The organism is Rhodococcus cerastii, from assembly GCF_033042195.1.
In the GTDB taxonomy this organism is placed as follows: domain Bacteria; phylum Actinomycetota; class Actinomycetes; order Mycobacteriales; family Mycobacteriaceae; genus Rhodococcoides.
This window is the reverse complement of the sequence record NZ_JAWLKF010000009.1, coordinates 113,865-171,336: the sequence shown is the minus strand read 5'-3', so window position 1 is coordinate 171,336 and position 57,472 is coordinate 113,865. Positions and strand designations below refer to the sequence as shown.

The following is a 57,472-nucleotide window of genomic DNA, read 5'->3' as shown; positions in this document are numbered from 1 at the left end:
CCGCGTCGGCGACGACGAGGTCGCAGCACAGCGCCAGCTCGAGGCCGCCGCCCAACGCGAATCCGTCTATTGCCGCGACCGTCGGCAGCGGCAGATCGTCGAGCATCTCGAGGGTCGCGTTCTCGAGAATGCTCTTGCGGGCGAGCACGTCACCGCGGTCCTGCATCTCGGGCATCTCGGAAATGTCCGAGCCGGCGCTGAACACCCGGTCGCCGGTGAGAACGACCGCCCGAATCGCGGCGTCGTCGGCCAACTCGAGAAGGACGGCGCGCAGTCGCCGCGTCGCCGGACGGGTCAGCGCGTTGACCGGCGGGTTGCTCAGCGTGATCTGCGCGACGGCGGCGTGCGGAAAGGTCAGGACTGGAGACGGCGCGTTGGGCATACCTGAACGGTAGAGCGTGTGGCTGACCTGGCGATTGGGAGACTGCCGAGATGGCATGTAGCGTGGTGAACACCCGACGCGGGGTGGAGCAGCTCGGTAGCTCGCTGGGCTCATAACCCAGAGGTCGCAGGTTCAAATCCTGTCCCCGCTACTACACAAGTCAGGCCCGACATCGATGATGTCGGGCCTGACTTGTTTCGTCGGTATCAGGGTTGCAGTCTGAACTGCACGACCGCGGTGACGTTCTCGATGGCGTCGTCGAGTGCGGTCTTGCGCGCTCTGGCGTTCGGTGCAGACAGGATGTCGAGTCGATCGGACTGACCCATCGGAATCAGTGCCGCCAGCGACCAGATCTTCTCGGCGGCCGAGATCGGCAGGCCCAGGAAATCCGGAACACCGGGCGTGGAAACGACTTCCGACGATTCGAGTCGACCGATCAGCTCGTAGAGATCCTCGACCCGCGCCCAAGTGGCGTCGAACTCGGTGTCGGCGATCACCGTATCGGTCTCTTCGTCCGGCCATGCTCGAACGTCGGCCAGTGGGTACGGATCGTCCGGCAGCCAGGCGTCGATCCTGATCCGTTCCCCGCCGACGCATTCGAGTAGATAGCGGCCGTCGCCGATGGACTCGTGACCGATGATGTGTGCGGTCGTGGCCACGTCGTGCCGGACGTCGCCGCCACCGGCCTCGTGCCCACGCGCGATGAGGACCACGCCGAAGCTCGGATCGTCCTGCTTCAGGCAGTCGTGGACCAGAGCTCGGTAGCGCGGCTCGAAGATGTGCAGTGGTAGGCGTTCACCGGGGAGCAGCACGCTGCCGAGCGGGAACATCGGGGTCACGCTCACGGGTGCTGCAACGGAACAGCCGCCGGGGTGATGGCCGCAGGCGCGCTCTTGTCGGACTCGTTGGCACCGAGGAACTCGTCGAGCAAGCGGAAGAAGAAGTCCGGCTCGTCGAGCTGGGGAAAATGGCCGGCGTCGGGAAAGATCTCGACGCGACTGTTGGGAACTTCACGTCGAATGTTGTCGGCGTGCTTGGCGGGAATCATCCGGTCCTTGCCGCCCCAGACGAGCAGCGACGGAATGGACTCGAACTTCTCGAAGTGTTGCTTCGCGCTCACGGTCTGCCCGCGCGGGCCCACCACGGCTCGCGTCGACGCCAGAAAGGCCCCGCGGGTGGAGCGGTCTGCGACCGACCGGAACGACCGCCAGGTCTCGGCCATGCTGGGACCTGGCTTGACCGGCAGGCCCCATTTGCCCAATTGCGCCATCGCGCCCTCTGCGTTCTTGCGGAACCAGTCCGATGCGAGCAGCGGCAGAACCAGTTCACTGCCGGGCAGCGTCGCAGCCTTGAGGAGCAGGCTGACCTCGGGTCCGAGGCCGCCGCTGCTGACCAGCGCCAGGCGATCGACGCGCTCGGGAAAGAGGTACGTCAGCTGCATGACGATGCCGCCGCCGAGCGAGTGACCGACCATCGGGGCGGAGTCGATATTCAGGTGATCCATGAGATCGCGAATGGTGGCCGAGTGCGAACTCAGCGAGTAGTCGCCGGACGGCTTGTCGGAGTCTCCGTGCCCGAACAGGTCCGGAGCGATGACCCGATACTTCTGGGACAGACGCTCGAGCTGCGGACCCCAGGACTGATGCGATCCGAGCAGTCCGTGCACCAGAATCACGGGTGGGCCGTCGCCCATGTCCACGTATCGCAGGACGTCCTTGTGTAGTTCTACCGACTGCAATTCGTACGATGAACTCATGGTCGACCTCCTCGTCGTGTGATCCCGGATCGGCGCGTGGCTCGGTGAGCCGTTGGCACAAACGTACAAGCTGAGCCCACACAACGACAGACCGTCGATCAGCGCGCGACGCCCGCTTCGTCGAAGGTGTTCGCGATCGTCTCGGCCAAGTGCTCGGCCATCGGTTCACGCAACATGTCGACGTGATCTCCGGAGATGTCGACGAAGGTCAGCTCACCACGGCCGACCGTCTGCCACGACCGGAGATCTTTCACGTTCTCCGCTGTGCGAACCACGGTCATCGAACCCGACCACGGTGTCGGCACATGCTTGTTCAACGCCGCGTACCCGATACTTGCGAAGACCAACCACTCCATCGTCGTCGGGTACCGCAGCAATCCGGCGCACTGCATACGCAACCAGAGGGCCGCGGTGCCGATCCGGCCGAGGTGGAAGCCCGCCTCTTCACGCGTCTGAGCCGGCGGGGCAGCCGGAACCTCGGTGCCGCCGGGCAACCTGTCCAGCAGGTGCCGAAACAGCCGCGTGTCGAGGAGCAGCAGGTGGGGAGACCCCAGGCCGGAGTCTCGGATCTCCTCCGCCATCGCGATGGCTATCCAGCCGCCGAGCGAATGGCCGACCAGGTGGAACGGGCCGTCCGGCTGGACCGTGCGAACGGCGTCGACGTAGCGTTTCGCAGTTCGCCGGATGGTCCGGTCCGGTCGTCCGCGCTTGCCGCGGCCATGCGCCTGCAGGGCGTACACCGGCCGGTCGGCGTCGATGTGCTTGACGAGATTCAGAAATGCCATCGCACCGACACCTGCACCGCCGATCAGGAAGATCGGTGCCTTGCTTCCCTCTGTGCGCAGCGGCACGAGCACATCGTGTTCGCCAGCAGTGCGTCGACGCGCCGTTGCCGCGTCTTCGAGGCGGGCGTCGACTGTCACGGCCAACTCTCGAACAGTGGTCGCCGCGAACACGTCCTCCGGTGTCAGATCGATCTTCAGGTTCTCGCGGAGTTGGGCCAGCATGGCCGTGGTGGTCAGCGAGTTTCCGCCCAGCGCCAGGAAATCCTCGTCTCGTCCGATGGTGTCCAGCCCGATCGCGGTGCGCGCAGCCTCGGCCACGATGTACTCGGTCGGGCCGACCGCGGTGCGCTCGACGCGTCGATCGGCCGGCTCGGGCAGTGCGCCGCGGTCGAGCTTGCCGCGTTCGTTGCGCGGCATCGCGTCGAGCGCGACGATGTGGGTGGGCACCATCCACTCCGGCAGCGTCCGGCGCAGCGACGCTCTGATCTCGCCCACGGAGGGTCGACGACCGGAACGCGCCGAGCACACGTAGGCGACCAGGTCGGTATCGGTGCCGGAAGTCCTGCCGATCACCGCTGCGTCGCCGATCTCCGGCATGGCGCGCAGTGCTGCCTCGACCTCGGCCGGCTCCACCAGGTATCCGCGCACCTTGACGGCGTCGTCGATGCGGCCGGCCAGGTGCAGCGTCCCGTGTTCGTCGAGTCGTCCCAGATCGCCGGTGCGGTACCGGAACAGACCGTCGCCGAGCGCGGCGAATCGCTGGGAATCCCGACCGGCACCGCCGAGGTAGCCGTCGGCCAAACAGTTCGACGTCACCCGTATCTCGCCGATCACGTCCGGTGCACACGACGAACCGTCGGAGGTGACGACTTCGACCAGCTTGCCTGCGATGGGTCTGCCCGCAGGGAGAAAGCCCGACGGCAGCGCTCGTTCGAGCGGGTATTCGCTGTAGGCGACGGCCCCGGCCTCGGTGGTCGCGTACCAGTTGACCACCGTGGCGCGGCTGTCGAATCGCCGCCGAAAACCGTCGGCATCGTCGGCGTGCAGGGATTCCCCGTATGTGATGACCACCCGCAGCGTGGGTACGGCCCGACCGGTGGGTCCGTGATCGGCGGCGGAGACTGCGCGCAGCAGCGACGACGAGCAGTGCAGCGTGGTCAGGGAATGCGCGGCTGTCCACTCGACGGTGCTGCTGGGGACACCTGCCCTCGGGTCGCGGCAGTGCACGGCGGCACCGCTGAGCAACCCCGCGAACAACGTGTTCAAGCCGGCCCCGAAGCTGACCGGAAGCGAGTTTCCGACGCGGTCGTGTGGGCCCAGCGCCAACGCGTTGGCGACTTCGTATGCCTTGGTCAGACACATGCGGTGGCTGAGGATCACGCCCTTGGCGGTGCCGGTGGATCCCGAGGTGTAGTTGATCACCGCGGTGTGGTCGCCCAACAGCGTCGGCAGCGGCACACACGAGTCCATGGCGGCGGCGACGGTGGTGGAGTCGATCGCCGTCGCACCTGCTTGGTCGATGATCGTGGCGCGGCGCTCGGCGGGAAGCATGGGGTCGAGCGGCACCAGGGGATGGCCTGCAGCGACGACGGCCAGCATCAGCACGATCGAGTCCGTCGTCGCGTCGGTGTCCACGGCGAGCGGCCGAGAATCGGCAGGAAAGAGCGTGGCGATCTTACGAGCCAGAGAGTAGGCGCGATGGAGGAGCTCGTCGAAGGTCAGGGACGAGCCGTCGACGTCGAGTGCGACGGCGTCGGGCAGCGCGTGAGCCACCTCGCGGTAGCGGGCCATCAGGGTGTCGCGGCGTTCCGGCCGGCACAGTGGGGCCAGTGAAAGACGGGTCGGCGCATCGATGTCCTGAATCGACATGATTCTCCTTGCACGAGCCCGACCCGTGATGTCGGAGTCGGTTTGAAACCTACAAACCGGCTCGAAGACTTTTTTACCGACTCAAAGGTAAACGTGCAGAACCTTTTCGCGCAAGCGGAAAACCGGACATTCCACAACAATCGGGTGACGTTGCGGAATGCCCGGTCTGTTTCGGGCTCGGCCCTACAGGTCCGCGATGGCCTCCAACGGCTTCGTACGCGCGGCTCGCACAGCAGGCCACAGTGCCGCCAACACACCGACAACGGCCGATCCGAGCAGCATGGCCACCACCTGGCCCCACGGCACGGTCATGGTGCCCAGGCCCTCGTCGCGCAGGGTCTGCACGAATCCCCACCCGAACGCGATTCCGAGGACCACGCCCACGATCGCGCCGAACAGCGCGATGAGCAGCGACTCGAGATAGATGATGCGACGGACCTGCGGCCGCTGCATGCCTATCGCGCGCAGCATGCCGATCTCCCGACGCCGCTCCACCACCGACAAGGCCAGCGTGTTGACGATGCCGAGCACAGCGATGACGACGGCCAATGCCAGCAAGCCGTACAACACCGCGAGCAGCGTGTCGATCTGCTGTCCCTGGCTGCCCTTGAACTCCTCCACGTCTTGAACCTGGACGACGACGAACGGTTTGGTCGCGGCTTCGAGGTCGGTGCGCAGTGTGTCGAGGTCGCTGCCGGGTGCGGCCTTGACGAGAACCAGAAGGTCCGAGCGGGTGATCGACGGCGTCACCTCCTGGTAGATGTCGCCCGAGACGATCCAGTTCCCGATCAGAGGATTGTCGGTGAAGACCCCGGTGACCGTCACCGGGACGGACGCACCGTCGACGGTGTCGAAGGTGACCTCGGTTCCGACGGTCCAGCCGCGGCTCGCCGCTTCGGTTTCCGACACCGAGAACCCGTTGCTGTTCAGATCTGCCGTGCCCTGGACCATCGACAGCTCGAGCAGTCCCTCGGGGGAGCCGTCGATCGCGGCGCCGAACTCCTCCTGGCCTGCGATCGTCACGAACACCGGGTGCAGCACCGCAGTACGGTCCACGCCGGTCACCTGCTGTGCGGCCGTGGTGGCACCGGTCGGAACGCCGATCGACTGCGGGCCGGAGAGGATGTAGTCCGCCTCGACCCCGGTGTCGACGAGTGAGTCGACGCTGGCCTTGGCGGTGGATCCGAGCACGCCGATGACGGTGACGAGCATGAGTCCGAGCATGAGGGCGAAGGCGGTGGCCGCGGTGCGTCTGGGGTTGCGAACCGAATTGGTCCTGGCCAGGCGTCCGATCGCTCCGAACGGACGGGTGATGACGGCCCCGAGTGCGCCGACGACCGGCCGTGACAGCGACGGCGCGGCCAGTGCGGTGGCGACGATCAGCGCGACGGCTCCCGCGCCGACCGTGGCAGCGGCCGCCCCGCCGGTCGACTGCGCGCCGATGATCAACGCGGCCGCGCCCGCGATTCCGAGGCCGACGCCCACGAACGTTCGGGTACGCAGGGTGTCACCCGCAGAGGCGAATTCCTCGCGCATCGCGGCGACCGGTGGAATCTTGGCTGCCCGCCGGGCCGGCGCGTACGCGCTCAGCACGGTGACGACGATGCCGACGGCGAACGCGACGACAACGGTGCGCGGCTCGAGTGCCAACGGTCCCGACGGCAGACCCAGATCGAAGGCGTTGAGCAGTGCCCGTAGCCCGTAGGCCAGCCCTACCCCGCCGACGAAGCCGAGGATGCTGCCGATGATGCCGACAACGAGAGCTTCGAGAACGACCGAGCGGCTGACCTGCCCGCGGCTGGCTCCGACGGCGCGCAGCAGTGCCAATTCGCGGACGCGCTGAGCGACGATCATCGAGAACGTGTTGTAGATGATGAAGGTGCCGACCAGCAGGGCGATCCCACCGAAGGCCAGCAGGAAGTAGTTGATGAACGACAGTGCCGACTCGACCTCGGCCTGAGTCTCGGCCTGTACGTCCGCGGCGGTCTGGACCTTCAGGTCGGGGAACGCCGCGGCGATCTCGTCGCGGAGATCGCTCTGAGTCAGCCCTTGCGCGGCGAGATCGGTGCCTGCGACGTCGATGTACTGCACGTGGGCACCGTCGGTGAACAGCTCGTTCGCCTGGCTCTGCACGAACTGGATTCCGATGTAGCCACCGGATTCTGTTGCTGTCGAATAGATTCCGGTGATCGTGATGTCGGTGATGCCCTTGGACGGCACGAGTACCTGGGTGGCGTCGCCCACCTCGAGTCCGGCGCGCTCGGCACCACCGGCGTTGATCGCGACCTGGCCGGGGGCTGTGGGAGCCGAACCGTCGACGAAGGTGGTCGGATCACCGAGTCGTTGGTCGTCGGGGAGATACGACTCGCCGATGGTCGGTGCGCCACCGGACTGTACGGCGGCGCCGTCGGACCCCAGCAGTACCAACTGTCCGCCGACGTACGGCGATACGGCGCGCACGTTCGGCAACGCCGAGATCGCCGCGATGTCCTCGTTCGGCACGCCGGACGAGCGTGCGTCCTCGGGGCTCACTCGAACATCCGCGCCCTGCGCGGTATCGGCGAACAGTGAGGAGAAAGTGCGCTGAAGGGTGTCGGTGAACACGAACGAGCCCGCGACGAATGCCGTGCCGAGCACGACCGACAGTACCGTCAGGGCCAGTCGGACTTTGTGTGCGGCAAGGTTTCTCAGTGACACCTTGCGCATGGGATTGCCCGACGGCTTGTGTCGAGGAGGTTTGTCGGAGACGGATTTCTTGGAGATGGAGTGCGCCATTATCGGACCGTCTCGAGCTTCTTCATCCGCTCGAGTACGGCGTCGGCGGTGGGCGAGTTCAGCTGATCGATAACTGCGCCGTCGGCGAGGAACACGACGCGGTCGGCGTAACTGGCCGCGCGTGGATCGTGCGTGACGATGACGACGGTCTGATCGAATTCGTCTGCGGCAGTGCGCAGAATCGACAGCACCTCGCCGGACGAGCGGGAGTCCAGGTTACCGGTGGGCTCGTCGCCGAACACGATGTCGGGTCGGCCTGCCAGAGCGCGGGCGCACGCCACTCGCTGCTGCTGTCCGCCCGAGAGTTCGCTGGGGCGGTGATCGAGGCGGTCGCGCAGGCCGAGTCGGTCGACCACGGTGTCGAGCCATTCTTTGTCCGGCGTGCGACCGGCGATGTCGAGGGGCAGGGTGATGTTCTCCAGTGCGGTGAGCGTCGGCACCAGGTTGAAGGCCTGGAACACGAATCCGATTCGGTCCCTTCGCAATCCGGTCATCTCCTTGTCGGAGAGCGCCGTCAGCTCGGTGTCGCCGATGGTCACCGTTCCCGAGGATGCGTTGTCCAAGCCGGCCAGGCAGTGCATGAGCGTGGACTTGCCCGAACCCGAGGGGCCCATGATGGCGGTGAATTCTCCGCGAGCGAATTCGACGCTCACCCCGGACAGTGCGTGGACCTGGGTGTCCCCTGATCCGTAGACCTTCGATACGTCGACCGCACGTGCGGCAATGTCGCTCATGGGTGCCAGTGTTCCAGCGTTCCGCGCCCGTCGCTATCAGGGGAGACCCTGAACACCACCCCTATGATGGGCGTCATGCGCATCGGAGCCCACGTCCGCGACAGCAGCGACCCTCTCGGAACGGCCGAGGCGCTCGGCGTCGACCTCGTTCAGATGTTCCTCACCGATCCGCAGAAGTGGAACAAGCTCGAACCACACCCGCAGGGCGAGGCGTTGCTGAACGGCTCGGTCGACGTGGTGGTGCACTCGTCCTACGTCCTCAATGTGGCGAGCTTGAACAATCGGATCCGCATTCCGTCGCGCAAGGCCGTCGTCGAGCAGGCTGCTGCTGCGGCCGAAATCGGGGCCATCGGGCTGGTCGTCCACGGCGGCCACGTCCGTGAGGGTGAGGACACCGCCAAGGGAATCGACAACTGGCGCAAGCTGTTCGAGCGCCAAGCGGAGCAGGGCGGCTTCGGGGTACCGATCTTCGTCGAGAACACCGCGGGCGGAGACTCCGCGATGGCACGCCACTTCGACGACATCGCCCGCCTGTGGGATGCCATCGGCGAGTTCGGTGCCGGCTTCTGCCTGGACACCTGCCATGCCTGGGCCGGCGGAGAGGATCTCGTCGACGTCGTCGACCGAATCAAGGCCATCACCGGACGCATCGATCTGGTGCACCTGAACAACTCACGCGACGAGTTCGACTCGGCCAGGGACCGGCACGCCAATCTCGGCACCGGAACGATCGACGCGGAGATCCTGACCGCAGTCGCCCTGGCGGCCGACGCGCCGGTGATCCTGGAGACCCCGCCCGAAGGTATCGAAGACGACGTCAGGCTGCTGAAGAGCCTGTAGTGCTGAGGGCGAGGTCGTTCACGGCCGACGCCCACAGCCGGATCAGTTCGTCGATGCCCGGCAGATTCGCAGCCCAGGTGATGCGCGCGAGTGCGGTACCCGCACTCGTCACGGTGATCCCGATGTCGATGGCGTGCTCTCGGCTGGGCTCTGCCAGTGCATCCTCGTGCACGATGATCTGTGCTCCCGCGCGTGAGGCCAGCGCGGGATAGTTGCGAGCCAGCGCGTAGTCGCAGCCGCCGTTCGGCACCGAGCCCAGTCGCCTCGAGACCTCGTCGACGAGGTGCTCGCGGTGCGAAGGGACGACGAGAGCGTCGACGGGAAGCGTGGGCAGCCGGACCGGGTGAACTGCGCCAGTGCTCTCGAGGTCGAGGTCCACCAGCACGCCGGCCGAGGAGCCGCGACGGTTGTTTCTCTGCCACGTGGACACGGCCGAGCCCAGAGCGGCGAGCAGCAGAATGCTGCGGCGGTGTCGGCCGTCGGGCAGAGTGAACGTCATCGACGTCTGCTCGAGGACTGCGGTGTGTTCGGTGAGCAACGGACGCTCCGCCGGAGTCAGGACGGCCACCCAGTACGGAACCTGTTCGGCTACCTCGGTGCAGAGAGTGCGTCCGAGCTGAGCCGGACTGATCGTCTCGCGGTGCACGAGTCTGAGCGGTGCGAACACGGTCACGGCGACGAACCCCACTTTCGGTTCAGATTGTCCTAGCCTTACCTAACCCTCGCCAGGCTAGCTCGAGCCGTGATCGGACGTCCAGGACGCCCCCTGTCGGGATCGGTTCAGTCGGTGGCGCGCAGCGCCGGAATGCCGGGAGCGACCGGCAACCTTCCGGTCTCGAGCTCGCCGAGCAGACCCTCCGACCAGGTCAGCAGCCCGGTGACGTCGAGGTGATGCGGTGGGTTGCACTCGAAGCCGACGAGCCGTTCGTGTCCCTGCCGAAGCAGCGAGGCGGCGCCGACGCGATTGCCGCGCATCAGATGGGTCAACCCGACGGCGAGTTGGGCGAGGCCCTGCCACAACGGACGCTCGTCGGACGGGCAGCTCTTCCAGGTGCCTTCCAGTACCTCGTGCGCATGGAACGGCATGTTCGCGTCCAGGAATTTCTGCGCTTCGACGAGAGCGGCGGTGGGCGGAAGCCGAAGGTCGTCCGGCACCCGTGGGGTTCCGTTTCCACCGCGGGCCATGGGACGCCCAAGACCGTCACGAGGCCTGGCATTGAGGGGTTTACCGTGCGCATCACGTTCGCGTTCGGCCATGGCGGAAACCCTAGTGTGTGGTGGCCCGCACCACCGTGCTCATCGGTGGGAAGACGAGCGCGCGGTGATGACGCCCAGCGCGATCAGCGCTGCAGCAGAGGTGGCGACCATCGTGGTGGCCACGGCGATCGCGTCGTTTCCGAGCACGCCGACGATCGGCGCGACGATGGCACCGAGTCCGAACTGAGCTGCTCCGAGGAGGGCAGCGGCACCGCCTGCGGCCTCACCGTGCCTGGACAGAGCGAGCGCGGGCGCGTTGGGCATCACGAATCCGACGGCCCCGAGCACGAACCACAGTGGGACGACGAAGCCGGCCATGCCGCCGACCCCGGTGATCGCGAGGACCGTCATGACGGCACCCGCGAACACGGCGAAGGACAGCGCTGTCAGCACGATTTGCACCGGTGCGAAGCGTCCGAGCAGAAGGACGTTGAGCTGGGAAGCGCCGATGAGGGAGATGGCACCGGCGGCGAAGACGATGGCGAACTGCTGCTCGTCGAGGCCGAACTCCTCCTGCAGGACGAACGACGACCCGGCGATGTAGGCGAACAGCGAGGCCATCGCCAGTGCGGCGACGAGGACGAGAACGACGAACTGGGCGTCCCGCAGCAGTGAACGGTAGGTGCGCAGTACCGGCATGACGCCGCTGGCGCGGCGACGCTCGGGTGGCAGCGTCTCGTGGAGCGAGACGATGGCAAGAGTCATCAGAGCAACACCCATGATCGCCAGCGCCGCGAACACGAGACGCCATGATCCGACCAGCAGCACGGCACCGCCCAGCGACGGAGCCAGCACGGGAGCGACGCCCATGACCAGCATCAGGCGGGACAGGACGGTCGCGGCGGCACGGCCACTGAACAGGTCGCGCACGATGGCCATCGCGACCACGGCTGCGGCCGCAGCACCCAGACCCTGTACGACGCGAAGGCCGCCGAGAACAGCGATGTTGGGAGCCACGATGCACGCCACGGAGGCCAGGATGTGCACTCCGGTGCCGACGATGAGGGGCAGCCGTCGACCGACGATATCCGACAGCGGGCCGATGATCAGCTGACCGAGGGCAAGACCGACCAGGGTGCCTGCGAGGGTGAGCTGCACGGCGGACGAGGACGTGTTCAGGTCGTCGGCGATCGCCGGAAGAGCCGGCAGATACATGTCGATGGTCAAGGGGCCGAGCGCGATGAGCGCGCCGAGCACCAGGATCACCCGCAGGCGTTCCTTGGAGGTCGGCTCGGGGGACGTCTTCGTTGCCGATGCTTCGGCTACGGCTGTCTCGGTTGCTGACGTGTTCGGTGCTTGGGCCACCCGAGGTTCAGCAACCGGGGTACTCGTTCTGTTCCCGTTGCTGACTACAACTTTCGTGTTCTAGGCCACGGCGTCGGACAGTACGGTCAGCTTCTCGACTTCCTGGCTGGTCAGAGCCAACGCCGGCGCGTCGAGCAGGGCCGGTAGCTGAGATACCTTGCTTGCACTCGCGATCGGGGCGGTGACTCCCGGTCGGGCCAGCAGCCAGGCCAGCGCGACGCTCGAGATCTCTGCCGAACGGGATTCGGCGATCTCGCGCAGGCCCTGCACCACATCCAGACCGGCATCGGAGAAGTACCCGGTGGTCAGACGTTCGCGCTGCTTCCCGGCCAGGTCCTCGCGGGTGCGGTACTTGCCCGTCAGGAACCCGGCGGCGAGGGAGAAGTACGGGAACACACCGAGGTCGTTCTCGACGGCCAGATGCTGCAGTTCACCCTCGTAATCGCGGCGGGCCACCAGGTTGTAGTGCGGCTGCAGTGCGATCGGTGGCGCGAAACCGTTCTCGTTCGTCAGTTCCAGCCACTCGCGAACGCGTGCAGGCGAGTAGTTCGAGATGGCGACGTGCCGGACCTTGCCCGCTTCGACCAACCCGTCGAACGCGGCTAGGGACTCCACGAGCGGGGTCTTCTCGTCGTCGTAGTGCGCGTAGTAGACGTCGATGTGGTCGGTCTGCAGCCGGCTCAGCGACGCGTCGGCGGCGGCCCGGATGTTGTCCGGGGCCAGTCCGCGGAACTCGGGATGCTGGCTGACCTTGGTGGCGATGACGACGTCGTCCCGGTTTCCGCGGGCTCTGGTCCAGTTGCCGATGATGGTTTCGGATTCGCCGCCGGAGTTGCCGTCGGCGAATGCCGAGTACGAGTCTGCGGTGTCGACGAAGTTGCCTCCGCCCGCGGTGAACGCATCGAGAATCTCGAAGGACGCAGCCTCGTCGCTGGTCCAGCCGAAGGTGTTCCCGCCGAGGGCGAGCGGAAAGATGTCGAGATCGGAACGGCCGATGGCAACCACGAAAAAACCCCTTACGTTGGCGTACAACTCGACTGTACGAGCAGTCCGGGGCTCAATGCCAGGTGTGGTCCACCAGAGCGGTTCGCGGACCGAACTTGGGCTTGGTGGCCTTGCCGCTCAGGTACAGCAGCCGAATCGCGCGATGCCGATGCGGGGCCAGAGGCTGCAGATACTCGACCATCTCCGCATCGTCGATCGATCTACCCAGCAGAGACCAGCCCACCACCGACGCCAGGTGGTAGTCGCCCACCGACAATGCGTCGGGATCCCCGAGGGCGCGTTGCGCGGTCTCGGCCGCCGTCCAGACACCGACGCCCGGGATTGCCCGCAGCCTGCGCGCAGCGTCCTCGGGCGTCATTCCCGACGCCTCCTCCAGGCGTCCGGCCGCGCAGGCAGCGCGGACGATGGTCTTGGACCGGGCCGGATCGACGTTGGCTCGGTGGTAGTCCCACGACGGAATGCGGCGCCACACGTCGGGTGTCGGGAAGACGAACATCGGCTTCGGCGTCGGACCCGGTGCTTTCTCGCCGAACTTGCTCACCAGGTACCGCCACGATCCGAATGCCGAAATTCCGTGTACGCGTTGTTCGATGATCGCCGGAATCAGGGCCTCGAGTACCAGTCCGGTACGGCCCAGGCGCAGGTGCGGTAGCTGCCGATGGGCTTCCCGGAGAATCGGGTGCTCCGGTGCGAAAGTGCCGGCGTCGTCGTCCAACCCCAGCAGAGCGGGCGCCGCGTCCAACAGCTCGGGTGCGCCGGGGCCCCAGGCTCGAACCTGCGCGCTCGTCGGCGACACCTGCGTCAGGCGGTAGGTCACCGGGCCCGAGCTCATTCGCGACGTGCGCCAGATGCCGCCGTCCGGCGTCGACTCGTAGGTGGGGTCGCCGCGGCCACGGCGCAGCGGCGACACCGACATCCGGACGTCGATGCGTTGCTCGGACGTGACCACGCGGGCCAGCCCGTCGGTACCGGCGTCGTCGGGCATCGGTTCGTCACCTCCGAACGGTCGTGGCCATGCGGACCGAGAAGGTCCCCTTCAGGGCGTCGGTCGGCACTGTTGCAACACCGACGGCAAGATACATAGTGCCTCTCGGAGCGCAGGAGTACCGCACGGACTCTCTCGCCGCCTCTGGCCAGGTCTACAGCGTCAGGAGGATTCTCGTGGCTCGATCGAGTGCCGCATCGTTCGTCGGAGTCGCCTACGCGTTCGTCGTGGCGATGATGGGTACGACCATGCCGACGCCGCTCTACGCGTTGTACGAGGTCGAGTTCGGGTTCTCCGTATTCGTCGTCACGCTGGTGTTCGCGGCGTACGCGGTCGGTGTACTCGCTGCCCTGCTGGCCTTCGGGCGGTGGTCGGATTCGCTCGGTCGTCGTCCGATGCTGTTGGCGGCCATCGGTTTCGGCCTGATCAGTGCCGTGGTGTTCGTGACTGCGGGTTCGCTCACGGCGCTGGTGATCGGGCGGGTGCTGTCCGGACTGTCGGCGGGAATCTTCGTCGGAACAGCGACGGTGACCCTGATCGAACTGGTGCCGGACAAGTGGCGGGATCGTGCCCCGGCCATCGCCACGGCGGCCAATATCGGCGGCCTCGGCCTGGGCCCGCTGGTGGCCGGGTTGCTGGCCGAATACCTTCCGCAACCGCTACGCCTGACCTTCTTCGTCGACATCGGCCTGCTCGCGGTGGCCGCTCTGGCGGTGTTTCTCGCTCCCGAAACCGTTCGGGTCGCAGCGGGTGCGCGCCCGCAGATGCAACGACTGTCGGTTCCGGCGGACGTTCGTGGCACTTTTCTGCGCGCGTCGATCGGTGGTTTCGCCGGCTTCGCGGTGCTCGGCCTGTTCACCGCGGTATCACCGGGATTCATCGCGGGGGTGCTGCAGATCGACAACCATGCCGTCACCGGCGTCGTGGTGTTCGCGGTCTTCGCGGCATCCGCTTCCGCGCAGATCCTGCTGGGCCGGGCCGATCCGACGTCGGCGCAGCGCTGGGGTTGCTTCGTTCTGACGGTCGGGCTGGTGGTCCTGGCGCTGTCGCTGCTCCTGACGTCGCTGCCGGTCCTGGTGATCGCGGCGCTGCTGTGCGGCGTCGGGCAGGGTGTGACGTTCAGCAACGGTATGGCGGCCATCGCCGCTGGGCTTCCGCCGGAACGTCGAGCAGAAGTGACCTCGACGTTCTTCGTGGTGCTGTACGTCGCCATCTCGTTGCCGGTCATCGGGGCCGGGGCTGCGGCGAACGAATGGGGATTGGTGACTGCGGGACTGGTGTTCTCCGCGCTCGTCGCAGCGCTCGCGGCGGTGGCGTTCGTGCTGCTCACCCTCGACGGCAGGAAGGCCAGGGAGTCCCACTACGCCTGACCCGGTTGGCAGTGCGCCGGAATCGAATTCGCACTGCCGCGCAGTCGAGTGCCAAGTACCTCGGTGTTCGTGCGCGAGTCACCCGGAGTTTGTCGGTGCCCCGAAGTAGGGTCTGAGACCGTGATCATCGTGAGTACGGACGGCTCGTGTCTGCGTAACCCCGGCGGAGCAATCGGGTGGGCGTGGGTCAACCACACGGGGCCGAGCAACTCCGGCGGTGAGCCCTCGGGCACCAACCAGGTCGCCGAGCTCAGGGCCCTGCTCGAGGCGGTTCTGGCGCACCCGGGCCCCGAGCCGCTGTTGATCGAATCCGACTCGCAGTACGCCATCAAGTGCGCATCGGAATGGCTCGCGGGCTGGAAGCGCAAGGGCTGGAAAACAGCGGGCGGCACCCCGGTGCGCAACCTGGAGCTGGTGCAGAGCATCGAGCGAGCCATCACCGAACGTGAGGGTCCGGTCCGGTTCCGGTGGGTCCGCGGACACGTCGGCAATCACTTCAACGAAGCGGCCGACGCCTTGGCAGGTGAAGCCGCGCGCGCCGTGGCCGCCGCCGGCACGCCGGCACCGGTAGCGACAACACCGGCTCCGGTAGCTGCTGCTCCTTCCGCTCCGGCACCGGTGACACGGCCCACGTCCGACGACGCGGTCCCGACGCTGTTCTGATCGGGCATCCGGCCCGGACGTGAGAATTGGACAACGGCAGCCGGTAGAATCTGGACATTCCACTCGAATCGGATTCTCTGAAACCGGAGGCGTCGAGCTCACTGTGCACTCCATAGATTTCTTTCGGCCACCCGTGGCCGCTGCTCCGGCCGCTCGTTCTCGCGTGATCGCATGGTGATCACCGCGCTGCTTTCCTTGCTCCTCGGCTTCGTGCTCACCGCCGCGATCATCGCGGCCAACGGATACTTCGTGGCCCAGGAGTTCGCTTACATGTCCGTCGACCGGGCGACGCTGCGTACCGGTGCCGAGAAGGGCGACGCGTCGGCCGAGCGGGCACTGAAGGTCACCAAGCGCACGTCGTTCATGCTGTCGGGCGCGCAGCTGGGCATCACCGTCACCGGTCTGATGGTCGGATACGTGGCCGAGCCGTTCATCGGAGAATCGCTGGGCGAGCTGCTCAGCAGTGCCGGAGTGCCCATCGCGGTGGGTATTTCCATCGGCACGGTGGGCGCTCTCGTGCTCGCCACCGTCGTGCAGATGATCTTCGGCGAGCTGTATCCGAAGAATCTCGCCATCGCCAGTCCCGATCCGCTGTCCCGACGCCTTGCCCGCTCGACGCTCATCTACCTGGCCGCCTTCGGTTGGCTGATCACCTTCTTCGACAAGTCCTCCAACGCGATGTTGCGTCTGCTGCGAGTCGAGCCGGTGCACGACGTGGACAGCAGCGCCACCGCGAAGGATCTCGAGAGCATCATCGAGGATTCCCGCGCGAGCGGGGATCTGACCGAGGACCTGTCGTTGCTGCTCGATCGCATCCTGGACTTTCCCGAGCGCGATGTCGCACACGCGATGATTCCCCGTACTCGGGTGGATGCGGTCACGCCCACCACTGCCATCGGTGAGATGCGGGCGCGGATGGTGCGTGCGCACACCCGGTACCCGGTGATCGGCGACCGTGAGGAGCCGATCGGTGTGGTGCAGCTGGCCGAGGTGATGGCCGCTGCGCCCGACGACACACGGCCGGTCACCGAGATCATGCGGGCACCGCTGATCGTGCCGGAGCTCATGCCACTAGAGGATGCCCTGGAGTTGTTGTCCAGCACCAAGAACGAGTTGGCATGCGTCATCGACGAGTACGGCGGATTCGCCGGGGTGCTCACCATCGAGGATCTCGCCGAGGAATTGGTCGGCGAGATCACCGATGAGCACGACGACGACGAGGACATCGCCGGCGTGCACGATCAGGAAGACGGAGTGTGGCTCATGGACGGCGACGTCCACGTCGACGAGGTCGAACGCACCATCGGTCGCGACATGCTGTTGCCGCGAGGGGACTACGAGACGCTCGCAGGCCTGCTCATCGCGGAGGGCGGGAATCTGCCCGAGGTCGGAGACACCGTTCGTATCGATCTCGCGGTGTTCGGAGCCGATCTGATGGAAGACGAACCGCCGCGTCCGTCCCTGGAAGTCGAGGTGCTCGAGGTGGACCGGCACGTGCCGAGTGAGCTGAGAATCAGACTGCACGAGAACTCGCCGGACGGCAGCGAGCCGTCGTCGGAGTCGGACGAGGACACGGACCGATGAACGCGTGGGTCGTCGTTGCGGTGACGGTACTGCTCATCGCGCTGAGTGCGTTCTTCGTCGTCATCGAGTTCGCGCTGCTCGGTGCCCGTAGGCATCGACTGGAGGAGAAGGCAGGCACGAGCCGATCGGTGCGGGCCGCGCTGCGCGGAATGAACGAGTTGACGATCATGCTGGCAGGCGCGCAGCTCGGCATCACTGCCTGCACCTTCGCCCTCGGTGCCGTCACCAAGCCTGCCGTCGATTCCTGGCTGGGCCCGGTGTTCACCTCGTGGGGGGTTCCGGGATGGTTGGCCGGAACCGCCGCGTTCGCACTGTCGCTGTTGCTCGTGACGTTCCTGCATCTGGTGATCGGCGAGATGGCCCCGAAATCCTGGGCCATCGCGCACCCCGAACTCGCTGCCACCATCATCGGGTTGCCCTCTCGGGCGTTCATCCGACCCTTTCGGCTGTTCCTGGTGTGGGTCAACAAGATCGCCAACACGCTCGTCCAACGGTCGGGAGTGGAGCCGGTCGAGAATGCTGCGGTCGGCGGCCGCGACGCCGAGACCATCCGCAACCTCGTCGAGTACTCGTCGCAGGTCGGCGTATTGGAACCGGAACTGCAAACCCAGATCACCCGGGTGATCGAACTCGAGACGCTGACCGTCGAGAAGATCACGGTGCCCGACTCCAAGGCGACGTCGGTTCCGCACGGTGCCACGGTGTCCGACGTGCAGGCCGCGGCGCTGCGGTCCGGTCACCTGCGGGTACTGCTCACCGACAGCGCAGGCGCGACGCCCGGTGTCGTGCACGTGCGTGACACGCTGCTGGCAGCCGCCGAAGAACCCGCCGCCGACTACGCACGGGAGGCCTACTCGGTCGACGGAGCGACACCGGTGTACGAGTTGTTACGGCAGATGCGCAACCGCAGCGTTCAGCTCGCGGTTGTCGAGACCGAGGGACAGTTCCTCGGTATCGTCACGCTCACCGACGTCATCAAACGGGTACTGCCCACGGCTCGTGCTGCACAGCAGGACAATTCAGCCGCGCGGTTGCATCCGACTGTTGGGTAGCGCAGGTGCGTGCAGTCGAGATCCCGGATACCCCTCGACGGTGCCGAACTGCTCGCTGCCCCGCTCGTAGGCGGCTCGATACTCGACGACGTCCTCGTGGCTGCGACCGACGAAGTTCCACCACATGACGATCTGCTCCCCGAACGGCGGTCCACCGAGCAGCAGCATCCGCATCGGCTCTCGGTTCGGATTGTGCAGATCGAGCGTCGAATCGCCCGGTTCGCGATAGCCGAGTTCGGCTGCGGCGAGGACGGTCTCGTCCATCGTCACGGTGCCCTGATCGACGATGACGCCGTGCTCGAACGTCGGGTCGACGTCGAGGGTGACGCGGGCCCCGGCGTCGAGCACGATCTCGACTCCGAGGAGTGGGGTGAACGTGGCCACCGGCGAGGTCTCTCCGAGCAGTGAGCCGAGAAATACTCGCGCGGTCAGCCCCTGGCTCGTGTGAGTCCGCGGCACGTAGTGCTCGAAAGTCGGTGCGGTGAAGCGGGAGCGAGCCGGAAGTGCCACCCACAGTTGCATGCCGTGCAGAATTTCGGTCTCCGGGGTGGATGTCTCGGAGTGACTGATGCCGTAGCCGGCCGTCATCAGATTGAGCTCTCCGGGACGCACCATGGCATGCGATCCGACGCTGTCGCGATGCTCGATCTCTCCGGAGAACAGCCAGCTGACGGTCTGGAGTCCGGTGTGCGGATGCGGCGGTACGTCCATCGACGACGTGTCGGGGCCGTAGTGGTCGGCGAAGCACCACGCGCCGATCAGTGAACGCTGTCGCTGGGGGAGCGTGCGCCGGACCTTCAGTGCGCGAGGACCGCCGAGGGGAACCTCGCGTGGGGTGAGAATCTCGATGGTCATTCGATGCCTGCCTGTGTTCTCGGAGCTCGCTGCTTCACGCGTTCACTCGTACAACCGGATGTGGACACGGGCTGTTCCGGACATGCTCGATCCGTCGCTACACGCGATTTTCGACGACGGTGCGAACCTCGGAACCCAGGTCGGATCGATGGGCATCGAGGGTCCCGGTGATGTCGTCGCCGTTGAAATCGTAGTGCTTCGCTGCTGTGAAAGGCATGGTCACAGGCTATTCCTCGGGTCGACGAAAAACTTCGAAAGAATTTCTCATCCGGAACCCATCCACCTTGCGAGGTGCTGCGAATGCCCAATGAGACACCCGCTACTGCTGTCGCCCCCGACCGCCGTCAGTAGTGGGTGTCTCCCTTTTTTTGTGGAGCGCAGGTGTCCACATCGGTTGGGCAGGTGACCGTGGAGCGCTGCGCAGGCTGGGCGAGACCGGATCAGGAAATTTCGGGCGAGCCGAAACTATGATCGGTACGCTTTCGGGCCTGGGCAGTTCGTTTCACAAGGGAGCCCCATGCAAGAAGACTCTCGATCGCCCGTATCGCGGCACGGCGAGCGATCGAATGCGTCCCTACGACCACGTTCGAGGCAGGTGCACAGCGCGACCAGGAGTCGCCACCGCAAACGGTCGACCACCATCTCGTCACCGAGGTCGAACTCGAGCGTCACCGTTCCACCGCTCGGTCCGCAACCCAGTGCGGCTCAGGTCATCCGCCATTGGTTCGCTGCTCCACACGATTTCGACTGGATTTTCGTGCACAAGTCGACTCGTCCGCTGCACAGATTGATCCGAGTCGTGTTCGCGAGCTGCGTGGCTTTGTACGCGGCCGTGTCGATCCTGATGTTGGCGTCGCCGAACGGGCCGACGGGATCGGGGCCTGTTGCCTACGTACTTTTCATCCTGGTTCTGCAATTCGCTGTGATCGTGTGGTTGCTGGTCGGGCCGCTGCCGGATCGTAAGTGGCAGGTGGTCGCGTTCCTGGTGTTCGGTGACGTCGGGCTCACGTCGGTGATTCTTCTCGATGTACCCACGTCGGCGCTGATCGGCACGTTCCTCTTCGCGCTGACAGGGTCGATGTGCACCTTCTTTCTCGGACCGAGGCTGCTCGTCGCACACCTGGTGTTCGCCAATCTGGTGATCGGCTACATCGGGGCGGCCGCGTACGTAGAGGGTTTGTGGGGTCCGTGGGATGCGATCGCCGCAGTCCTCGTCGCCGGAGGTGCGACGTCGGGTGTCCCGATCTTCGCCCAGATCGCCTGGTCGTTGGTGTGCGAGGATGCACGGCAGTCCGAGATCGATCCGCTGACACGGATGAAGAACAGGCGCGGACTGCAGAACGCCGTCGAGGATCTGTGGTCGGTCGCTCGCGGTGAGCGGTTGGCATTCGTTCTCGTTCTGGTCGACATCGATCGGTTCAAGAGCGTCAACGATCGCTACGGTCACGATCAGGGTGATGCCGTCATCGTGCTCGTTGCCGACCGTCTCCACGGTCACCTCGGGAAGTCGGGCGTGGTGGCGAGAACCGGGGGCGAGGAGTTCGTGGCCGTCCTCGTCGGCGAGGCAGAACAACTGTGTGAACTGGTACTCGAGGTGAGTGGCACTCTGACGGATTGCTCGGATCCGATACCGGTGACAGTGAGCGCAGGCGCAGTCGTGATCGCTCCTGATTCCGACGCGTGGACATCAGGGGTCGACGTGGTCAACGACGTCACGCGCGCGGCGGACTCTCTCATGTACCGGGCGAAGGCGGACGGCGGAAATCGAACGGTGCTCGAGACGATGTAGGGCCCAACTCACTGAGCCTGCTGACCAATCGATCGGTGTCAAGACCCGAACATCCGACGGCGAATTCATCCAGCGGGACGAGGGCGTGGAAGTCGACCCGCACATCACGGTCGTAGGCGACGTCCACGAGGTTTACTGGATCCTGCTGTTGCCCAGATTGTTCGGGATGTGCTTACTGGATCGTCCTTCTCGCTCGACAGAACATCGAAAGATGTTGCAACGCTGCGAATACCGATCTCCGTCTACCTGCATGGTGCCGGGAGTTCACTGCGAGGAACCCGGGTGGACACCGACCCTCCGTAGCCTCGGCCAGCATGCGATTCGGTCGGTTCTTGCCACTGGTGTGCGTTCCTCTCGCGGTGTTGACGGGGTGCGGAACGGACACGGCAGCGGACCCGACCCCGCTCGGCTCGTTCGATCTGCAAGCGCACCGCGGCGGACTCGGCTTGGTCACCGAGAGCACCATCGAATCGTTCACCAACGCACTGCAACTCGGGGTGAGCACCCTAGAATTGGATACTCAGATCACCGAGGACGGCATAGCGATCGTCACCCACGACCGCAAGGTCTCGGACAGCAAGTGCGTCGACACCCGTGCGCTCACACCGGGGGACCCCGAGTTTCCGTACGTCGGGAAGTACGTGAACACACTGACACTCGCGCAGATTCGCACCCTCGACTGCGGAGCCCTACCTCTCGCGGACTACCCGGAGCAACGACGCGTGCCCGGCGCTCGAATGCCGACCCTCACCGAGGTGTTGGATCTGGTGAAGTCGGCCGACGCGCCGGATGTGAAGCTGAACGTCGAAACCAAGGTCGAGGCGGGCAGCCCCACCGAAACCGCTCCGCGCGAGCAGTTCGTCGACACGGTTCTGGCGACCATCCGCGACGCAGACATGCTGGACCGGGTCACCGTGCAGAGTTTCGATTGGGGCGCACTGAAACTGGTCCGCGACTCCGAACCCGAGGTGCCGGTGGTGGCGCTGACCAACGGTGACTTCCTGCAGGTGGGCCAGGATGGTGCGTCTCCCTGGCTGGGCGGAATCGACGTCGACGATTTCGGTGGAGATGCGATTGCCGCGATCGATTCGTTCGGAGCGTCGGCGTACTCGCCCGTGCAGGGGACCCCGCAGAGCGGGAAGGTCGGCGACCCCGACTTCGAGCTCTACGTCACCCAGGACATGGTGGACTCCGCGCACGAGCGCGGAATACGAGTGATCCCGTGGACCGTCGACGATCCCGACACCATGCGCGCGCTGATTGATATGGGCGTCGACGGACTGATCACCGATTACCCCGACCGATTGCGCACCGTCATGAGCGAACGCGGACTGGCATTGCCCGCGCCCGCCCTGTGACGATTCCCCGTCAGAACGGGTAGCCGACTCCGGTCAACTTCTCGCTGGCGTCCCACAGCTTCGCAGCAAGAGCGGGGTCCTGTGCGGTCTTGGTCATGCTCGCCGGGCCCGGCTTACCGCGCGTCTCGAACAAGGACTTGGGGCCGCTGTACGTGCCGCCACCCGCAACATCGATCGCGTAGAGCGTGGGACGTGCTCCGGCACTGGCAGATTGCGAAAAGAACTTCAGTCCGATCGGAGCCAGAGTGGACAGAATCTTGTTGCTGCCCAAACCGTCTGGGCTCGAGTACAGCTCGGTGGCCGAGATTCCTGGGTGCGCGGCATTGCTGGTGATCTTCAGCCCGGCCTTGTCGATCCGGCGCTGGAGTTCGAGCGCGAACAGAATGTTCGCAAGCTTGGAGTTCGCGTACCCACGCTGGGGGTTGTACCCGCGTTCGAGCTGAAGATTGTCGAAATCGAGCTTGGGGCCCTGCCGGTGCGCGACGGAAGCGATGGTGGTGATCTTGGCGTCCGCAGCGAGCTTGGGGAACAGCAGGCCGGTCAGGGCGAAGTGGCCGAGATGATTGGTGCCGAGCTGGAGCTCGAACCCGTCCGCCGTCTCGGACCGCAACGCAGGCATCATGACGCCGGCGTTGTTGATCAGCACGTCGATCGACTCCGGTGCCGACGCGGCGTACTCACGAACCGAGGCCAGGTCGGCGAGATTCAGGGTGGCGGTGTCGACGGTTCCGTCGGGTGCCTCCGCCGAAATTTTGGCCGCAGCGGCATCGGCCTTGTCCTTGTTGCGGCACGCGAGCGTCACGTGGTCGCCTCGCTTCGCCAACTCCAAGGCGGTGTAGTAGCCGATACCGGTGTTCGCACCGGTGATGACAACGCGTCTCTGCTTGGTTTCGGGCACGCCGCCAGGCTACCGGTCTGTTTTAGACTTTGCCCGTGAGTAGAGCAGAAGCCGACGAACATGCGGAGTTTCCTAAGGGCACCGGAAATCCCGCGTCTCGGGCATTCCGCGCGGCGGGATACCGGTGCCTGGACGATCTCGCCGGGGTCCCCGCGGCCGAGCTGAAGACACTGCACGGTGTCGGTCCGAAATCGCTGGCAGTCATCCAGGCAGCACTGGAGCAGACCGGTCGATCGCTGGGTTGACACCCAGGCCTGGGCCGTTACCCGAGATTGTTCGCCGCAGCGACAACCGCATTCAGTGACGAGGCGACCACGGACCCGTCGATCCCACTCCCCACGCCGACTTCCCGCCCCGACGAACCTCGACGTACGTCGCTGCCCCACTGTTCGAGCCGTGTTCTCGGGTCGTTCCGCAGGCTCCATTACTGTCCCCGATGGAGTGCTGAGACAGACCGAGTACCTCGACTCCCAGAATCTGCGCCAATGCGTCGACCGGCCCGGTTCCGACGGCGCTGTGGTGATGCTCGCCGTCGTCGTCGGCGAGGGTGACCGACAGGGTGGAGTCCGCATCTATCGACCACGCCACCAGTGTGCGACGGCCGGTACGAATGTAGTTGTCCTCGAACAGAGTCCAGATCTCCTTCGAGCTGATCTCGGTGCCCGTCGAGTCGGTGTCGTGCTGGACCACCCGGGCGAAGTCGATCTGCAACCTGCGGGGGAGCTCCAGGCCGTGGTCCACCGACAGCAGATACGCGATCCCGCCCTTTCCGGATTGGCTGTTCACTCGGATGACTGCGTCGTAGTCGCGTCCCACGTCGGCAGGATCGATCGGCAGGTACGGCACTGCCCCACGCGGCACCGAGCCTGACGTGGACCTGCACGAAGCCCTGTTCGACGCCATCGCGGCGGGAGACCGGGTCGCTGCGGTCTCGGTGGCGCGCGAGCACCTGGTGTGAGCTACTGCTGCGGTCGATCGAGAAGCGCGATGAGCTTTTTCGGGGCTCGATCGCAGTAACTCTCGGTGATCAGCTCGCCGAGTTCCGCCCGGTCCACGGACTCGTCGAGCAGCATGCCGATGATCTGGGGACCCCATCGGGGCGCGAAGAACCCGGCGCGGGCGGAGAGTGCGTCGAGTTCGATTCCGCTGGAACGGAAGACAAGGACGTGCGCCGGGCCGTCGGTGCCGACGGCCTTGGCGAATGCAGGTGGGGTGCCGTCGAGAATTTCGAGAACGTGGGCGAAGGTGCGCCCGCGAATCCGCCAGCGCGTCCCGACCCATGCCTGCTCCTCGTAGGTCTCGGGCAGGGCCAGGCACAACCGTCGGACTGCGGCTTCCCAGTTCGTCCTCTCGTGCGACATACCGCGCTACAGTATTTCAGCGAGCGGGCAGGCGGGCGAAAAGCACTCCGGAAGGCACGGTCGATGTCGGAACTCGAGCACGACGACGTGGTGTCCGCGCTGCGCAGAGCCGGGTGTGTATTCGCCGAGGAGGAAGCCGGCATCCTCGTCGAGTCCGCGTCCACTCCGGCCCAGCTGCAAGAGATGCTCACACGCCGCGTCGCCGGCGAACCGCTCGAGCACGTTGTCGGGTGGGTGTCGTTCTGTGGTCGACGCGTCGCCGTCGAACCGGGCGTGTTCGTTCCCCGACGCCGCACCGAATTTCTCGTCGAATGTGCTGCAGCGCTGTGCCCTTCGGTGCTGCTCGACCTGTGCTGCGGTTCCGGAGCGATAGGTCTGTCAGTCGAGGGTCTCACCGAATTGCACGCCGCCGATATCGACGCCGCGGCGGTCGCGTGTGCCAGGCGCAACCTCTATGCCGACGGGGGCGCGGTGCCGGTCGGTCACGTGCACCGCGGCGACCTGTACGACGCACTGCCGCCGGAACTGCACGGCAGATTCGACGCGATCGTTGTCAACGCTCCCTACGTCCCGACCGGCGACATCGGGCTGATGCCACGAGAGGCGCGGATCCACGAGCCGCACATCGCGCTCGACGGCGGTACGGACGGTGCCGGGATTCATCGTCGCGTCGCCGTCGGCGCGCCGGAATGGCTGGCCCCAGGCGGGCATCTCCTCGTCGAAACCAGTGCAGCACTGATGCATTCGACGCTGCAGACCGTGGTCGAGGCAGGATTCGCAGCCAGTATCAGCGAGTCCGAGATGTTCGACGCCGTCGTGGTGATCGGTTCGATCGGCCAGCAGTGACCGACCGGGTGTTTCGATCGGGGGTCTTCGTGGCATTCCCCGGGGCATGACTACTTTGCTGTTTGCGGTAACCGCTGCCGATCACTGGACCTTGAACGACGGAAGCAAGCACCCCACCGGATACTGGGCCGAGGAGCTCGTCGAGTCCCATCGCACGTTCGTCGATGCCGGCTGGGACATCACGGTCGCCACGCCTGGCGGTAAGGCTCCGGTCGTCGACCAGGGCAGCCTCGCGGTCGACGCCAACGGCGGCGACGAAGAGAAGGTAGCGGACCAGAAGAGCTACCTCGCCTCTATCGAGTCGATCCTGTCCTCGCCCGCAAAGCTGGAGGAGCAGAAGGCGTCGGACTTCGACGTCGTCTTCGTTCCCGGCGGTCACGGACCGATGGAGGACCTCGCCGTCTCCGAGAGCTTCGGTGCCCTGGTCGTCGACTTCCTCGACTCGAACAAGGTGGTGTCCGCGGTGTGCCACGCACCGGCCGCTCTCCTCCCTGCCGTCCGCAGTGACGGGACCTGGGCGTTCGACGGGTACGAGCTCACCGGATTCACCGACGAAGAGGAGACCCAGGCCGGTCTCGCCGACAAGGCCCCGTGGTTGCTCGAGACCCGGTTGCGCGAGAACGGCGCGAAGTTCGACTCCACCGACGCGTGGGCACCGAAGGTCGTCGTCGACCGGAACCTGTACACCGGTCAGAACCCGGCATCGACGCGTCCCCTCGCGGAGAAGCTGGTCAGCGCGCTGAAGTAGCCGGAGAGGACGGTCGGAGTTCCGCCCACGGAGAACAACGGACTTCGACGGGAACATCACTACTGCTTTCGAAGTTGAGCCCCAATAGCTCAATCTTTTGGAGGAGAAGTGACCGAAACCGTTCGTGTGCCCGTGCTTTTTCTGACCGACCCGATCGTCCTGCCCGGAATGGTGGTGCCCGTCGAGCTCGACGAGGCTGCGCGCGCCGCCGTCGACGCGGCGAAGGCGAGCAACGATGACACGTTGCTCGTCGCGCCGCGTCTCGAAGATCGCTATGCCGCGTACGGCGTCCTCGCCACGATCGTGCAGATGGGACGCTTGGCCGACGGCCGTCCGGCCGCGGTCATCAAGGCCGGCCGCCGCGCCCACATAGGCCACGGCGTCAGCGGGCCGGGCGCTGCACTCTGGGTGGAAGCCGACCCCGTACCGGACGAGGCCGCAGGCGATGACCTCAAAGCCCTTGCTGCCGAATACAAGCAGCTAGTCGTGGCGATGTTGCAACGTCGCGACGCATGGCAGGTGATCGACTCGGTCAACAAGCTCACCGACCCGGGCGCGATCGCCGATACCGCCGGCTACGCGTCGTATCTCACCGACGTGCAGAAGCGGGACCTTCTCGAAACACCGGACGTGGCAACGCGTCTGACGTCCTTCATCGAGTGGACCAGGGCCCATCTCGCCGAAGTCGAGGTCAACGACAAGATCTCCGGCGATGTCCGCGAGGGCATGGAGAAGACCCAGAAGGAATTTCTGCTCCGGCAGCAGTTGGCGGCCATCCGCAAGGAACTCGGCGAGGACGAGCCCGACGGTGCCGACGACTACCGCGGCCGTGTCGAGGCTGCGGACCTGCCCGAGAAGGTGCGCGAACAGGCGCTGCGTGAGGTCGGCAAACTGGAACGGGCCAGCGATCAGAGCCCCGAGTCTGGCTGGATCCGCACCTGGCTCGACACCGTGCTCGATCTGCCGTGGAACAACACCACCACCGACAACAACGACATCGATTCTGCACGTGCGGTTCTCGACGCCGACCACCACGGCCTCGACGACGTGAAGGATCGAATCGTCGAGTACCTGGCCGTCCGGGCGCGTCGCTCCGAACGTGGTCTGCAGTCGGTCGGTGGGCGTGGGTCCGGTGCCGTCATGGTGCTCGCGGGCCCGCCCGGAGTCGGCAAGACCTCGCTCGGCGAGTCGGTGGCCCGTGCGCTCGGTCGAAAGTTCGTGCGCGTCGCTCTCGGTGGCGTCCGCGACGAGGCCGAGATCCGTGGGCACCGTCGTACGTACGTCGGTGCATTGCCGGGTCGGATCGTGCGGGCCATCGGTGAGGCGGGATCGATGAATCCCGTTGTCCTGCTGGACGAGATCGACAAGGTCGGCTCGGACTATCGCGGCGACCCCAGCGCCGCTCTGCTCGAGGTGCTCGACCCGGCGCAGAATCACACGTTCCGTGATCACTACCTCGATCTGGATCTCGACCTGTCCGACGTGGTGTTCCTCGCCACCGCCAACGTGATCGACCAGATTCCCGGCCCGTTGCTCGACCGGATGGAACTGGTGACCATCGACGGCTACACCGAGGACGACAAGGTCGTCATCGCCCGGAACTACTTGCTCCCCCGTCAGATGGACAGGGCGGCAATCACATCCGAGGAGGTGACGGTCACCGACGCCGCGCTCCGCACCATCGCGGCCGAGTACACCCGTGAGCCGGGAGTGCGCCAGCTCGAACGCCTGCTGGCCAAGGCCTTGCGCAAGGTCGCGACGAAGTTGGTGGGCACAACCGAGGTTCTGTCCATCGACGAGCCGGACCTGGTGACCTACCTCGGTCGTCCGCGCTTCACCCCCGAGGCGCACGAGCGCACCGAAGTGCCTGGTGTGGCAACGGGTCTGGCGGTCACCGGACTCGGCGGCGACGTATTGTTCATCGAGGCTGCGTCGACCGAAGGCGATCCGGGTCTCAAGCTCACCGGTCAACTCGGCGACGTGATGAAGGAGTCCGCGCAGATCGCACTGTCCTACGTGCGCTCGCACGCAGCACGATTCGGCGTCACGCAGGAATCTCTCGACCGCAGCATCCACGTGCACGTTCCGGCGGGCGCGGTGCCGAAGGACGGTCCGTCGGCGGGTGTGACGATGGTGACGGCCCTGGTGTCGATGGCCACCGGACGGCCGGTGCGCTCGGATGTCGGCATGACCGGTGAGGTCACGCTGAACGGTCGGGTGCTGCCGATCGGCGGGGTGAAGCAGAAGTTGCTGGCTGCGCAGCGTGCGGGCCTGAAGACGGTGTTCATACCGGCGCGCAACGAACCGGATCTGGACGATGTGCCCGCAGAGGTGTTGGAGGCGTTGGATGTTCGCCCGATGACCGACGTCGCCGACATCATTGCGCTCGCCCTCGAGCCGACGGCCGCAACCGTGGCGGCGTGAGTTCGGTGCAGTCGAGGTCGGTAAGGGGATCCGCACTTGACCTCGACCTATGTCGAGGTTCTACGTTGGTGACATGAGGTTGATGACATGAGCATGGAGATGACCGCCTGGAACCAGATGTATCGCACGATGAACAGGCCGGACACTCAGTCGTCGTTCTCGAAGGTGACGGCCCGCAGGATCCTGACGTTCGCTGCGCCGCATCGCCGTGCCCTCGGTGGGTTCCTGGTGCTCAGCGTGGCCCTGGCCGTTCTCGCCGTGGCCACGCCGGTGTTGGCCGGCCGGGTGGTCAACGCCATCGTCGACGGGCGCGAGCTACGAGTGGTGGTGTGGCTCGCCGTGGCGATCGCGGCCATCGCTCTGGTGGACGCCGTGGTCGGTCTGATCAATCGGTGGCTCTCGTCGAACATCGGCGAGAGTTTGATCCTGGATCTGCGGACCGCGGTGTTCGATCACGTGCAGCGCATGCCGGTCGCATTCTTCACCCGAACCCGCACCGGTGCGCTGGTGAGTCGACTCAACAACGACGTCATCGGCGCGCAGCGCGCATTCAGCACCACGCTGTCCGGGGTCGTCAGCAACCTGGTGACGTTGGTGCTGACCCTGGTGGTGATGATCGGGATCTCCTGGCAGATCACGCTTCTGGCATTGATTCTGCTTCCGGTGTTCGTGCTTCCCGCTCGCCGGATGGGTCGACGCCTCGCGCGGTTGCAACGTGAAGCGGCAGCTCACAATTCGGCGATGAGTACGCAGATGACCGAACGATTCTCGGCACCGGGAGCAACACTGGTGAAACTGTTCGGTCATCCCGAACAGGAATCGGTCGAGTTCGCGGTGCGCGCCAAGCGCGTCCGAGACATCGGTGTACGCAGCGCCATGGTGCAGACGGTGTTCGTGACGGCGCTGACTCTCGTCTCGGCACTGGCCCTGGCCGTGGTGTACGGGCTCGGCGGCTTCTACGCCCTGCGGGGGACGCTCGACCCGGGTTCGGTTGTGGCGCTGTCTCTTCTGCTGGCTCGCCTGTATTCCCCGCTGACTGCGCTGGCAAGTGCTCGGGTGGAGATCATGAGCGCACTGGTCAGCTTCGAGCGGGTCTTCGAGGTTCTCGATCTGGTTCCACTCATCGCAGACAAGCCGGACGCCCAGACTCTGCCGCCGGGGCCGGTGGCCGTCGAGCTCGACGACGTTCGGTTCGCGTACCCGTCTGCGGACAAGGTCTCGCTCGCCTCCCTCGAGGAGGTCGCGACCCTGGATTCACGAGGGGGAGAGGAAGTGCTGCACGGCGTCTCGTTCCGAGCCGAACCCGGTCAGATGGTCGCGCTGGTCGGTACGTCCGGTGCGGGCAAGTCCACGATCGCACAGTTGATCGCACGGCTGTACGACGTCGACGGCGGTGCGGTTCGACTCGGAGGCGTCGACGTGCGAGACCTGACGGCCGAATCCGTCCGCGGCACAGTGGGAATGGTGACCCAGGACGGTCATCTGTTCCACGAGAGCATCCGGTCGAATCTGTTGTTGCCTCGGCCCGAGGCAACCGACGACGAACTGTGGGATGCGCTGTCGAGGGCGCGGCTGGCCGACCTCGTGCGATCGCTGCCCGACGGCCTGGACACCGTCGTCGGCGAGCGAGGGTACCGACTCTCCGGCGGTGAGCGTCAGCGCCTGACGATCGCGCGGTTGCTGATCGCGCAACCACGAGTCGTCATTCTCGACGAGGCCACGGCTTCACTGGATTCGACGTCCGAGGCCGCCGTGCAGGCTGCGTTGGCCGAGGCGTTGGAAGGAAAGACGTCGGTGGTCATCGCGCACCGGCTCTCGACCATCAGGGTAGCCGATGTGATCCTGGTGATCGAGGACGGGCGAGTCGCCGAGCGAGGTACGCATGACGAGCTCCTCGCCGCGGGAGGTCGTTACGAGGAACTGCATCGGACGCAGTTCGCACAATCCGGTTAAGCGTCCGGAACCACCGTGGACGGGTCGTCGTCGGTCGCCGCTGCGAGCATCGGGGTGAATCCGTCGATGGCGTAGTCCAGGGAGAGCGGACTCGAATATCCCAGGGCCGAGGGCAGATCGGTGCTGAACGAGCCGATGTAGACGGTTCGATCCTGCTCGACGACGTCGAGTGCGGCGATGATCGGGTTGGCCTCTAGCTGCTCGCGGCTCTGGCCGGCGATGACAAGGACGTCGGTGTCGAGTCGGTCGAGGTTCTCGGGACTGATGGTCTCGGAGGCGTCGGGAATCTCGAAGCCGAGGTCGGTGAAGAACAGAGCGCGGATGTCGTCCCTGCCGAGCAGTAGGTAGCTGCCGTCGTCCATGACGAACGCGAGAGACAGTGACTTGCCGGTGAACTGAGGATTCTCGGCCTCGGTGTCGGCGAACTTCTGCTCGAGCGTGGCCGTCCGGTCCTGTGCTTCTTGCTGCTTGCCGAGTGCTTCGCCGACGACGGCGAACTCCTGCTGCCACGTCGCGGCCGGAACGTTGTCATAGCCGCCGATGTCGGCGATCGTCGGGGCCATCCCGGAGAGCTGGTCGTACTGGCCCTGGTTGATGAAGGAGTACGGGCCGAGAATCAGGTCGGGTGCCTGCGCCGCGATCTGTTCGAGGTTGAGATCGGTGCTGCCGACCTCGGGAATCTCGGTACCGCCCAACGCTTCCTGGGCCCATGGGCGCTGCCGGTAGTCGTAGCTGAGGTTGCCGCGGGTCGCGACGGGCTTGACGCCGAGCGCGAGGGCGAAGTCCTGCTCGTTGAACCCGATCGTCACGACGCGGGTGGGCTCGGTGTCGATGACCGTCTCACCGAATCGGTGATCGACGGTGACCGGAAATCCGTCGGCGCTCCCGGAGTTACCGGTGGGTTCGGGCTCGTCGGTGGACGAGCAGCCGACGGCCAGCGCCAGAACCGAGGCACCGGCGACGACGAGCTGGACGGACTTCTTCATGGGGTCTCCTCGCAACGGAACTTAGCGAGGTTAGCCTAACCGACCCATCGAAGCGTCGATCATGTGCCGGGGTCGGACGTCCCGATCAGCAGGTGGACGTCGCCGGTACACCGGCGAATCGCTGGTCGATCCATTCGAGTGCCTGCGGAAGGCCGAGCACTGCAGCAGTCAGGTGATCGTTGCTGGGCACCTTTACCTCGGTCACCAGTACTCCGGCGCGGCAGTACCGGGCAATCGTGTTGTCGATGGCGCTGACCGGGATCAACGCATCGGAGGGGCTGTGCCACTCGAAGTACGGTGCTTTCGGTACGCCGGGGTACAGCTCGACGCTGTTGTCGTTGACGGCGGCGATCGCTTCCGGGCTGCTGATCAGGTCCAGCGTGCCAGCGACCTCCATGGCGCTCTTGCCTGCGCCTGCCGCGATGATGTCGTTGGTGCACCCGTTCTGGATCTGGCTCTCGATCTGCTTGCCGAGCGGGTTGAGCTGAGAGCTGATCGGGATGCGGGTGGGGTACTCGCGCTCGATTCCGAGCGCGGCAGCGAACGCCAGACCGAACATGGGGTGCGGGGCGAAACCGAGATCTCGGGCCATGCGCTCGAGGTTCATCGGAGCACCACCGTTCGCGCTGCCGACGATGTTCAGCTCGGGTGCGTAGTCGTTCTGAAGCGCAGCTGCCCATGCTGTCGCCATTCCGCCACCGGAGTAGCCGGCCAACGCGACCGGGCTCTGCTGAACCTGGATGGGATCGAAGCGCTGAGTGGCGCGAATGCTGTCCAGCACGATCTGTCCGCCGAGCCTGGCGGCACCGTAGGCGCTGTTGGGTCCGAGGTGATCGGCGATGACGACGGTCCAGCCGCGCTGCAGTACTGCATTCAGTGCGGGTGCTTCACGAATCTGGAGATTGGGGTCGTTCGTCCACAGCGCTTGTGAAGGTGCACATTCGAGACCGAGAGCATTGATGATGTGTTGGTAGGAAAGCACCGGCCCGTTGGGTGCTTTGTTTTGCGGAACCAACACGGTATTGATTGCGGCGATGGGATCGCCGGCCGAATTGGTGGAGCGGAAATTCAGCTGCCACACGTCGACGCCGAAGAATCCGGGGGGCGGGGGCATCGGACGGCTCGAGATCACATCGCCCGGTGCGAGCGCATCGAGATCCACAGGCGGAGAGTAGAAGCCGTCGGCGATAGGCGTCGGATACAACGGCGCTGCAACTGCCTGACCTGCGCCGACGAGTGACGAACACAGGACAGCAACCGCCGTCATGCTGACAGCACCTGCCAACTTGAGAACCCGCATGTGGTAAACCCCTCCGTGCCTGAACCGAAGCGACGAGCGCTGCGGTGATCTGGCAAGCCCCCATAGAGCCGGCCCGCAAACCGTTATAGCTGACGACTCGTGACTTGTTACGCTCCCCCGGAAACGATGTGCGCCACGGTACGCATCCGCTCATTTTATGGCAACCGAACGTTACCTATGCTCGTTTCTTCGGTAGAAATCAAGTATTCGACCGAGGGCATTCTTGTCATTCCTGACGCACCGCCTTCGGTTCCTTGTCCGGGCGCAGACCGCGCCAGCTCGGATGCCGCAGATGGCCGGATTCCGTGGCCTCGTAGAACCGGACCTCGCCGACGAGTACAGGCTCGACCCACACCGCTCCGTTCCGATCGGCCGGGGGCAACACCGAGGAGAAGGGACTGTCCGACGCCTCGAGAGGGGCCAGGAGGGCACCGAGCGTATCGAGCGCACGATCGTCGAACCCGGTTCCGACGCGTCCCACGTAGCGCAGTCGCTCCCCGTCGGGGATGCCCATCAGTAACGATCCGAACCCGCCGGAACGGCGACCCTGTCCCCGACGCCACCCACCGATGACGACTTCCTGGGTGCGCCAGTTCTTGAACTTGATCCAGGTGTGGGCGCGCTTGCCGGGTTGGTAGACGGAGTCGGTGCGTTTGGCGACGACACCTTCCCAGCCCCGCTCTCTGCTTTCGGCGATGGCATCCGCAGCGGTCCCCGTCAGTCGTGGTGGCACCAGCACGGAGTCGAGTCCGGTGGTGAGAAGTTCGAGCAACCGTCGTCGATCCGAGTACTTCTTGCGCAGCAGTGACGTGCCGTCGAGGTGAAGCAGATCGAACGCGATGAATCGGATCTCGTCACGGGTCGCGTTCTGCAGTTTCTCGAAGCTGCTGACACCGCTGTCGTCGAACACGACGACTTCCCCGTCGACGACGGCGTCGTGCTCGGCAAGGTCGTCGGCGAACGATTGGAGTGCACCGAATTTCTCGGTGTAGTCGTTACCGCTTCGCGTGCGCAGCGTCATCGAGCCGTGCGTCAGTTCGGCGACGATGCGGAACCCGTCCCACTTGCCCTCGAACGACCACTCGTCGTTCGGAAGATCGCGGATGTCGCCTGCGGTGGCGAGCATCGGTGAGATGTTCTTGGGCTCGGGCTTGTCGGGTGCGTCTTTCATCAGGTGCATCAACCACTGGCTGCCCTTGGTGCGGATCAGCGCGAACCGCCCGCGCGCCTTCTGTCCGTGCAGGACGACGATGACTTCGTCGTCTCGCCACTTCTCGAGTTCGTAGGTTCCGCTGTCCCAGATCGTGACGTCGCCGCCGCCGTACTCGCCCTTGGGTATTCGTCCGGAGAATGTCGCGTATTCGAGCGGGTGGTCCTCGGTGTGTACCGCCAGTCGATTCTGCTGCGGGTCGACCGGGATGTTCTTCGGAACGGCCCACGACACCAGGACGCCGTCGTGTTCGAGTCGGAAGTCGTAGTGCAGCCGTCGGGCATGATGTTCTTGAATGACGAAGGTGTCGTTGTTGCCCTGCGGCTCGGTGGTGGTCGGTATCGGCTCGGGAGTCTTGTCGGCGCTGCGCATGCTGCGGTACTTGACGAGTTTGTCGGTGGTAGCGCTACTTTCGGGTGCCGACTCCATGGTGGGGTCCAGTTCTGCCAGTAGATCGCCCAGGTCACGGAATCGCTCGAGCACCTCCTCGAACCGAAGCTGTTGCAGGCCCGTCGCTTCCAGCTCGTCCCACGTGCGTGGTGCTGCGACGGTGGGTAGGGTTCGCCCGCGTAGCGAGTACGGGGCGACCGTCGTCTTCTTGCCGTTGTTCTGGCTCCAGTCGACGAACACTCGACCGGTTCGCTTTGCCTTCGCCATCGTTGCCGTCACCCGGTCCGGAGAGCGCTCTTCCAGCAGCGTGGCAACACGTTTGGCGACGGTGGAGGCCCCCGAGGTCGACAGCGGTTTCTCCAGCGGGACGTACAGGTGAATTCCCTTGCTGCCGCTGGTGACCGGATACGCGGTCATCCCGATATCGCCGATCAGATCCCTTATCTCGCAGGCGACTTCGGCGCACCGGGCGAGATCCACGTCGTCACCGGGATCGAGGTCGAAGACCATGCGGGTGGCGGGGCCGGGATCGTTGCCGTCGAATCGCCACTGTGGCACATGCGCTTCGATGGCCGCCTGCTGGCCGAGCCACGCGAGATCGGCTGCGGTGGAGAACAGTGGGTAGGTGACGACGCGGTCGGAATGCTGCATCGAACGTCGATCGAGCCAGTCGGGGGCAGACGCAGCGAGGTTCTTCTCGAAGAACGACGACTGGTCGACGCCGTTGGGCCAGCGCTTACGGGTCACGGCTCGGCCGACGAGGTGCGGGAGCATGGCGGGTGCGATGGCAACGTAGTACTCGATGATGTTGCCCTTGGTGGTGCCGGTTTCGGGGAACAGCACTTTGTCGAGGTTGGTGACGGAGACCTTCCGACCCTCGATCTCGAGCGTGGCCATCGTCATAGGTTAACGGCCGCCGTCTGAAGATGCGGGGGAGTTGTGACAGGCTCGAATACATGGCGACGATCAGTGTCTCGGTACAGATGCCCGAAAATCCGCAGGGCGCGTGGGACAAAGCTTCCGCGCTCGATCGGTTCGACGAGTGGATGACCATTCACGGTGGATGGTGCAGCCCACCGCCGAAGAAGGTCGGCAAGGGCACCGAGGTGGAGTCGCTGGTCAAGGTCAAGGGCTTCAAGAACACGATCAACTGGACCTTCACGGAGTACGAAGAGCCGAAGTTGATCGAGATGTCCGGCCGCGGCAAGGGCGGGGTGCGGATCTCGCTGACGGTCCATGTGCGTGAGGCCGAGGGTGGTTCGGAGCTGACACTCGACGCGAAGTTCGGCGGGGGTGTGCTGTTCGGTCCGGTGGGATCGGTGGTGGCGCGGGCGCTGGACACCGATGTCAAGAAATCCGTTGCGAACCTGGCGGCATTGAGCTGACACGTCTCTGCTGAAGTAGCTGCACGACAACCTCTTCCAGCCCCGCACCGGTGTTTCGGTGCGGGGCTGGAGACTGCATGGGATGCTCCACTCAAGGCCTCGATCGAGAGATTCCCCGCGTGCGACCCGTCCGAGTGGAGCAAAAATTGCGGAAGACCCCTACCGCTGCCGAGTCTTTCGCAACCACCACAGTCCCGCGATGGGGAGCACTACCGGGATGAAGACGTAGCCCGATCCGAAGTGCGACCACACCGTCGGCTCCGGGAAGTCCTGGGGCTGGATGTAGCTGAGGGCACCGATGCCGACGACTCCGACGAGTTCGATGATGCAGGACACCGTCACCACGCGTCGGGATGCCTCGGTTGCTCGGGCCAGTCCTACCGTGGCCACGATGTAGACCACCGCCGCGAAAGCCGACAGCAGATACGCGATCGGGGCGTCGTCGAATCGAGTGGCGAGCTGAACGATCGAGCGTGCTGTCGCCGCGACGGCGAACACGGCGTAGACGGCGATCAGGAAGCGCCCGAATCCGGTGCGCGTTGCTTGCTGGAGGTTGTCAGGCATATCCGGCCCAGATCTGGCTCAGGCGCAGCACCATGGCCGCGAGGGTGAGGACGGCAACGAGCAGTACCGCGGTGCCGCCGCGGGAGCGGTCGCCAAGGGACCACCACGTCCCGAGCGGAAGCAGAAACAGCAGTCCGACGAGGTAGGACCCGAACGTCAGCCGGTGTATGTCTCGATCCGAGGTGAACATCATGACGAATCCGATGACGGCCTGCAGCGCGACGACGGCCTCGGTGGCAGCGATGGTCCAGAACAGGGCTCGATCGGACTTGTTCTTGAGCAGGACCGGTCGGTTCATGGCGAGCTTCGCGAGCACCCAGATGCCTACGACCAGGGACAACGCGTACAACAAGCCGGTGACGGCGCCGATCATCGAGTTCCTCGTCAAGTTCGGAGTGGATGGGTGGTTCGACCTCCACACTATCCGCGTAACGCCACGTCAACACTGTGAGGCCCTCGAAACACGGCGTTGTTCCGGGTGTGACCAATCGGAAATGGATGGGGCTTGTACTTGTTCCATGCCCGCAGAGGATCTGCTCTCTCGCCGGACATGACCTTTCTTCCCACGGTGGCCACAGGCGTCCACCTCATCCAGCCAGCTCTGCGAACTTCAGGAGACACCCGTGTCAGACATCGACCAGGCCATCGCCGAGAACATCAAGAAGTCGCTCGAAGAGATTCCGCACCCCTCACTCCCCAAGGGCAGCAACATCTACGGCTCCACCAAGATCTTCCCCGACTACAAGGCCGAGAACGGCGAGAGCTACTTCACGCTGGTGCACGGCATCGCACACGAGTCGTCGGTCTCCTTCGTCGCTGTGCTCCAGGCCACCCGCGCTCTGCGCAAGGGCTTCGAGTCCGCCATGTACTTCTACGGCCCCGGCGCTATCAATTGCCTTGCCACTCGGGGCTTTCCGACGACCGGTGACTCCGGCTTCCCGGGCGAGCAGAACATCAACGATTCGCTCGCGACATTCATCGCCGAGGGCGGCACCGTGTTCTGCTGCCGCTTCGGGCTCGCACTGCACGGTGGCCGCGAAGAGGACCTCATCGAGGGCGTCATCCCGGCCCACCCCCTGGACGTGCAGGACGCGTTGATCCACTACGCGCGCAAGGGTGCCATCATCAATTCGACCTACATGGTCTAGGGGATCCCGATGTCCATCTCTACACGCGTGGATCTGGCGTTGCTCGGAATTCGAGGAGCAACGCCGGTGTCCAGAACTGCCGGTGCAGGCCCGAGTGACGATGGACATGTCCGCATCGATGGCCTCGGCGCAGCCATCCCCCGCAATCCGCTCAGCCCGTACGTTCTCGAAGAGGGTCGAGTGTTGTTCGACGGCAACGACATCGGACTCGATGTTCAGGCCGTCGATCGCCCGAAGTTCTACGACCTCGCCACCGCCGACGGCGTCGCCTACGAGAAGATCGCCAAGCTGCACGGCTCCAGCGTCCTCGCTACGACAGTGGTGCAGACGTGCATCCGCTACGACGCCGACCAGCGGTGTCGCTTCTGCTCCATCGAGGCCTCGCTCGAGGCCGGCGACACCATCGCGGTCAAGACCCCGGCGCAGTTGGCCGAGGTGGCCGAGGCGGCGGTGCGACTCGACGGCGTCACACAGATGGTCATGACGACGGGCACCTCGGCTGCAAAGGACCGCGGTGCTCGCCACTTGGCCCGATGCGTGCGCGCGATCAAGGCGGTGGTTCCACAGCTGCCGATCCAGGTGCAGTGCGAACCTCCCGGCGATCTGCAGACGATCCAAGATCTGTACGACGCCGGAGCCGAATCCATCGGCATCCACGTCGAATCTCTCGACGACGACGTTCGACGCCGGTGGATGCCGGGCAAGGCCTCGGTCTCGATGGACGAGTACCGCGCGGCGTGGAAAGAAGCGGTTCGTGTCTTCGGACGAAACCAGGTTTCGACTTACATCCTGGTGGGACTCGGTGAGGATCCCGACGAATTGGTCGCAGGCGCAGCAGAACTGATCGAGATGGGGGTCTACCCCTTCGTGGTTCCGTTCCGGCCGCTGGCCGGAACGTTGGCAGTGGACATCGACCGAGCGACGGCCCCCGGCCGAGACGTTCTCGAAAACGTCACCCGACGCGTCGCCAAGGAACTTCAGGCCGCGGCGATGCTCGGATCCGAACAGAAGGCAGGCTGCGCGGCATGCGGTGCGTGCAGCGTTCTGCAGAATGCGGGAGGCTGACATGTTCGGTGTCGTGGAACTGGGCGACCTTGCCGGATTGTCCGGTACTGCAACCACTGTCGTCGAGCCCGGGTTCATCGTCCAGCCGTGCGGAAGTACAGCGGAGCTCGACGCCTATCGTGCACTCCGGAGGGCGACCTTCGTTGCCGAACAGGGCTTGTTCGCCGGCACCGATCAGGACGACATCGACGACGACCCTCGAGCAGTCGTTCTGGTCGCCACCGATCGGGACGGCACCGTGCTCGGCGGAGTGCGGCTGGCACCCTGCACCGCGGCGGATCTGGGGTGGTGGGCGGGAAGCCGGCTCGTGGTCGCTGCTTCGGCGCGCACCTCCGGCGTCGGGCCTGCCCTTGTTCGGGCTGCCTGCGCTCACGCCGAGAGCAGAGGTGTTCTTCGATTCGACGCGACTGTGCAGAAGAGCAACGAGCAACTGTTCACCCGCCTCGGGTGGATTCGCCGCGGCGACGTCGTGGTGGCCGACACTCCGCACGTGGCGATGTACTGGCCGATCGACCGGATCGAACGGCTCGTCTCCTCGACCAAGGCGATGCTCGCCGGGGTACTCGCACCTCTCCGGGCGCAGCCACTCGGACTCGGTGCCAAAGGCTTTCGCGGAGACGACGGCGTTCCGGTACCGGGGAGCGACATGATCGCTGCGTGCGATGCCATCATCCCGTCCATGGTCGATCGCGACCCCGAGTGGGCCGGCTGGTGTGCCGCGCTGGTCAATCTGAACGACCTCTCGGCGATGGGTGCCCGAGCAGTCGGCATGCTCGATTCCGTCGGCGCACCCACGCAGAGTCGGCTGACCCGCATCATCCGGGGTCTCGCCAATGCCTCTGCAGCGTGGCAGGTTCCGGTGCTCGGAGGCCACACCCAGGCCGGGGTGCCGTCGTCGCTGTCGGTCACCGCACTCGGCCGGACCTCGCGACCGGTGCCGGCCGGTGGCGGTGGCGTCGGCGATCGGTTGACGCTCACCGCAGACATCGAAGGCGAGTGGCGACGCGGATACCATGGTCAGCAATGGGATTCGTCGTCTCGTCGGAACTCCGACGAACTGACGGCCATGGCGACGTTCGTTTCCCGAACCGCACCCAAGGCCGCCAAGGACGTCTCGATGGCAGGCCTGGCCGGCACCACCGGAATGCTGGCCGAGGCGAGCGGGACGGGTGCAGTACTCGACGTCGCCTCGATACCGAAGCCCGACGCAGCGTCGATGGGCGAATGGATCACGTGTTTTCCAGGGTTCGCGATGATCACCGCGGACCGTCCCGGTGCACCCACTGCACCGTCCGGACCTGCGCTGTCCGCAGTCTGCGGAGAGCTCACCGACATTCCGGGCGTCGCACTGCGATGGCCCGACGGAATCACCACTCGCGCGGTCACGTCCACCGTGACCGGATTGGGAGAAGCATGACCACCCACCCGAAGCCCATCACCATTTCCGTCGCCGCAGCCGAATTCGGACGCGACATGGAGCAGGGCTACGCCACCATCGCCGCGTTGCTCGAGGAATCGCGCAATCGCGGTAGCCAACTGCTCGTCCTGCCCGAGGCCTGCCTCGGCGGCTACCTGCCGAGTCTCGGCGGGGGTGACGAGACCGAGGAATCGCGGCAGCGTCGACTCAAAGCCCTGCCGCCGGCCCTCGAACTCGACGGCCCCGAGATCAGACGCGTCGTCGACATGGCCGGCGACACCGTCATCACGTTCGGCTTCTGCGAGAAGGACGGCGATACCCGCTACAACGCCGCAGTGACGGTCGACGGCAGTGGAATCCTCGGCTCGTACCGCAAGGTGCACCAGCCGCTCGGTGAAAATCTCTGCTACGACGCGGGAGACAGCTACTCCGCCTTCGACACTCCGATCGGCCGCATGGGGATGCAGATCTGCTACGACAAGGGATTCCCCGAGGCAGCAAGGGAACTGGCGCTCGACGGTGCCGAGATCGTCGCCTCCATCTCGGCCTGGCCGACGGCCCGCACCGCCACTGTCGAGAACATGGAAGAGGACCGCTGGAAGCAGCGGTTCGACATCTACGACCGAGCCCGCGCTCTCGAGAATCAGATCATCTGGGTCGCAGCCAATCAGGCAGGTACCTTCGGATCTCTCCGATTCGTCTGCAGCGCAAAGATCGTCGGGCCCGGCGGGGAGATTCTCGCCGGCACGGGCGTCGAACCCGGCTTGGCGACGGCCACCGTCGACGTCGCTGCCCTCATCGGCGCAGCACGTGGCGGCGGCATGTACAACCTTCGTGATCGCCGACCGTCCGTGTACCGGACCATCACGAAGGAGCCGATCCATGCCTGAGATGTCGTTCCTCGTTCGATGGCCCGACGGACGCGAACAGTCCTGTTATTCACCGTCTCTGGTGATGCACGACTACCTGACGCCCGGCCAGGACTACCCGGTGGCAGAGTTCGTGCAACGGACGTCGGAGGCGTTGACGATCGCGAGCGATCGAGTGCTCGCCAAGTTCGGCATGCGGTGCACCTCGGCCGCGCAGCAGATGGAGGAGATTCACGGTGTCAGTGCCTCGTACGAGGCCGGTGCTGTTCGCGTACTGAGCATGTCGGGAGCTGAATTGCTATGACGGAGAATCACAGTGCAATAGAAAACTACTCCGTGATCGTCATCGGCGGCGGGCAGGCCGGCCTGTCCATCAGTTGGCATCTGACTCAGCGTGGCATCGAACATGTGGTGTTGGAGCGTGAGACGATCGCGCACGAGTGGAAGGACTCCCGCTGGGACAACTTCACCCTCGTGACGCCGAACTGGCAGTGCGCGCTCCCCGGGTACTCCTACGACGGTGACGATCCCGACGGATTCATGCAGCGTGACGAGGTGTACGCCTTCGTACGTCGCTACGCGGAAAGCTTCGATGCACCGGTCCGAGAGCACGTTTCGGTCGATCAAGCACTCCAGTCTGCGGCGGGTGGCTTCGACCTCCAGACTTCCGCCGGCCCCATGCATGCCGATCAGATCGTCGTCGCCGTCGGTGGGTACCACATCCCCACAATCCCGAGGTTCGCCGAGAAGCTTCCACGTGACATCGTCCAGATCCACTCCTCCGAATACCGCGGGTCACACCAGTTCCCGGACGGCGACGTGCTGGTCGTCGGCACCGGCCAGTCCGGTGCCCAGATTGCCGAGGACCTGCACGTCGACGGCCGCCGCGTCCATCTGGTGGCGGGCACCGCTCCCCGCGTCGCGCGCTTCTATCGCGGCCGCGACTGTGTCGCCTGGTTGCACGACATGGGGGTTTACGATGTCTCCATCGAAGATCAACCCGGCGGCGTCGGCAAACGCGAGAACACGAACCACTACGTCACCGGACGTGACGGTGGGCGAGACATCGACCTGCGCGCATTCGCCACCGAGGGCATGAAACTCTACGGCCGCCTACTGGGAGTCGAGGACGGCGTTCTGCAGTTCGCGCCCACCCTCGAGGCATCCCTCGACGCTGCGGACCGCGTGGCCGAGAGCATCAAGGACAACATCGACGCCTACATCGAGCGCGAGGGAATCAGCGCGCCGAGCGAGGAGCGTTACGTTCCGGTGTGGCGTCCGGAGACCGAGACCACCGAACTCGACCTCGCCGCCGCCGATATCAAGGCCGTCGTCTGGTCCGTCGGCTTTCGCACCGACTATCGCTGGCTGAAGGTCGGCGCGTTCGACGGCGAGGGCCACCCGACGCACAACCGAGGCGTCACCTCGGTGTCCGGCCTGTACTTCCTCGGTCTGCCGTGGCAGCACACCTGGGGTTCGGGGCGATTCGCCTCGGTGGCGAGGGACGCTGCGTTCCTCGCCGATCAGATCGGTCTCGAGATCAGTGCCGCACAACCCCAGAGTCAGATGGTCTGAGCTTCTCGTGGCCCCCATCAAGATCGGCGCGCTGGCAGCGCATTTCGGGAGAGATGTCGACCGAGCCGTACTGAAGATCACCACGATCATCTCCAGTGCGGCCCGAGAAGGCATCGATCTCCTGGTGCTGCCCGACGCGTCCCTCGGGGGCTACATCAACAGTCTGAGCAATCCGGATCCCGCGGAACTGCCGCCCACCCTCGATCCCGACGGTCCGGAACTGGCGGCGATCATCGCCGCGGCCGGGAACATGACGATCTGCATCGGCTACACCGAGCTGTCGAAAGGTCTGCGGTACAACGCTGCTGCCTGTCTGACCGGAGACGGAATCCTGGGTAGTCATCGCAAGGTGCACCAACCTCTCGGGGAGTCGCTCGCCTACGCGGCCGGTGACCACTTCGAGGCCTTCGACACCCCGGTGGGGCGGATGGGCATGTTGATCGACTACGACAAGACGTTCCCGGAGTCGGCGCGGACGCTGGCGCTCGACGGCGCGAGAATCATTGCGGCCCTGTCTGCTTGGCCCGCCAGCGTCACGGATCGAGCGTCTTCTCTTCCGAACGATCGGCAGTCCCGTCTGTTCGATCTGTACGACGCAGCCCGGGCGGCCGAGAACCAGGTGGTGCTGGTCTCGTCCAATCAAACCGGAGTGATGGGTTCGCTGCGCTTTCTCGGGCAGGCGAAGATCGTCGGCCCCGGTGGCGACGTGCTGGCGCGGACCTGGTCCAAAGGAGGCCTTGCGGTGCACGAGATCGATGTCGACGCCGAGGTCGACCGAGCGCGCCGGGGGCTGCATCACCTGGCCGAGCGTCGAGTGGATGCTTACCCGAATCTGTTGCAGGAGAAGCCGGGTCAGTGAAGATCAGCCTGTCGACCTACTCGTCCAAGCCGCGCGGCGGAGTGGTGCACACACTGGCGCTGGCCGAGGCGCTGGCGCGCGCCGGGCAGGACGTGTCGGTGTGGGCCCTCGGCCGCGGTGGCGACAGTACGTTCTTTCGTGACGTGGACCCCGCCGTCGACATCAGAATGGTCCCGTTCGAGCACCGGGAAGGGGAGAACGTCGGAGAACGAATTCTGCGGTCGATAGATGTTCTGCGGCAGGCGTTCACACCGGAGGAGTACGACATCGTCCATGCGCAGGACTGCATCTCCGCCAATGCCGTCGGCCGCTGCATCAGGACCATCCATCATCTGGACGAGTTCACCACGCCCGAGCTGGCCGCGTGCCACGAACGCGCGATCACCGCCCCGTACGCGCGCATCTGCGTGTCGGCGGCGGTGGCGAGCGACGTTCGCCGCGGATGGGGATTCGAGCCCACGGTCATCCCCAACGGCGTCGACGCCGAGAGGTTCACCGCAGCGGCGCAATCGGACCGATCGCACTGGCGCGGGAAGCTCGGCCGATACGTGCTCGCCGTGGGAGGTATCGAACCGCGCAAAGGCAGCCTGGATCTACTCGACGCCTTCGCCCGGCTGCGGGCGCACGACCTGCGATTGGTCTTCGCCGGCGGCGAGACGCTGTTCGACTATCGCGACTATCGCGCCGAATTCGACCGCCGCGCAGCCGAACTCGGTATCGAACCGGTGATACTCGGTACCGTCGTCGACGACGAGCTGCCGCACCTCGTGGCACAGGCTGCTGTGCTGCCGTTCTTCTCGACCAAGGAGGGCTTCGGACTGGCCGCCATGGAAGCACTCGCGGCGTCGACTCCCGTCGTCGCGCGAGATCTGCCGGTACTGCGAGAAGTGTTCGGCAACAGCGTCACCTACGCGTCCTCGGCGCAGACCATGGCAGCCGAGCTCGAACGTGCCGTGCGGGAACCGCGGGATCCGCTACCGGGCCTGACGCTGGCGCACAGCCTCACGTGGGACGAGGCTGCGCGTAAACATCTGGAGTTCTACTCCTCGCTCCGGTGACCGCTGCGCTTGTTGCGCTTGAGCCGATGGGGCTTGAGCTTGTGGAAACCCTTGACCCGTAGTGAGCGAATCGATTTGAGGTAGAACTCGGAGTCGTGACGCAGTTCCTCGGTCATGACGGTGTCGACGAGAGTCGTTCCCGGATTGGCCGAACTGGTCAGGCGCGCAGCGATGTTGACCACCGACCCGTACAGGTCACCGTAACGGGCGAGAACCGGCCCCCAGGCCAGCCCGACCCGCAGGTCCGGCATGTCTTCCTGTTCGGCGAACGCGTCCTGCAGGTCGAGGGCGATGTGGGCGGCGTCCTCGGGAGTCTGCGCGCTGAACATCACCTCGTCGCCGACGTTCTTGATCACCGAACCACGCCCGCGCGCAATGATATTGGTGGCGAGTGACTCGAACTCCTCGAGGAGCGTGGTCAGTTCGCCGATGTCGAGTCGACGCGTCAGGCTGGTGTAGCCGACCATGTCCGCGAAGCCGACGGCCATGACGGGGCTGTCGGTGGCGTCGTCGGGAGCGGCGATGGACCGTCCGGCCGCCGCGGCCAAGTGCCGTCGCCAGGTGTACGCCTGGAGCGCTTCGAGGGTGGGGACCGTCTCGGCAGCGATATCCCTGGCGTTGTGCCGGATGGTGTCGATGTCGTTCTGGTCCTCGTCGCTGCTGGTGATGCGCTCGAGGATGTGAGAGTTCACCACGCCCACTTGCCATTCCGCGAGTCTGGACATCGACTGGCCGAGAGTGCGTGCGATCGCCACCTCCATCTCGGGCTTGATGACTTTCTGCTCGGTGAGCCCGGTGATCAACTTCAGTGCCTCGAGGTCCGCATCGGTGTAGACGACGGCCTCGGTATCGGTGTGGATGGGAAAGCCCATGCCGATCCACAGCGCGATGACCCGTTCGAGCGGCAACCCCGACCTGTCGACGATGTCGGACCGGGTGTACTTCGGAGTGCCCCCCAGAAGATTGCGTTCGATCTCCGCTTGCACCACCGAGTTGATCTGGTTCTCAGGCATATCCCAACGTTCTGTCGAAATAGGAACGGACATCGTCCACGTACGCGTCGATCTTGTCGGGCTCCCAGTCCGTGGTGGGAATGGGCTCGCCGATGGTGACCTTGACGGTACCGGAATGGACGGTGAAATCCTTTTTCCACATCACGTCACCCGCGTTGTGGATGACGATGGGAACGATGGGCACTCCGGCCTGCATCGCCAGGTGGAAGCCGCCCTTCTTGAATCGGCCGAGACGCGACGTCGGCATCCGCGTGCCCTCGGGCGCGATGGCGACGGAAATGCCACTGTGCAATTTCTCTATGGCCGGGCGCATCGCCTCGCGCGCCTGAGAGGGATCACCACGATCGACGTAGGCGACGTCGAAAATTCTGCCCAGCAGTGCGAATCGTGGGTCGCGTTCGAGTTCTCGTTTGGCGACCGCGGTGATGTCGCGTCGAAGAATGGAGGTGACGATGATCGAGTCGGCAGTGCTCTGATGGTTGAACATGAACACGGCAGGTCGCGCCGACCACGCGTTCTCGGTGCCGGTCACGTCGAGCTTGACTCCGGCAATGGTCAGAGCGATGTCCGGCGCAATGGTGCTGGTGATGTTCGCTCCGTTGCGCCTGCTGCGCGTCAGTAACCCGAGGCCGAGGCCGATCGATGCGCTGGCCAGCACCGACCCCAGAGCTGCGGTGCTGCGCACGGCCGAGGTCAGATCGGTGCCGCGCTTGGGGCTCTCCAACGTGAGCGACGGCCACTTCTTCTTGGCGGCGTAGCGCTGCAGTTCGGGATCCGGGTTGAGGGCGACGGGACGGCCGACGGCCTCGAGCAGTGGAATGTCCTCACCGCCGTTGGAGTAGGCGAAGCAGCCGGCGAGAGCGATTCCCTCACGTTCGGCGTAGTCGATCGCGGCCTTGGCCTTACGTGGGCCCCACAGCGAATCGCCGACCAGCTCCCCGGTCAGGATGCCGTCGGTGACCACCGGGGTGGTGCACAGCAGTGTCTCGAACATCATGTCCTGCTGTACGGGCAGCGCCTGGTACGGCGTGGCCGAGGTGGCCATCACCAGTCGATGACCGGCGTGACGGTGTGCTTCGACAAGGATGCGGGCTTGTGGGTAGATCATCGGCGCGATCTCGTTGCGGAACAGCGTGTCTGCCTGTTCCATCAGATCGTCTTCCCGACGGCCCTCCAGGCCCCGGACGGCCTTGCCCATCAGGTTGTCGACCGGGGAGTTGCGCATCCGCATCTCGACGACGGCACTCGATATCTCCCACAGTTCCTTGACCGTCACGTCGAGAGTCTTGAGTCGTTCGAGAAATACTGCACGGGCCGAGAATCCGTTGATCAGCGTGCCGTCCAGATCGAAGAACGCAACGGTGTCCCGGCCGGGTGGAGCGGCGGCGATCGCAATCAGTCGATCGTCGAACTCGGTCATGAATTGTTCTCCTCGGGGGCCGAGATCGGTTCTACCTCGCGCAGCATGCGGTGGGCCATGTCGCGGATCGTACGCACCTTGCGTGCCCACTCGTCGATCTCGAGCGCGAAGTCCCGCCTGCGGCGCGCGATACCGTCGGACGTGGAATCGACCAGATCGCGATTCTCGGCCAATTGCAATGCTGTATCGAACAATTCGCCGGAGATCGACTCGCTGTGATCGAGCTGCTGACGAAGTCGTCTGGCCTGAGCTGCACCGAGGCATTCCGTGATGAACTTCGCCTTGTCGAACTCACCGCTCTGCGGCAGCAACATCAGCTGATCGGCAACCACCTGGTACGCCTCGAAGATCGGCTGCAGCACGCGGTGCGCCAGATGCAGATCCTGCGACTGCAGTTGTCGCGCAGCATAATCTGGATCGCTGATGTTGGCGCGCCAGTCCGGGTCGATGAGATCGACCTCGGATTCGAGCCGCTCGCCGAAGTCCTTCTTGTCGCCGAAGAAGAACTCGAACTTGAGCAGATCGCGTAACTGCAGTGCCGCCTGCCACAGCGACTCCTGGGTCAGTGGCGTCGAATCGCCGCTGGTCGGCAGCACGACCAACTCGCCGATGGCGCGCATGACGAAGAAGTGGATTGCGTTGTTGCGGAAGAACGCTGCGACCAGATGCTTGTCCTGAGCCAGGTAGAACAGGGGCTCGGGACCGTCGTCGAAACGCTTGACGACGTTGGCGTTGACCTGTGCGATGACGGCCGAGCGCACGACGTCGACGTCGGCGATGTCCACGCCGCCCGCGGTGGGCAGGTTGCGGCGCTTGATGTAGCGGGCGAGCGGGGCGATGATGGCCCACATCTCGTTGACGTTGAGGGCGCGATCCTCGATGCCGAGCAGGGCCATGGTGACCAGCGCCGCGGGCGTCACCGGAGTCGCGTCGTTGATCGCATGGGAGACACCGAGCGCGATCTTCTGCACCGCCACTCGCTTGTCGGAGTTCTCGGCGACGATCGACGCCACCGACATCGGCTCGCCGAAGTTCAGGTACACGTTGCCGCGCAACGTGCCCTGCGCGCGGATGTACCCGATGGCCATCCGAATGCCCTCGGCCTGCTTCTTCGCGCCGTGCGATTCCTCGGCCATCGCACCGACCTCGTGCAGCCGGTCGTAGGTGATGGACGTCGGAACCAGGTACACGTCCTCCGCATCGCTGGTCTCGAGTGCGTCCACCAGATAGGTCAGCAGGCCGAACCGCGGCGGGCGGAGCTTCCCGGTGCGGCTACGGCCGCCCTCGATGTACCACTCGAGGTTGAACCGCTTGCTCAGCAGGAAGCTCATGTACTGACGCAGCGTCCACTTGTAGATCGCGTCGGAGAACTTGCGCTGGATGAGCACGACGCCACTGCGTTTGGCGATCGGGCCCAGCGGCCAGAAGCCGACGTTGATGCCGCCCATGACGTGGTTGAGCGGCAGGCCTTCGGCCAGCAGGGCAGGACGCAGTACGAGCGGGTCGAGATAGGAACGGTGGTTGGGCAGGAACACCAGCGGATAGTTCTTGTTGAGTTCGCGTACCTTCTGCAACTGATCACGGTCCACGTCGACCTTGTACGCCCGGGAGAAGTACGCCCCGAGGGTTCCCCACATCTCGACCGCGCGGCGGGTCTCGGTTGCGACCATCTCACCGAGGATCTCCTGGACGCGGGTGTCGACGGCGTCGCGATCCTGGCCGACCTCCTCGGCGAGTTCGGTGATTCCGTCCCGGAACTTCTTCTGTTCCGTCATGTCCTCGACGACGAATCGCGGGATCTTGTACTCGGAGCCGATGACGCCGCGCTCGGCCTTGTCCAGCGCCAGACTGGCCTGACGAAGAATGAACGATGACAGGGACGTGCCGCCGCCGCGCTCGAACCGATCCTGCAGATCACTGAGAGTCGCGGGCTCGCCGACCAACACCGCGGAGTGGTCCGGGTCGTCGCCTGCCACCCATCGCTGCCACACCTGCGTTGGCTTGGACCGACCACGGGGCGCGAAGATTCGGTGCAGAATGCCGCTCTTGCGATCGGACAGAGTCACCCGCAGCGGGATCAGCAGCGGATCGTCGGCGTAGCCGCGAACACTGTCCGAGAGTGACGTTTTCGCCTCACCGGAGAGCACCACCGAGGGTGGTCGCGGTTCGCCGTCCGGCGTGGTGGCGTCGATCCACTGATTCAGAGCCTGAACCTCGAGGGTGGATTTGGCGTCGAGCAAATACACGTGCGGACCGTCGCTGAGCGACTGCTCGTCCGCGTCGAGGTGGTACATCGAGACTCCTGTTCCGTACCTTCGCAAGGAGGCACGCCGCCAGGCTACGCGGCAGAAACCGTGTGCGAGGGCGGTTCGGTGAGGTGGTTCCGGGACACCGATCTCGCCCGGGAGTCGCGCGGCTACTCGCCGGTACCCTGGTGGGGCCGATGGCACCTCGAGTGTGCGCGCGGCGCGCAGTCCGGCTGTCGTATACAGTGAGAGACATCGGCCTTCTCGGCCAACCAAATCTAAGTGTTAATCCAAGTTACAGTTACTTGTGGTTACAGTTACTTGGATTAACAGATAACCCCCTCTCGATACGCCGATCCGACGCGCCCTGTGCTGCCCCGGCCGCATCTCACCTGCAAGTGTGCGACAGTATTCGCAAACACTTTCGAGAAAGGCCGGTAGTCGATGCCACCCCGTGGGCGCGCCGTGAACGATTCGTTGACTCCCGAGAATCTGACGGCTCTGGCCGCGGCGCTCGCCGAGGGGCGTCGCGCCACCGTCTATCTTCGCGAACCCAACCCGAGTCTGGGCCTGCCCGAGGGGACGTCGGCGAAGGTCGTGTCGATCGACGGCACCACGGTCACCATCAGCCCGAAGGGTGTCAACGACGAATTGCCCTACGAGGCAGAGGAACTGCGCATCACTCGCAACGCGGCAACTCCGCCTGCGCCGGCCAAGCGCGTGCCCGCGAAGAAGGTGGCACCGCCTCAGGCGACGCCGGCAAGGAGCGCCGAGCCGGTGCAGCCCAAACCCGTAGCGGTTCGGCCCGACGCGGAGCCGGCACAGCCCAAGACGGTGGCGGAACGCCCCAAGGCCGTGCAACCGCCGAGTCCGGCTCCCCGTCGAGCCAAGAAGGCACCGGGCGGCGTCAGCGTCACCATTCATGCGGGGGCCGACAACGATTGGTCCGTCACGGTCACCCAGGGGGCGAAGCGGCCCACCAAATCGCAAACGGTGAGCCCCGAGTCGGTGAGCCGCGCTGTTCGGGAGTTGGGCGACCCCACTGCACGCGACGCAGTCGAGGCAGTCATCTCCCACGCGCGCGAGGAAGCCGCCCGACGCGTTGCAGAACTGAGCCGTCAACTCGAGGAGGCGCGCACGACGCTTGCCGCCCTCGAGCAGGACGTATGAACGACTCGCTCGTGTTCGTACACCTGTTGTTGCTAGGGTTCTGCCGACACCGCTGAGAGGGAGTACATGTTCAAGAAATTCATGCTCGTCGTCGTGGGGGCGGCTGCAATCGTAGCCAGCGTCGGCGTGGGGTCCGCATCCGCGGCCACTCCAGCTGCTCTCGGCGGCGGCTCGGGAATCATCGTCGGAGGCGCGGCCGAGTGCACGCTGACGACGATCGGTAACGACCGCAACGGAAACCTGGTCGGCTTCACCGCCGGTCACTGTGGCCAAGCGGGCGCCTCCATCGTCCCCGAGTACGACACCTCCCTCGGTGAGGTCGGCCGCATCGCGTTCTCCAACCCGGAATACGACTACGCCCTCATCGAATTCCAGCGTGACAAGGTCGCACCGATCAACCGCGTCGGCAACGTGACCATCTCGCAGGTCGGTCCGCCGACGGCGTTCCCGAACATCGTCTGCAAGGAAGGCCGTACCACCGGCAACACCTGCGGACTCGCGTACGGCGACGTCCTGCAGTCGCAGGAGACCTGGGCGCAGCTGTGTGTCGTCGAAGGTGACTCGGGCAGCCCGGTCGTCGTCGGCAACACCCTCGTCGGCATGGTCAATGCCTACCTCGGCGTGGCGTGCTTCGGACCCGAGGTCGGCACCAACTTCGACGCGATACTCCGCAACGTCGATCAGGGCAACGGACTCGGCGCAGGATTCGTCCCGGCTCCCTAGATCCACCCGTTTTCGGCCGAAGGCCCCGTTCGCACAACACACTGCGACGGGGCCTTCGTCGTGCGTGGGGTCGGTACTGCTCTCAGCGGGCGCGGGCGGACGACCGAACATCTGCGACTATGCGTTCCGCGTCGTCCGGCGCGATTCCCAGCAGCACCAGGCTCGACGTCGTCGCCGCTCCGGCCGGATCGCCGATCAATCCGGCGTTGGTGGCGTCGAGGATCGACAGCGCAATGGCCTCGATATTGAGAATTAGCACTTCGGCGGCGAGGTACGAGGAGAACACACCCTCGCGCTGTCCCCGTCGGATGACCGCGGCGGCCGACTCGCGCATCGGAGTCAGTAGATCGTGAATGCTGTTGTGTCCCAGATCGGACCGTGCGACCGCGAGTAACAGCCGGTACTGATCTCCGACGCGTGCCAGGGCCAGTGTCTGCCGAACGAACACCGTCACCGCCGATTCGTCTGCGGCAGGAACGCGGTTGAGCGCAGCCGAAATTCGTTCCGCTGCTTCAACGGCGATACCGTCGATCAACGCTTCGCGAGAGGCGAAGTGGGCGTACACGGTTCGCCGGACCACTCCCGCAGCGGCGGCGACGTCGTTGATCGTCGCATCGGGATTGTCCGCCAGTACCCCCTGTGCAACGTGCAGAATTCGCGCTCGATTGGATCGGGCGTCACGTCGTTGCACGGGCGGCGCAGCTGCGTCCCGTGCAATCGAACTCGACTCCGTCGTCTTACGCACAGGACAACATCTAGCACGATCGCGGGCGGGGAGTGTGGTTGCCGCCACAAAAGATTGCCGAGCCTAGTCGACGCTTCCTAAGCTGCACAGCACTGTGCAAGGTGTGTCTCGCACTTTGCCAACGGGGGGGAACACACGATGACACTGCTTGCGATGACGCCTGTCCAAGATATGCACAAACCGTACCCACGACGCTGGTCGGCGCTGGTGGTGTTGTGCCTGAGCCTGCTGATCGTGGTCATGGCCAATACGTCCCTGTTGGTCGCCGCACCGTCGATGACACTCGATCTGAGTCTGACGAGCAGCGACCTGCAATGGGTGATCGACGGCTACACCGTCCCCTACGCGTCGTTGATGTTGCTGTGCGGGGTGATCGGAGATCGCTACAGCCGCCGCGGCGCTCTGATTCTCGGCCTGATCATCTTCGTCGCCGGATCTGTGGCCGGGGCACTCACCGATGCCACCCTCGGGGTGATCCTGGCCCGCATCGTCATGGGTGTCGCCGCAGCCATCGTCATGCCCGCCACACTGTCGCTGTTGGTCGCCACCTTCCCCAAGCGGGAGCGCGCCACCGCTGTCACCGTGTGGGCGGCAACCTCGGGACTCGCGATCGCGGCCGGGCCGCTGTTGGCTGGCTGGCTTCTCGAGAGCTTCACCTGGCACTCGACGTTCCTGATCAATGTTCCGATCGCGCTGGCCGCCATCGTCGGTGCCGTCGTGCTGGTCCCGCCGTCACGGGCCGTCGACCCGGGTGCGATCGACTGGATCGGTGGACTGCTGTCGGTGCTGGCCGTGTCGACCATCGTGTACGCCATCATCGAGGGGATGCACTTCGGCTGGACGGTCGGGCCGCTGTACTTCGCGCTCGTCGGGTTGCTGTCGGTCCTCGGCTTCGTGGGATGGGAACTGCGGCATCCCAATCCGTTGCTCGACGTCCGGATGTTCTCTTCCCGCATCCTCAGCGGGGCCACCCTCGCGGTGCTGATCTTCTTCCTCGTCACCTTCGGCGCCATCTACTTCGTCGCCCAGTATCTGCAGTTCGCTCTCGGCTACGGTCCGGTGTCCACCGGCGTTCACCTCTTGCCGTTGGCCGGTGCGGTCTTCGTCGGATCCGGAATCACGATGTGGCTCACGCCGAAGCTGGGACCGCGCGTCACCGTCACCGCAGGCATGATCGTGGGCACGCTGTCGGTCGTCTCGCTCATCGGGATCGATTCGACGGCAACGTATTCCGACTTTCTTCCGGTGCTGACGCTGCTCGGTCTGGCAATCGGACTGTCCGTCTCGCCCTGCACCGACTCCATCATGGGCGAGTTCCCGGACAGCAAGCTCGGAGTGGGCGGCGGCCTCAACGACACCGCCCTCGAACTCGGCGGATCGCTCGGTATCGCTGTGCTCGGATCGGTGCTCGCCGCGTCCTACCGCCAGGGCATCGAAGGATTCCTGCAGACCTTCCCCGGCAAGCAACCGAACGGCCAGTACACCGGGCAGGCGGCGGAAGGGCTTGCGGCATCGCAGGATTCGTTGGCCGGTGCGGTGATCGTCTCCGACGTCATCCGTGACCAGAACGCATTTCTCAGTGGGTTCGCCGACAATCTGGAGGCCAATGCCGTCGCGGCGTTCGGTGACGCAGTGGTGCACACGAGTGTTGTTGCCGCCGTCGTGTTCGGCGTCGGCACGGTGATCGTCGCGCTGCTCATTCCGTCCAAGAATGCGACTGCGGCGACGTCGTCGGAGAAGATCGAGTTCGAGCCGATCGTGCCCTTCGTCGCGCCGCCGGCAAAGGACCCGGTAGCCGATCGTGAGGTTGCCGAGCTCGAGCAACTACTGGAGCGGCCGTCGGCGAAGCCCCAGAATTCCGGCGCACGGCACGCGTTGCGAACCGCGGAGGAGACCGCACCGACACCTGCGCGCACCGTGGCCGAGCCGGCTCTGGTGGACGCCGAGCTCGAGCGTCCCAGCATCTATCAGCTGGCCTCGAAGGTGTACGAGTTCGACGCCTCCGTCGCCCGACAGGCCACGGTGGACAGCAAGTCCGGCGACCGCGTGACGATCCACCAGCTCGCCCTGTCCAACCTGGCGCGCACCCGACGCGTCGAGGCCGAGGAAGCCCTCGACGCAGCCCTCGAACTCAGCGACCTGCCGGTTGCGCCCACACCGCAGCCGCCCGAACCCACCGAGCCGCTGCAGACCTTCTACCAGCGGGCCAGTAAACAACACGCCAACTGCACGGCATTCAAGGAACGCTCGAGCTCCATGTGGGCAATGCCGCTGTAGTCGCAACCCGCCCGCCTCTTGCTCGCCCGCCGCCCGCTCACCCAATCCCGCCCGCTCACCCCACTGGGATCAATGCGCCTTTGTTGCACTCTGACTGACTGAAATCCACATTGATCCGAACCTGGGGCGGGCGGCACGGGGGCGGGGGCAGGGGGCGGGCGGAAAGGGGACGGCTAGATCAGCACCGCACCGTTCGAGGCCGATCCGACCAGCTTGGAGTATTTGGCCAACACTCCTCGGGTGTAGCGCGGCGGCAGTGGTGCCCAGCCCTGTGCGCGGGAGTCCATTTCGGCTGCGTCGACGAGCAGGTCGAGGGTGCCCTTGCCCACGTCGAGTCGGATCTGGTCACCGTCGCGGACGAAGGCGATGGGTCCGCCGTCGACTGCCTCGGGTGCCACGTGTCCGACGCAGAGGCCGGTGGTGCCGCCGGAGAATCGGCCGTCGGTGAGCAGCAGGACGTCCTTGCCGAGTCCCGCACCCTTGATGGCTCCGGTGATTGCGAGCATCTCGCGCATTCCCGGCCCGCCCTTGGGTCCTTCGTAGCGGATGACCACGACGTCGCCTGCTGCGATGGTGCCGTCTTCGAGGGCGTCCATGGCCGCGCGTTCACGCTCGAAAACTCGTGCGGTGCCGACGAAGACGTCGGAGTCGAAGCCTGCGGACTTGACGACGGCTCCGCCGGGGGCGAGCGATCCTTCGAGGATGGTGATGCCGCCCGTCGGGTGGATCGGCTTGTCGAGTGCGCGCAGTACCTTTCCGTCGGGGTCAGGGGGCGCGATGTGAGCGAGGTTCTGCGCCACGGTCTTACCGGTGACCGTCATGCAGTCGCCGTGCATCAGGCCTGCGTCGAGCAGAGCCTTCATCACGACGGGAACTCCGCCGATGGCGTCGACGTCGGTCATGACGTGCTTGCCGAACGGCTTGACGTCGGCCAGGTGGGGAACCTTCGCGCCGACGCGGGTGAAGTCGGCGAGGGTCAGGTCCACCTGCGCCTCGTGGGCGATGGCCAGGAGGTGCAGTACCGCGTTGGTCGAGCCGCCGAAGGCCATCACGACGGCGATGGCGTTCTCGAAGGCTTCCTTGGTGAGGATGTCGCTGGTGCGGATGCCGCGTCGCAGAAGATCGACGACGGCCTCACCGCTGGCGTGGGCGAATCCGTCGCGTCGGCGATCGGGAGCGGGGGGAGATGCGCTGCCGGGCAACGACATTCCCATCGCTTCGGCTGCGCTGGCCATCGTGTTGGCGGTGTACATTCCGCCGCAGGCGCCTTCGCCGGGGCAGATGGCGCGTTCGATGGTGTCGACGTCGGCGCGTGACATCAATCCGCGTGAACAGGCACCGACGGCCTCGAAGGCGTCGATGATCGTCACCTGGTGCTCGCTGCCGTCGGACAAGGTCGCGAACCCGGGCAACGTGGAGCCGGCGTAGAGGAAAACACTCGCCAGGTCCAGACGCGCTGCGGCCATGAGCATTCCGGGCAGCGACTTGTCGCATCCGGCGAGCAGAACGGAACCGTCGAGACGCTCTGCGCTGATGACGGTTTCGACGCTGTCGGCGATCACCTCACGGGAGACCAACGAGAAGTGCATGCCCTCGTGACCCATCGAGATACCGTCGGACACCGAAATGGTGCCGAATTCCAGCGGGTAGCCGCCGGCGGCGTGGACGCCCTTCTTGACGGCCTTCGCCAGACGTTCGAGCGAGAGGTTGCACGGGGTGATCTCGTTCCACGACGACGCGACGCCGATCTGGGATTTGCCCCAGTCTTCGTCGCCCATCCCGACGGCGCGGAGCATGCCGCGCGCTGCCGTTTTCTCCAGTCCGTCGGTGACGTCGCGGCTGCGCGGCTTGACGTCGATGTCTTCGTGGGGATTCTGCGGGGTCGTCATGACTCTCCTGAGCGGTCGGCGGACGGTCGCGTCCTCAGGTTCCGCTCCTGAGTCGCATTCACCGTCAACACTAAACCTGTGGTTGCGGCTCTCGATCGGCATGCACCCAACTCGTACGTCTCGAGTGCCCTTCATCGAGTGACGAATGGCCCTGTCGAGCACCACCAGCTCGGGGAGAGAGTGGGTGTGTCGCCGCATCGCGGTGGGAGTCCGAGGAGGGACGATGAACGATCAGCCGGATACGGCCGTGGTGGAGATGCTGGTGGAGCTCGCGTGTCGCGCTCCGTCGGTGCACAACAGTCAGCCGTGGAGGTGGATCTACTCCGAGCACGTACTCGATCTGTACACCGACAGCTCGCGCGTGCTCGGGGCGATAGACCCGACCGAGCGGCAGATGGTGATGAGCTGCGGGGCTGCCTTGGACCACCTGCAGAAGGCCGCGGCAGCCAACAGGTGGACGGCAGAGATCGACCTGTTGCCGACCCCGGGTGCACCGGATCACCTCGCGCGTGTTCGTTTCGTACACGACGCGCATCCCCGGTCGCACGAGTTCGACCTGCTCACTGCGATCAATCGGCGGTACTCGGATCGGCGAGCGTTCGGGCCGGTGCCGAGCAATCGCGATCTGACGCGATACCTGGGTCAGGAGCACTACGGCACCGAGATGACCGTCCTGTCGGCCGAGTCCAAAGAGACGTTGGCGAAGGCATCGACTCTGAGCGCGAGCGTACGTAAGTACGACGCGACGTATCAGGCGGAGATCAGATGGTGGGCCGGGCACGCGTTCCGATCGGGAGGAATTCCGCCCGAGGCTCTGACGAACCGCGCGGATGCATCGAGGGTGCAGGTCGGACGAGTGTTCCCCGAACCGCACCGGGTCGCCGCGACCGTGACACACGAGCCGGTCGAGGACGAATCCACCGTGGTGCTGCTCGAGACGTCATCGGACGAACACCTGGATTGGCTGCAGAGCGGTCGAGCCATGTCTGCCTTCCTCCTGGCAGCGACAGCGGACGGACTGGCGACGTGCCCGTTGACGCACATGACGGAACAGTCGGGTAGCAGGCGCTTGGTCGAATCTCTCGCTGCACGCACGGGGGTGGCGCAGGTGCTGATTCGAGTCGGTAAACCGATGATCGGCTCACCGCCACCCCGAACCCCACGACACGCGGTCGCGTCGGTGCTCTCGGCACCCGCCCGCGCAACGAACAGGAGACGATCGTGATTCTCGCAGGACACCAGAAAATCGTTGTCGGCGTGGACGGCTCGCCAGCCAGCATCGACGCTGCCCGCTGGGCGGCCACCCTGGCCGAGAAGGTGGATTCTCCGCTGCTGATCGCCGGGGCAGTACAGCAGCCCGTGTTCTACATGGGCGAGCCCGCAACGGTGGTGCCGACGGAGGTGTGGGACGAGCAGCGGCGCGCGGCCGAACGCGTCGTCACCGACGTTGCCACCGCGGTGCTGTCCCGTCATCCGAACCTGGCCGTGACCACCTCGGTGGAGGAAGCGACCGCATGCACGATGATGGTCGGACACTCCCGCACCGCCCGCATGCTCGTCGTCGGTAAC

At 65.3% G+C, this 57,472-nt stretch carries 52 protein-coding genes and 1 tRNA gene (2 of these 53 only partly in view); 28 read left to right on the top strand and 25 right to left on the bottom strand.

The genetic code is table 11. From position 1 onward, the window contains the following. Positions 1 to 382, bottom strand: partial view of an enoyl-CoA hydratase/isomerase family protein gene (locus R3P93_RS16940; protein WP_269595666.1) — the start only. Its footprint begins 398 nt before the window's first position; the window shows 382 of its 780 coding nt (coding positions 1-382); it begins with the start codon at positions 380 to 382; the stop codon falls past the left edge of the window. Positions 383 to 459: 77 nt separating this feature from the next. Here R3P93_RS16940 and R3P93_RS16935 point away from each other — a divergent pair. Beyond that, a tRNA-Met gene (locus R3P93_RS16935) sits at positions 460 to 533 on the top strand. 55 nt (positions 534 to 588) lie between these two features. Here R3P93_RS16935 and R3P93_RS16930 read toward each other — a convergent pair. The 5 genes from R3P93_RS16930 to R3P93_RS16910 all read right to left on the bottom strand — a co-directional run bounded on the left by R3P93_RS16930 (position 589) and on the right by R3P93_RS16910 (position 8,301). After that, positions 589 to 1,227, bottom strand: coding sequence for an LON peptidase substrate-binding domain-containing protein (locus R3P93_RS16930; RefSeq protein ID WP_269595667.1), 639 nt, complete (start codon positions 1,225 to 1,227; stop codon positions 589 to 591). Further along, on the bottom strand, positions 1,224 to 2,138 hold the full coding sequence (locus tag R3P93_RS16925) for an alpha/beta fold hydrolase (RefSeq protein ID WP_269595668.1): 915 nt from the start codon (positions 2,136 to 2,138) through the stop codon (positions 1,224 to 1,226). The genes R3P93_RS16930 and R3P93_RS16925 overlap by 4 nt, the downstream gene beginning before the upstream one ends. A 98-nt stretch (positions 2,139 to 2,236) precedes the next feature. Further along, on the bottom strand, positions 2,237 to 4,792 hold the full coding sequence (locus R3P93_RS16920) for an alpha/beta fold hydrolase (RefSeq protein ID WP_317533517.1): 2,556 nt from the start codon (positions 4,790 to 4,792) through the stop codon (positions 2,237 to 2,239). A 183-nt stretch (positions 4,793 to 4,975) separates the two neighbouring features. Then, a complete protein-coding gene (locus R3P93_RS16915) occupies positions 4,976 to 7,498 on the bottom strand; it encodes an ABC transporter permease (RefSeq protein WP_269595700.1) in 2,523 nt (840 codons plus the stop codon). Between the two features lie 68 nt (positions 7,499 to 7,566). Next, complete coding sequence (locus R3P93_RS16910) at positions 7,567 to 8,301, bottom strand: ABC transporter ATP-binding protein (RefSeq protein WP_068048639.1); 735 nt, start codon at positions 8,299 to 8,301, stop codon at positions 7,567 to 7,569. Between the two features lie 75 nt (positions 8,302 to 8,376). Here R3P93_RS16910 and R3P93_RS16905 point away from each other — a divergent pair, with 75 nt between their 5' ends. Then, complete coding sequence (locus tag R3P93_RS16905) at positions 8,377 to 9,141, top strand: deoxyribonuclease IV (RefSeq protein WP_068048648.1); 765 nt, start codon at positions 8,377 to 8,379, stop codon at positions 9,139 to 9,141. On the opposite strand, the gene R3P93_RS16900 is transcribed toward R3P93_RS16905, so the two are convergent. From R3P93_RS16900 to R3P93_RS16880, 5 genes are all read right to left on the bottom strand, one after another. Further along, positions 9,119 to 9,814, bottom strand: a complete 696-nt coding sequence (locus R3P93_RS16900; protein WP_269595670.1) for a condensation domain-containing protein — start codon at positions 9,812 to 9,814, stop codon at positions 9,119 to 9,121. The two genes, R3P93_RS16905 and R3P93_RS16900, sit on opposite strands and share 23 nt — an antisense overlap. A 107-nt stretch (positions 9,815 to 9,921) precedes the next feature. Further along, positions 9,922 to 10,398: a DUF309 domain-containing protein gene (locus R3P93_RS16895; protein ID WP_317533516.1), complete on the bottom strand. Its 477-nt coding sequence runs from the start codon at positions 10,396 to 10,398 to the stop codon at positions 9,922 to 9,924. A 39-nt stretch (positions 10,399 to 10,437) separates the two neighbouring features. Further along, on the bottom strand, positions 10,438 to 11,703 hold the full coding sequence (locus R3P93_RS16890) for a multidrug effflux MFS transporter (RefSeq protein ID WP_373454801.1): 1,266 nt from the start codon (positions 11,701 to 11,703) through the stop codon (positions 10,438 to 10,440). 60 nt (positions 11,704 to 11,763) lie between these two features. Beyond that, on the bottom strand, positions 11,764 to 12,708 hold the full coding sequence (locus tag R3P93_RS16885; protein ID WP_068048644.1) for an aldo/keto reductase: 945 nt from the start codon (positions 12,706 to 12,708) through the stop codon (positions 11,764 to 11,766). A gap of 52 nt (positions 12,709 to 12,760) precedes the next feature. Further along, positions 12,761 to 13,693 (bottom strand): DNA-3-methyladenine glycosylase family protein, encoded by a 933-nt coding sequence (locus R3P93_RS16880; RefSeq protein ID WP_094669521.1) that lies wholly within the window; start codon positions 13,691 to 13,693, stop codon positions 12,761 to 12,763. A 176-nt stretch (positions 13,694 to 13,869) separates the two neighbouring features. Between R3P93_RS16880 and R3P93_RS16875 the strand changes: the two genes are divergently transcribed. The 4 genes from R3P93_RS16875 to R3P93_RS16860 all read left to right on the top strand — a co-directional run bounded on the left by R3P93_RS16875 (position 13,870) and on the right by R3P93_RS16860 (position 18,362). Then, entirely contained in the window at positions 13,870 to 15,063 is a 1,194-nt protein-coding gene (locus R3P93_RS16875; protein WP_068048649.1) for an MFS transporter, read from the top strand. A gap of 120 nt (positions 15,064 to 15,183) precedes the next feature. Continuing rightward, positions 15,184 to 15,726, top strand: coding sequence for a ribonuclease H family protein (locus R3P93_RS16870; RefSeq protein ID WP_300519338.1), 543 nt, complete (start codon positions 15,184 to 15,186; stop codon positions 15,724 to 15,726). 174 nt (positions 15,727 to 15,900) lie between these two features. Beyond that, positions 15,901 to 17,310, top strand: coding sequence for a hemolysin family protein (locus R3P93_RS16865; RefSeq protein ID WP_394855320.1), 1,410 nt, complete (start codon positions 15,901 to 15,903; stop codon positions 17,308 to 17,310). Beyond that, positions 17,307 to 18,362, top strand: a complete 1,056-nt coding sequence (locus tag R3P93_RS16860; RefSeq protein ID WP_068048651.1) for a CNNM domain-containing protein — start codon at positions 17,307 to 17,309, stop codon at positions 18,360 to 18,362. The genes R3P93_RS16865 and R3P93_RS16860 overlap by 4 nt, the downstream gene beginning before the upstream one ends. On the opposite strand, the gene R3P93_RS16855 is transcribed toward R3P93_RS16860, so the two are convergent. Next, positions 18,330 to 19,217, bottom strand: coding sequence for a pirin family protein (locus R3P93_RS16855; protein ID WP_317533514.1), 888 nt, complete (start codon positions 19,215 to 19,217; stop codon positions 18,330 to 18,332). The genes R3P93_RS16860 and R3P93_RS16855 overlap by 33 nt on opposite strands. An 814-nt stretch (positions 19,218 to 20,031) precedes the next feature. Between R3P93_RS16855 and R3P93_RS16850 the strand changes: the two genes are divergently transcribed. Both R3P93_RS16850 and R3P93_RS16845 read left to right on the top strand, forming a co-directional pair. Next, positions 20,032 to 21,006 carry a GGDEF domain-containing protein gene (locus R3P93_RS16850; protein ID WP_317533513.1) on the top strand — a complete coding sequence of 325 codons (975 nt, stop codon included), beginning with the start codon at positions 20,032 to 20,034 and terminating at the stop codon, positions 21,004 to 21,006. A gap of 314 nt (positions 21,007 to 21,320) precedes the next feature. Then, on the top strand, positions 21,321 to 22,364 hold the full coding sequence (locus tag R3P93_RS16845; protein WP_082898685.1) for a glycerophosphodiester phosphodiesterase family protein: 1,044 nt from the start codon (positions 21,321 to 21,323) through the stop codon (positions 22,362 to 22,364). 10 nt (positions 22,365 to 22,374) lie between these two features. Here R3P93_RS16845 and R3P93_RS16840 read toward each other — a convergent pair whose 3' ends face one another. Next, complete coding sequence (locus R3P93_RS16840) at positions 22,375 to 23,262, bottom strand: oxidoreductase (RefSeq protein ID WP_068048657.1); 888 nt, start codon at positions 23,260 to 23,262, stop codon at positions 22,375 to 22,377. Positions 23,263 to 23,297: 35 nt separating this feature from the next. On the opposite strand from R3P93_RS16840, the gene R3P93_RS16835 reads away from it, so the two are divergent. After that, entirely contained in the window at positions 23,298 to 23,507 is a 210-nt protein-coding gene (locus R3P93_RS16835) for a helix-hairpin-helix domain-containing protein (protein WP_068048660.1), read from the top strand. A gap of 52 nt (positions 23,508 to 23,559) precedes the next feature. On the opposite strand, the gene R3P93_RS16830 is transcribed toward R3P93_RS16835, so the two are convergent. After that, positions 23,560 to 24,123, bottom strand: a complete 564-nt coding sequence (locus tag R3P93_RS16830) for an alpha-isopropylmalate synthase regulatory domain-containing protein (RefSeq protein ID WP_317533512.1) — start codon at positions 24,121 to 24,123, stop codon at positions 23,560 to 23,562. 10 nt (positions 24,124 to 24,133) lie between these two features. Here R3P93_RS16830 and R3P93_RS24635 point away from each other — a divergent pair, with 10 nt between their 5' ends. Next, entirely contained in the window at positions 24,134 to 24,220 is an 87-nt protein-coding gene (locus R3P93_RS24635; RefSeq protein ID WP_394855319.1) for a hypothetical protein, read from the top strand. A 1-nt stretch (position 24,221) separates the two neighbouring features. On the opposite strand, the gene R3P93_RS16825 is transcribed toward R3P93_RS24635, so the two are convergent. Further along, on the bottom strand, positions 24,222 to 24,623 hold the full coding sequence (locus R3P93_RS16825) for an MmcQ/YjbR family DNA-binding protein (protein ID WP_317533511.1): 402 nt from the start codon (positions 24,621 to 24,623) through the stop codon (positions 24,222 to 24,224). A gap of 63 nt (positions 24,624 to 24,686) precedes the next feature. Between R3P93_RS16825 and R3P93_RS16820 the strand changes: the two genes are divergently transcribed. The 4 genes from R3P93_RS16820 (at position 24,687) to R3P93_RS16805 (ending at position 30,594) form a co-directional block, all read left to right on the top strand. After that, complete coding sequence (locus R3P93_RS16820; RefSeq protein WP_317533510.1) at positions 24,687 to 25,469, top strand: putative protein N(5)-glutamine methyltransferase; 783 nt, start codon at positions 24,687 to 24,689, stop codon at positions 25,467 to 25,469. 46 nt (positions 25,470 to 25,515) lie between these two features. Next, positions 25,516 to 26,217, top strand: a complete 702-nt coding sequence (locus tag R3P93_RS16815) for a type 1 glutamine amidotransferase domain-containing protein (protein ID WP_068048667.1) — start codon at positions 25,516 to 25,518, stop codon at positions 26,215 to 26,217. A gap of 108 nt (positions 26,218 to 26,325) precedes the next feature. Continuing rightward, entirely contained in the window at positions 26,326 to 28,641 is a 2,316-nt protein-coding gene (lon, locus tag R3P93_RS16810) for an endopeptidase La (RefSeq protein ID WP_317533509.1), read from the top strand. An 87-nt stretch (positions 28,642 to 28,728) separates the two neighbouring features. Further along, positions 28,729 to 30,594, top strand: a complete 1,866-nt coding sequence (locus R3P93_RS16805; protein ID WP_317533508.1) for an ABC transporter ATP-binding protein — start codon at positions 28,729 to 28,731, stop codon at positions 30,592 to 30,594. Here R3P93_RS16805 and R3P93_RS16800 read toward each other — a convergent pair. The 3 genes from R3P93_RS16800 to R3P93_RS16790 form a co-directional block, all read right to left on the bottom strand. Next, positions 30,591 to 31,580, bottom strand: coding sequence for an iron-siderophore ABC transporter substrate-binding protein (locus R3P93_RS16800; protein ID WP_317533507.1), 990 nt, complete (start codon positions 31,578 to 31,580; stop codon positions 30,591 to 30,593). The two genes, R3P93_RS16805 and R3P93_RS16800, sit on opposite strands and share 4 nt — an antisense overlap. Positions 31,581 to 31,665: 85 nt before the next feature. Then, positions 31,666 to 32,880 carry a lipase family protein gene (locus R3P93_RS16795; protein WP_068048673.1) on the bottom strand — a complete coding sequence of 405 codons (1,215 nt, stop codon included), beginning with the start codon at positions 32,878 to 32,880 and terminating at the stop codon, positions 31,666 to 31,668. A gap of 226 nt (positions 32,881 to 33,106) precedes the next feature. Beyond that, on the bottom strand, positions 33,107 to 35,377 hold the full coding sequence (locus R3P93_RS16790; RefSeq protein ID WP_149406865.1) for an ATP-dependent DNA ligase: 2,271 nt from the start codon (positions 35,375 to 35,377) through the stop codon (positions 33,107 to 33,109). Between the two features lie 59 nt (positions 35,378 to 35,436). On the opposite strand from R3P93_RS16790, the gene R3P93_RS16785 reads away from it, so the two are divergent. After that, positions 35,437 to 35,865, top strand: a complete 429-nt coding sequence (locus tag R3P93_RS16785; protein ID WP_179272040.1) for a type II toxin-antitoxin system Rv0910 family toxin — start codon at positions 35,437 to 35,439, stop codon at positions 35,863 to 35,865. 159 nt (positions 35,866 to 36,024) lie between these two features. Here the strand turns inward: R3P93_RS16785 and R3P93_RS16780 are convergent, their stop codons facing one another. After that, positions 36,025 to 36,429: a hypothetical protein gene (locus R3P93_RS16780; RefSeq protein ID WP_149406866.1), complete on the bottom strand. Its 405-nt coding sequence runs from the start codon at positions 36,427 to 36,429 to the stop codon at positions 36,025 to 36,027. Beyond that, positions 36,422 to 36,802, bottom strand: coding sequence for a hypothetical protein (locus tag R3P93_RS16775; protein WP_149406867.1), 381 nt, complete (start codon positions 36,800 to 36,802; stop codon positions 36,422 to 36,424). The genes R3P93_RS16780 and R3P93_RS16775 overlap by 8 nt, the downstream gene beginning before the upstream one ends. A gap of 250 nt (positions 36,803 to 37,052) precedes the next feature. Here R3P93_RS16775 and R3P93_RS16770 point away from each other — a divergent pair, with 250 nt between their 5' ends. Genes R3P93_RS16770 through R3P93_RS16735 form a run of 8 tightly spaced genes read left to right on the top strand, consistent with a single transcriptional unit; the run spans position 37,053 to position 44,420 of the window. After that, positions 37,053 to 37,577 carry an MSMEG_0572/Sll0783 family nitrogen starvation response protein gene (locus tag R3P93_RS16770; RefSeq protein WP_068048684.1) on the top strand — a complete coding sequence of 175 codons (525 nt, stop codon included), beginning with the start codon at positions 37,053 to 37,055 and terminating at the stop codon, positions 37,575 to 37,577. 9 nt (positions 37,578 to 37,586) lie between these two features. Continuing rightward, positions 37,587 to 38,642, top strand: coding sequence for an MSMEG_0568 family radical SAM protein (locus tag R3P93_RS16765; protein ID WP_149406868.1), 1,056 nt, complete (start codon positions 37,587 to 37,589; stop codon positions 38,640 to 38,642). Continuing rightward, positions 38,629 to 40,059, top strand: coding sequence for an MSMEG_0567/sll0787 family protein (locus tag R3P93_RS16760; protein ID WP_262498485.1), 1,431 nt, complete (start codon positions 38,629 to 38,631; stop codon positions 40,057 to 40,059). The genes R3P93_RS16765 and R3P93_RS16760 overlap by 14 nt, the downstream gene beginning before the upstream one ends. Then, the gene (locus tag R3P93_RS16755; RefSeq protein WP_149406869.1) at positions 40,056 to 40,949 is read left to right on the top strand and encodes a carbon-nitrogen hydrolase family protein; all 894 of its coding nucleotides are present in this window, start codon (positions 40,056 to 40,058) and stop codon (positions 40,947 to 40,949) included. The genes R3P93_RS16760 and R3P93_RS16755 overlap by 4 nt, the downstream gene beginning before the upstream one ends. Beyond that, positions 40,942 to 41,232 carry an MSMEG_0570 family nitrogen starvation response protein gene (locus R3P93_RS16750; RefSeq protein ID WP_149406870.1) on the top strand — a complete coding sequence of 97 codons (291 nt, stop codon included), beginning with the start codon at positions 40,942 to 40,944 and terminating at the stop codon, positions 41,230 to 41,232. Before R3P93_RS16755 ends, R3P93_RS16750 begins: the two co-directional genes overlap by 8 nt. Continuing rightward, complete coding sequence (locus R3P93_RS16745; protein ID WP_149406871.1) at positions 41,229 to 42,503, top strand: MSMEG_0569 family flavin-dependent oxidoreductase; 1,275 nt, start codon at positions 41,229 to 41,231, stop codon at positions 42,501 to 42,503. Before R3P93_RS16750 ends, R3P93_RS16745 begins: the two co-directional genes overlap by 4 nt. 7 nt (positions 42,504 to 42,510) lie before the next feature. Beyond that, entirely contained in the window at positions 42,511 to 43,362 is an 852-nt protein-coding gene (locus R3P93_RS16740; RefSeq protein ID WP_037194809.1) for a carbon-nitrogen hydrolase family protein, read from the top strand. After that, complete coding sequence (locus tag R3P93_RS16735) at positions 43,359 to 44,420, top strand: MSMEG_0565 family glycosyltransferase (protein ID WP_317533506.1); 1,062 nt, start codon at positions 43,359 to 43,361, stop codon at positions 44,418 to 44,420. Before R3P93_RS16740 ends, R3P93_RS16735 begins: the two co-directional genes overlap by 4 nt. On the opposite strand, the gene R3P93_RS16730 is transcribed toward R3P93_RS16735, so the two are convergent. From R3P93_RS16730 to R3P93_RS16720, 3 genes are read right to left on the bottom strand one after another with little or no spacing between them, the layout of a single operon-like run. Further along, positions 44,402 to 45,433, bottom strand: a complete 1,032-nt coding sequence (locus tag R3P93_RS16730; RefSeq protein ID WP_068048696.1) for an adenylate/guanylate cyclase domain-containing protein — start codon at positions 45,431 to 45,433, stop codon at positions 44,402 to 44,404. The genes R3P93_RS16735 and R3P93_RS16730 overlap by 19 nt on opposite strands. Continuing rightward, positions 45,426 to 46,853: an HAD-IB family hydrolase gene (locus R3P93_RS16725; protein WP_317533505.1), complete on the bottom strand. Its 1,428-nt coding sequence runs from the start codon at positions 46,851 to 46,853 to the stop codon at positions 45,426 to 45,428. Before R3P93_RS16725 ends, R3P93_RS16730 begins: the two co-directional genes overlap by 8 nt. After that, a complete protein-coding gene (locus tag R3P93_RS16720) occupies positions 46,850 to 49,147 on the bottom strand; it encodes a glycerol-3-phosphate 1-O-acyltransferase (protein WP_317533504.1) in 2,298 nt (765 codons plus the stop codon). Before R3P93_RS16720 ends, R3P93_RS16725 begins: the two co-directional genes overlap by 4 nt. 396 nt (positions 49,148 to 49,543) lie before the next feature. Here R3P93_RS16720 and R3P93_RS16715 point away from each other — a divergent pair, with 396 nt between their 5' ends. Both R3P93_RS16715 and R3P93_RS16710 read left to right on the top strand, forming a co-directional pair. Continuing rightward, the gene (locus R3P93_RS16715; RefSeq protein ID WP_317533503.1) at positions 49,544 to 50,269 is read left to right on the top strand and encodes a DUF6319 family protein; all 726 of its coding nucleotides are present in this window, start codon (positions 49,544 to 49,546) and stop codon (positions 50,267 to 50,269) included. A gap of 66 nt (positions 50,270 to 50,335) precedes the next feature. Continuing rightward, the gene (locus R3P93_RS16710) at positions 50,336 to 50,992 is read left to right on the top strand and encodes a chymotrypsin family serine protease (RefSeq protein WP_037194795.1); all 657 of its coding nucleotides are present in this window, start codon (positions 50,336 to 50,338) and stop codon (positions 50,990 to 50,992) included. A gap of 82 nt (positions 50,993 to 51,074) precedes the next feature. Here the strand turns inward: R3P93_RS16710 and R3P93_RS16705 are convergent, their stop codons facing one another. Continuing rightward, positions 51,075 to 51,737, bottom strand: a complete 663-nt coding sequence (locus tag R3P93_RS16705) for a TetR/AcrR family transcriptional regulator (protein ID WP_179272037.1) — start codon at positions 51,735 to 51,737, stop codon at positions 51,075 to 51,077. A gap of 138 nt (positions 51,738 to 51,875) precedes the next feature. Between R3P93_RS16705 and R3P93_RS16700 the strand changes: the two genes are divergently transcribed. Beyond that, positions 51,876 to 54,014 (top strand): MFS transporter, encoded by a 2,139-nt coding sequence (locus R3P93_RS16700; protein WP_094640566.1) that lies wholly within the window; start codon positions 51,876 to 51,878, stop codon positions 54,012 to 54,014. Between the two features lie 173 nt (positions 54,015 to 54,187). On the opposite strand, the gene ilvD is transcribed toward R3P93_RS16700, so the two are convergent. Continuing rightward, positions 54,188 to 55,903, bottom strand: a complete 1,716-nt coding sequence (ilvD, locus tag R3P93_RS16695) for a dihydroxy-acid dehydratase (protein WP_094640567.1) — start codon at positions 55,901 to 55,903, stop codon at positions 54,188 to 54,190. A 223-nt stretch (positions 55,904 to 56,126) separates the two neighbouring features. Here ilvD and R3P93_RS16690 point away from each other — a divergent pair, with 223 nt between their 5' ends. After that, positions 56,127 to 57,128, top strand: a complete 1,002-nt coding sequence (locus R3P93_RS16690; RefSeq protein WP_317533502.1) for an Acg family FMN-binding oxidoreductase — start codon at positions 56,127 to 56,129, stop codon at positions 57,126 to 57,128. Next, on the top strand, positions 57,125 to 57,472 hold the beginning of the coding sequence (locus R3P93_RS16685; RefSeq protein ID WP_317533501.1) for a universal stress protein. It continues 555 nt past the right edge of the window; 348 of the gene's 903 nt are visible here — the first part of the coding sequence; the start codon lies at positions 57,125 to 57,127; its stop codon lies off the right edge, out of view. The genes R3P93_RS16690 and R3P93_RS16685 overlap by 4 nt, the downstream gene beginning before the upstream one ends.

Coding starts and splice junctions, on each gene's coding strand:
- R3P93_RS16925 (WP_269595668.1), bottom strand. CDS start 2,138: ATGAGTTCATCGTACGAATTGCAGTCGGTAGAACTACACAAGGACGTC.
- R3P93_RS16920 (WP_317533517.1), bottom strand. CDS start 4,792: ATGTCGATTCAGGACATCGATGCGCCGACCCGTCTTTCACTGGCCCCA.
- R3P93_RS16915 (WP_269595700.1), bottom strand. CDS start 7,498: ATGCGCAAGGTGTCACTGAGAAACCTTGCCGCACACAAAGTCCGACTG.
- R3P93_RS16910 (WP_068048639.1), bottom strand. CDS start 8,301: ATGAGCGACATTGCCGCACGTGCGGTCGACGTATCGAAGGTCTACGGA.
- R3P93_RS16905 (WP_068048648.1), top strand. CDS start 8,377: ATGCGCATCGGAGCCCACGTCCGCGACAGCAGCGACCCTCTCGGAACG.
- R3P93_RS16895 (WP_317533516.1), bottom strand. CDS start 10,398: ATGGCCGAACGCGAACGTGATGCGCACGGTAAACCCCTCAATGCCAGG.
- R3P93_RS16880 (WP_094669521.1), bottom strand. CDS start 13,693: ATGCCCGACGACGCCGGTACCGACGGGCTGGCCCGCGTGGTCACGTCC.
- R3P93_RS16860 (WP_068048651.1), top strand. CDS start 17,307: ATGAACGCGTGGGTCGTCGTTGCGGTGACGGTACTGCTCATCGCGCTG.
- R3P93_RS16855 (WP_317533514.1), bottom strand. CDS start 19,217: ATGACCATCGAGATTCTCACCCCACGCGAGGTTCCCCTCGGCGGTCCT.
- R3P93_RS16845 (WP_082898685.1), top strand. CDS start 21,321: ATGCGATTCGGTCGGTTCTTGCCACTGGTGTGCGTTCCTCTCGCGGTG.
- R3P93_RS16825 (WP_317533511.1), bottom strand. CDS start 24,623: ATGTCGCACGAGAGGACGAACTGGGAAGCCGCAGTCCGACGGTTGTGC.
- R3P93_RS16820 (WP_317533510.1), top strand. CDS start 24,687: ATGTCGGAACTCGAGCACGACGACGTGGTGTCCGCGCTGCGCAGAGCC.
- R3P93_RS16815 (WP_068048667.1), top strand. CDS start 25,516: ATGACTACTTTGCTGTTTGCGGTAACCGCTGCCGATCACTGGACCTTG.
- R3P93_RS16805 (WP_317533508.1), top strand. CDS start 28,729: ATGAGCATGGAGATGACCGCCTGGAACCAGATGTATCGCACGATGAAC.
- R3P93_RS16800 (WP_317533507.1), bottom strand. CDS start 31,580: ATGAAGAAGTCCGTCCAGCTCGTCGTCGCCGGTGCCTCGGTTCTGGCG.
- R3P93_RS16795 (WP_068048673.1), bottom strand. CDS start 32,880: ATGCGGGTTCTCAAGTTGGCAGGTGCTGTCAGCATGACGGCGGTTGCT.
- R3P93_RS16790 (WP_149406865.1), bottom strand. CDS start 35,377: ATGGCCACGCTCGAGATCGAGGGTCGGAAGGTCTCCGTCACCAACCTC.
- R3P93_RS16785 (WP_179272040.1), top strand. CDS start 35,437: ATGGCGACGATCAGTGTCTCGGTACAGATGCCCGAAAATCCGCAGGGC.
- R3P93_RS16780 (WP_149406866.1), bottom strand. CDS start 36,429: ATGCCTGACAACCTCCAGCAAGCAACGCGCACCGGATTCGGGCGCTTC.
- R3P93_RS16775 (WP_149406867.1), bottom strand. CDS start 36,802: ATGATCGGCGCCGTCACCGGCTTGTTGTACGCGTTGTCCCTGGTCGTA.
- R3P93_RS16765 (WP_149406868.1), top strand. CDS start 37,587: ATGTCCATCTCTACACGCGTGGATCTGGCGTTGCTCGGAATTCGAGGA.
- R3P93_RS16760 (WP_262498485.1), top strand. CDS start 38,629: ATGCGGGAGGCTGACATGTTCGGTGTCGTGGAACTGGGCGACCTTGCC.
- R3P93_RS16755 (WP_149406869.1), top strand. CDS start 40,056: ATGACCACCCACCCGAAGCCCATCACCATTTCCGTCGCCGCAGCCGAA.
- R3P93_RS16750 (WP_149406870.1), top strand. CDS start 40,942: ATGCCTGAGATGTCGTTCCTCGTTCGATGGCCCGACGGACGCGAACAG.
- R3P93_RS16745 (WP_149406871.1), top strand. CDS start 41,229: ATGACGGAGAATCACAGTGCAATAGAAAACTACTCCGTGATCGTCATC.
- R3P93_RS16730 (WP_068048696.1), bottom strand. CDS start 45,433: ATGCCTGAGAACCAGATCAACTCGGTGGTGCAAGCGGAGATCGAACGC.
- R3P93_RS16725 (WP_317533505.1), bottom strand. CDS start 46,853: ATGACCGAGTTCGACGATCGACTGATTGCGATCGCCGCCGCTCCACCC.
- R3P93_RS16720 (WP_317533504.1), bottom strand. CDS start 49,147: ATGTACCACCTCGACGCGGACGAGCAGTCGCTCAGCGACGGTCCGCAC.
- R3P93_RS16715 (WP_317533503.1), top strand. CDS start 49,544: ATGCCACCCCGTGGGCGCGCCGTGAACGATTCGTTGACTCCCGAGAAT.
- R3P93_RS16710 (WP_037194795.1), top strand. CDS start 50,336: ATGTTCAAGAAATTCATGCTCGTCGTCGTGGGGGCGGCTGCAATCGTA.
- R3P93_RS16700 (WP_094640566.1), top strand. CDS start 51,876: ATGACACTGCTTGCGATGACGCCTGTCCAAGATATGCACAAACCGTAC.
- ilvD (WP_094640567.1), bottom strand. CDS start 55,903: ATGACGACCCCGCAGAATCCCCACGAAGACATCGACGTCAAGCCGCGC.
- R3P93_RS16690 (WP_317533502.1), top strand. CDS start 56,127: ATGAACGATCAGCCGGATACGGCCGTGGTGGAGATGCTGGTGGAGCTC.